Origin of the sequence: Neobacillus rhizophilus (assembly GCF_018343535.1) — a bacterium.
GTDB lineage: Bacteria > Bacillota > Bacilli > Bacillales > Cytobacillaceae > Neobacillus > Neobacillus rhizophilus.
Genome location: NZ_JAGYPF010000004.1, coordinates 895,392 through 953,062 on the forward strand (window position 1 = coordinate 895,392; position 57,671 = coordinate 953,062).

55 protein-coding genes, 3 tRNA genes, 1 other RNA gene, 1 pseudogene and 2 riboswitches (2 of these 62 cut by a window edge) are annotated in these 57,671 nt (G+C 39.1%); of the genes and pseudogenes, 42 read left to right on the plus strand and 18 right to left on the minus strand.

Translation table 11 applies throughout. The annotated features are described in order from the left end of the window. The 6 genes from KHA99_RS22465 to KHA99_RS22490 all read left to right on the plus strand — a co-directional run. A protein-coding gene (locus KHA99_RS22465; protein ID WP_213119688.1) for a class I adenylate-forming enzyme family protein crosses the window boundary here: on the plus strand, nucleotides 1-1,506 show its 3' portion. Its footprint begins 60 nt before the window's first position; only the last 1,506 of its 1,566 coding nucleotides appear in the window; its start codon lies off the left edge, out of view; its stop codon occupies nucleotides 1,504-1,506. A 20-nt stretch (nucleotides 1,507-1,526) separates the two neighbouring features. Continuing rightward, nucleotides 1,527-2,309 carry an enoyl-CoA hydratase/isomerase family protein gene (locus KHA99_RS22470; RefSeq protein ID WP_213119689.1) on the plus strand — a complete coding sequence of 261 codons (783 nt, stop codon included), beginning with the start codon at nucleotides 1,527-1,529 and terminating at the stop codon, nucleotides 2,307-2,309. Between the two features lie 38 nt (nucleotides 2,310-2,347). After that, nucleotides 2,348-3,004, plus strand: a complete 657-nt coding sequence (locus KHA99_RS22475; protein WP_213119690.1) for a carboxymuconolactone decarboxylase family protein — start codon at nucleotides 2,348-2,350, stop codon at nucleotides 3,002-3,004. A 72-nt stretch (nucleotides 3,005-3,076) separates the two neighbouring features. Further along, nucleotides 3,077-4,159, plus strand: a complete 1,083-nt coding sequence (gene dctP / locus KHA99_RS22480) for a TRAP transporter substrate-binding protein DctP (RefSeq protein ID WP_213119691.1) — start codon at nucleotides 3,077-3,079, stop codon at nucleotides 4,157-4,159. Between the two features lie 126 nt (nucleotides 4,160-4,285). Beyond that, entirely contained in the window at nucleotides 4,286-4,753 is a 468-nt protein-coding gene (locus KHA99_RS22485; RefSeq protein ID WP_213119692.1) for a TRAP transporter small permease, read from the plus strand. A gap of 14 nt (nucleotides 4,754-4,767) precedes the next feature. Further along, nucleotides 4,768-6,078 carry a TRAP transporter large permease gene (locus KHA99_RS22490; RefSeq protein ID WP_213119693.1) on the plus strand — a complete coding sequence of 437 codons (1,311 nt, stop codon included), beginning with the start codon at nucleotides 4,768-4,770 and terminating at the stop codon, nucleotides 6,076-6,078. A 253-nt stretch (nucleotides 6,079-6,331) separates the two neighbouring features. Here KHA99_RS22490 and KHA99_RS22495 read toward each other — a convergent pair whose 3' ends face one another. Then, nucleotides 6,332-6,772 (minus strand): GNAT family N-acetyltransferase, encoded by a 441-nt coding sequence (locus KHA99_RS22495; protein ID WP_213119694.1) that lies wholly within the window; start codon nucleotides 6,770-6,772, stop codon nucleotides 6,332-6,334. Between the two features lie 339 nt (nucleotides 6,773-7,111). On the opposite strand from KHA99_RS22495, the gene KHA99_RS22500 reads away from it, so the two are divergent. Together KHA99_RS22500 and KHA99_RS22505 are read left to right on the plus strand one after the other, a co-directional pair. Beyond that, nucleotides 7,112-8,038 carry an alpha/beta hydrolase family protein gene (locus KHA99_RS22500; protein ID WP_213119695.1) on the plus strand — a complete coding sequence of 309 codons (927 nt, stop codon included), beginning with the start codon at nucleotides 7,112-7,114 and terminating at the stop codon, nucleotides 8,036-8,038. A gap of 98 nt (nucleotides 8,039-8,136) precedes the next feature. Continuing rightward, complete coding sequence (locus tag KHA99_RS22505; RefSeq protein ID WP_213119696.1) at nucleotides 8,137-8,484, plus strand: hypothetical protein; 348 nt, start codon at nucleotides 8,137-8,139, stop codon at nucleotides 8,482-8,484. 67 nt (nucleotides 8,485-8,551) lie between these two features. Here the strand turns inward: KHA99_RS22505 and KHA99_RS22510 are convergent, their stop codons facing one another. After that, nucleotides 8,552-8,731 (minus strand): H-type small acid-soluble spore protein, encoded by a 180-nt coding sequence (locus tag KHA99_RS22510; RefSeq protein WP_213119697.1) that lies wholly within the window; start codon nucleotides 8,729-8,731, stop codon nucleotides 8,552-8,554. A 171-nt stretch (nucleotides 8,732-8,902) separates the two neighbouring features. Here KHA99_RS22510 and KHA99_RS22515 point away from each other — a divergent pair, with 171 nt between their 5' ends. Then, nucleotides 8,903-10,447, plus strand: a complete 1,545-nt coding sequence (locus KHA99_RS22515) for an ATP-binding protein (protein WP_213119698.1) — start codon at nucleotides 8,903-8,905, stop codon at nucleotides 10,445-10,447. Nucleotides 10,448-10,612: 165 nt separating this feature from the next. Here the strand turns inward: KHA99_RS22515 and KHA99_RS22520 are convergent, their stop codons facing one another. Beyond that, on the minus strand, nucleotides 10,613-11,377 hold the full coding sequence (locus KHA99_RS22520) for a DUF3891 family protein (RefSeq protein ID WP_213119699.1): 765 nt from the start codon (nucleotides 11,375-11,377) through the stop codon (nucleotides 10,613-10,615). Between the two features lie 128 nt (nucleotides 11,378-11,505). Here KHA99_RS22520 and KHA99_RS22525 point away from each other — a divergent pair, with 128 nt between their 5' ends. Then, the gene (locus KHA99_RS22525) at nucleotides 11,506-12,210 is read left to right on the plus strand and encodes a hypothetical protein (protein ID WP_213119700.1); all 705 of its coding nucleotides are present in this window, start codon (nucleotides 11,506-11,508) and stop codon (nucleotides 12,208-12,210) included. Between the two features lie 63 nt (nucleotides 12,211-12,273). Here the strand turns inward: KHA99_RS22525 and KHA99_RS22530 are convergent, their stop codons facing one another. The 3 genes from KHA99_RS22530 to KHA99_RS22540 form a co-directional block, all read right to left on the minus strand. Further along, nucleotides 12,274-13,077 (minus strand): metallophosphoesterase, encoded by an 804-nt coding sequence (locus tag KHA99_RS22530; RefSeq protein WP_213119701.1) that lies wholly within the window; start codon nucleotides 13,075-13,077, stop codon nucleotides 12,274-12,276. 126 nt (nucleotides 13,078-13,203) lie between these two features. Further along, nucleotides 13,204-14,007, minus strand: coding sequence for an alpha/beta hydrolase (locus tag KHA99_RS22535; protein ID WP_213119702.1), 804 nt, complete (start codon nucleotides 14,005-14,007; stop codon nucleotides 13,204-13,206). Between the two features lie 166 nt (nucleotides 14,008-14,173). Further along, nucleotides 14,174-14,479 (minus strand): DUF4257 domain-containing protein, encoded by a 306-nt coding sequence (locus tag KHA99_RS22540; protein WP_213119703.1) that lies wholly within the window; start codon nucleotides 14,477-14,479, stop codon nucleotides 14,174-14,176. 311 nt (nucleotides 14,480-14,790) lie between these two features. Here KHA99_RS22540 and KHA99_RS22545 point away from each other — a divergent pair, with 311 nt between their 5' ends. Further along, entirely contained in the window at nucleotides 14,791-16,494 is a 1,704-nt protein-coding gene (locus tag KHA99_RS22545) for an NAD-dependent malic enzyme (protein ID WP_213119704.1), read from the plus strand. 162 nt (nucleotides 16,495-16,656) lie between these two features. Here KHA99_RS22545 and KHA99_RS22550 read toward each other — a convergent pair whose 3' ends face one another. After that, the gene (locus tag KHA99_RS22550; RefSeq protein WP_213119705.1) at nucleotides 16,657-17,436 is read right to left on the minus strand and encodes an alpha/beta fold hydrolase; all 780 of its coding nucleotides are present in this window, start codon (nucleotides 17,434-17,436) and stop codon (nucleotides 16,657-16,659) included. 369 nt (nucleotides 17,437-17,805) lie between these two features. Here KHA99_RS22550 and KHA99_RS31615 point away from each other — a divergent pair. From KHA99_RS31615 to KHA99_RS22570, 4 genes and pseudogenes are all read left to right on the plus strand, one after another. Beyond that, nucleotides 17,806-18,441, plus strand: a pseudogene (locus KHA99_RS31615) (flavin-containing monooxygenase); the annotation flags it as partial. A gap of 1,026 nt (nucleotides 18,442-19,467) precedes the next feature. Further along, a complete protein-coding gene (gene lipP1 / locus KHA99_RS31620; protein ID WP_213119804.1) occupies nucleotides 19,468-20,409 on the plus strand; it encodes a LipP1 family hormone-sensitive lipase in 942 nt (313 codons plus the stop codon). 337 nt (nucleotides 20,410-20,746) lie between these two features. Continuing rightward, entirely contained in the window at nucleotides 20,747-21,964 is a 1,218-nt protein-coding gene (locus tag KHA99_RS22565; protein ID WP_213119706.1) for a metallophosphoesterase family protein, read from the plus strand. A gap of 239 nt (nucleotides 21,965-22,203) precedes the next feature. Beyond that, nucleotides 22,204-22,287: riboswitch (cyclic di-GMP riboswitch) on the plus strand. Nucleotides 22,288-22,316: 29 nt separating this feature from the next. Continuing rightward, entirely contained in the window at nucleotides 22,317-22,532 is a 216-nt protein-coding gene (locus KHA99_RS22570) for a hypothetical protein (protein ID WP_213119707.1), read from the plus strand. 70 nt (nucleotides 22,533-22,602) lie between these two features. On the opposite strand, the gene KHA99_RS22575 is transcribed toward KHA99_RS22570, so the two are convergent. Both KHA99_RS22575 and KHA99_RS22580 read right to left on the minus strand, forming a co-directional pair. Then, complete coding sequence (locus KHA99_RS22575) at nucleotides 22,603-23,481, minus strand: TIGR03943 family putative permease subunit (protein WP_213119708.1); 879 nt, start codon at nucleotides 23,479-23,481, stop codon at nucleotides 22,603-22,605. 13 nt (nucleotides 23,482-23,494) lie between these two features. After that, complete coding sequence (locus tag KHA99_RS22580; RefSeq protein WP_372447632.1) at nucleotides 23,495-24,388, minus strand: permease; 894 nt, start codon at nucleotides 24,386-24,388, stop codon at nucleotides 23,495-23,497. A 190-nt stretch (nucleotides 24,389-24,578) separates the two neighbouring features. Between KHA99_RS22580 and KHA99_RS22585 the strand changes: the two genes are divergently transcribed. The 4 genes from KHA99_RS22585 (at nucleotide 24,579) to KHA99_RS22600 (ending at nucleotide 29,057) form a co-directional block, all read left to right on the plus strand. After that, complete coding sequence (locus tag KHA99_RS22585; RefSeq protein ID WP_213119710.1) at nucleotides 24,579-25,289, plus strand: potassium channel family protein; 711 nt, start codon at nucleotides 24,579-24,581, stop codon at nucleotides 25,287-25,289. Between the two features lie 177 nt (nucleotides 25,290-25,466). Beyond that, nucleotides 25,467-26,648, plus strand: coding sequence for a class I SAM-dependent methyltransferase (locus KHA99_RS22590; protein WP_213119711.1), 1,182 nt, complete (start codon nucleotides 25,467-25,469; stop codon nucleotides 26,646-26,648). 31 nt (nucleotides 26,649-26,679) lie between these two features. Beyond that, entirely contained in the window at nucleotides 26,680-27,480 is an 801-nt protein-coding gene (locus KHA99_RS22595; protein ID WP_213119712.1) for a CBS domain-containing protein, read from the plus strand. Nucleotides 27,481-27,788: 308 nt separating this feature from the next. Next, a complete protein-coding gene (locus KHA99_RS22600; protein WP_213119713.1) occupies nucleotides 27,789-29,057 on the plus strand; it encodes an MFS transporter in 1,269 nt (422 codons plus the stop codon). Nucleotides 29,058-29,189: 132 nt separating this feature from the next. Here the strand turns inward: KHA99_RS22600 and KHA99_RS22605 are convergent, their stop codons facing one another. After that, nucleotides 29,190-29,447: an HPr family phosphocarrier protein gene (locus KHA99_RS22605; RefSeq protein WP_213119714.1), complete on the minus strand. Its 258-nt coding sequence runs from the start codon at nucleotides 29,445-29,447 to the stop codon at nucleotides 29,190-29,192. 173 nt (nucleotides 29,448-29,620) lie between these two features. Here KHA99_RS22605 and KHA99_RS22610 point away from each other — a divergent pair, with 173 nt between their 5' ends. Beyond that, nucleotides 29,621-30,280, plus strand: a complete 660-nt coding sequence (locus tag KHA99_RS22610) for a DUF429 domain-containing protein (RefSeq protein ID WP_213119715.1) — start codon at nucleotides 29,621-29,623, stop codon at nucleotides 30,278-30,280. Between the two features lie 63 nt (nucleotides 30,281-30,343). Here the strand turns inward: KHA99_RS22610 and KHA99_RS22615 are convergent, their stop codons facing one another. Further along, nucleotides 30,344-30,964, minus strand: a complete 621-nt coding sequence (locus KHA99_RS22615; protein ID WP_213119716.1) for a DUF3298 and DUF4163 domain-containing protein — start codon at nucleotides 30,962-30,964, stop codon at nucleotides 30,344-30,346. Between the two features lie 140 nt (nucleotides 30,965-31,104). Between KHA99_RS22615 and KHA99_RS22620 the strand changes: the two genes are divergently transcribed. The 7 genes from KHA99_RS22620 to ffs all read left to right on the plus strand — a co-directional run bounded on the left by KHA99_RS22620 (nucleotide 31,105) and on the right by ffs (nucleotide 34,251). Then, nucleotides 31,105-31,434, plus strand: coding sequence for a DUF1904 family protein (locus tag KHA99_RS22620; protein ID WP_213119717.1), 330 nt, complete (start codon nucleotides 31,105-31,107; stop codon nucleotides 31,432-31,434). 63 nt (nucleotides 31,435-31,497) lie between these two features. Beyond that, nucleotides 31,498-32,661 carry an SEC-C metal-binding domain-containing protein gene (locus KHA99_RS31625; RefSeq protein WP_213119718.1) on the plus strand — a complete coding sequence of 388 codons (1,164 nt, stop codon included), beginning with the start codon at nucleotides 31,498-31,500 and terminating at the stop codon, nucleotides 32,659-32,661. A gap of 172 nt (nucleotides 32,662-32,833) precedes the next feature. Further along, nucleotides 32,834-33,661: an alpha/beta fold hydrolase gene (locus KHA99_RS22630; RefSeq protein ID WP_213119719.1), complete on the plus strand. Its 828-nt coding sequence runs from the start codon at nucleotides 32,834-32,836 to the stop codon at nucleotides 33,659-33,661. Between the two features lie 221 nt (nucleotides 33,662-33,882). Further along, nucleotides 33,883-33,973, plus strand: a tRNA-Ser gene (locus KHA99_RS22635). Nucleotides 33,974-34,000: 27 nt separating this feature from the next. Continuing rightward, a tRNA-Leu gene (locus KHA99_RS22640) sits at nucleotides 34,001-34,085 on the plus strand. Between the two features lie 10 nt (nucleotides 34,086-34,095). Further along, nucleotides 34,096-34,167, plus strand: a tRNA-Asn gene (locus KHA99_RS22645). Beyond that, an RNA gene (gene ffs, locus KHA99_RS22650) (signal recognition particle sRNA small type) lies at nucleotides 34,167-34,251 on the plus strand. Before KHA99_RS22645 ends, ffs begins: the two co-directional genes overlap by 1 nt. Before the next feature lie 30 nt (nucleotides 34,252-34,281). On the opposite strand, the gene KHA99_RS22655 is transcribed toward ffs, so the two are convergent. The 3 genes from KHA99_RS22655 to KHA99_RS22665 all read right to left on the minus strand — a co-directional run bounded on the left by KHA99_RS22655 (nucleotide 34,282) and on the right by KHA99_RS22665 (nucleotide 38,087). Continuing rightward, nucleotides 34,282-34,857, minus strand: a complete 576-nt coding sequence (locus KHA99_RS22655) for a MerR family transcriptional regulator (protein ID WP_213119720.1) — start codon at nucleotides 34,855-34,857, stop codon at nucleotides 34,282-34,284. A 369-nt stretch (nucleotides 34,858-35,226) separates the two neighbouring features. After that, entirely contained in the window at nucleotides 35,227-35,913 is a 687-nt protein-coding gene (locus tag KHA99_RS22660; protein WP_213119721.1) for a cell wall hydrolase, read from the minus strand. Nucleotides 35,914-36,257: 344 nt separating this feature from the next. Beyond that, nucleotides 36,258-38,087 carry a glycoside hydrolase family 28 protein gene (locus KHA99_RS22665; protein WP_213119722.1) on the minus strand — a complete coding sequence of 610 codons (1,830 nt, stop codon included), beginning with the start codon at nucleotides 38,085-38,087 and terminating at the stop codon, nucleotides 36,258-36,260. 488 nt (nucleotides 38,088-38,575) lie between these two features. On the opposite strand from KHA99_RS22665, the gene KHA99_RS22670 reads away from it, so the two are divergent. The 11 genes from KHA99_RS22670 (at nucleotide 38,576) to KHA99_RS22720 (ending at nucleotide 47,908) form a co-directional block, all read left to right on the plus strand. Beyond that, the gene (locus KHA99_RS22670; protein ID WP_213119723.1) at nucleotides 38,576-39,340 is read left to right on the plus strand and encodes an NAD-dependent protein deacylase; all 765 of its coding nucleotides are present in this window, start codon (nucleotides 38,576-38,578) and stop codon (nucleotides 39,338-39,340) included. A 34-nt stretch (nucleotides 39,341-39,374) separates the two neighbouring features. Further along, a complete protein-coding gene (locus tag KHA99_RS22675) occupies nucleotides 39,375-40,145 on the plus strand; it encodes a TatD family hydrolase (protein ID WP_213119805.1) in 771 nt (256 codons plus the stop codon). A gap of 743 nt (nucleotides 40,146-40,888) precedes the next feature. Then, a complete protein-coding gene (gene spxA, locus KHA99_RS22680; RefSeq protein ID WP_213119724.1) occupies nucleotides 40,889-41,287 on the plus strand; it encodes a transcriptional regulator SpxA in 399 nt (132 codons plus the stop codon). Between the two features lie 17 nt (nucleotides 41,288-41,304). Then, nucleotides 41,305-41,439 (plus strand): BA3454 family stress response protein, encoded by a 135-nt coding sequence (locus tag KHA99_RS22685; RefSeq protein ID WP_213119725.1) that lies wholly within the window; start codon nucleotides 41,305-41,307, stop codon nucleotides 41,437-41,439. A gap of 103 nt (nucleotides 41,440-41,542) precedes the next feature. Beyond that, entirely contained in the window at nucleotides 41,543-41,968 is a 426-nt protein-coding gene (locus tag KHA99_RS22690) for an RrF2 family transcriptional regulator (RefSeq protein WP_213119726.1), read from the plus strand. 112 nt (nucleotides 41,969-42,080) lie between these two features. Then, nucleotides 42,081-42,416 carry an IDEAL domain-containing protein gene (locus tag KHA99_RS22695; RefSeq protein WP_213119727.1) on the plus strand — a complete coding sequence of 112 codons (336 nt, stop codon included), beginning with the start codon at nucleotides 42,081-42,083 and terminating at the stop codon, nucleotides 42,414-42,416. Nucleotides 42,417-42,658: 242 nt separating this feature from the next. Then, complete coding sequence (locus KHA99_RS22700) at nucleotides 42,659-43,036, plus strand: MerR family transcriptional regulator (RefSeq protein ID WP_213119728.1); 378 nt, start codon at nucleotides 42,659-42,661, stop codon at nucleotides 43,034-43,036. Nucleotides 43,037-43,135: 99 nt separating this feature from the next. Further along, a complete protein-coding gene (locus KHA99_RS22705; protein ID WP_249366822.1) occupies nucleotides 43,136-43,678 on the plus strand; it encodes a class I adenylate-forming enzyme family protein in 543 nt (180 codons plus the stop codon). 26 nt (nucleotides 43,679-43,704) lie between these two features. Continuing rightward, complete coding sequence (locus KHA99_RS22710) at nucleotides 43,705-45,450, plus strand: acyl-CoA dehydrogenase family protein (RefSeq protein WP_213119729.1); 1,746 nt, start codon at nucleotides 43,705-43,707, stop codon at nucleotides 45,448-45,450. A gap of 192 nt (nucleotides 45,451-45,642) precedes the next feature. Further along, the gene (locus tag KHA99_RS22715) at nucleotides 45,643-46,677 is read left to right on the plus strand and encodes an ROK family transcriptional regulator (RefSeq protein ID WP_213119730.1); all 1,035 of its coding nucleotides are present in this window, start codon (nucleotides 45,643-45,645) and stop codon (nucleotides 46,675-46,677) included. A 40-nt stretch (nucleotides 46,678-46,717) separates the two neighbouring features. Next, nucleotides 46,718-47,908 carry an MFS transporter gene (locus KHA99_RS22720; protein ID WP_213119731.1) on the plus strand — a complete coding sequence of 397 codons (1,191 nt, stop codon included), beginning with the start codon at nucleotides 46,718-46,720 and terminating at the stop codon, nucleotides 47,906-47,908. Nucleotides 47,909-48,062: 154 nt separating this feature from the next. Here KHA99_RS22720 and KHA99_RS22725 read toward each other — a convergent pair whose 3' ends face one another. After that, on the minus strand, nucleotides 48,063-49,727 hold the full coding sequence (locus tag KHA99_RS22725) for a long-chain fatty acid--CoA ligase (protein WP_213119732.1): 1,665 nt from the start codon (nucleotides 49,725-49,727) through the stop codon (nucleotides 48,063-48,065). A 383-nt stretch (nucleotides 49,728-50,110) separates the two neighbouring features. On the opposite strand from KHA99_RS22725, the gene KHA99_RS22730 reads away from it, so the two are divergent. Further along, nucleotides 50,111-51,055 carry a phosphotriesterase family protein gene (locus tag KHA99_RS22730; protein ID WP_213119733.1) on the plus strand — a complete coding sequence of 315 codons (945 nt, stop codon included), beginning with the start codon at nucleotides 50,111-50,113 and terminating at the stop codon, nucleotides 51,053-51,055. 191 nt (nucleotides 51,056-51,246) lie between these two features. Here KHA99_RS22730 and KHA99_RS22735 read toward each other — a convergent pair whose 3' ends face one another. Further along, nucleotides 51,247-52,509 carry a multidrug effflux MFS transporter gene (locus tag KHA99_RS22735; RefSeq protein ID WP_249366823.1) on the minus strand — a complete coding sequence of 421 codons (1,263 nt, stop codon included), beginning with the start codon at nucleotides 52,507-52,509 and terminating at the stop codon, nucleotides 51,247-51,249. Nucleotides 52,510-53,610: 1,101 nt separating this feature from the next. Further along, a complete protein-coding gene (locus tag KHA99_RS22740) occupies nucleotides 53,611-54,738 on the minus strand; it encodes a 5-methyltetrahydropteroyltriglutamate--homocysteine S-methyltransferase (RefSeq protein ID WP_213119734.1) in 1,128 nt (375 codons plus the stop codon). Between the two features lie 81 nt (nucleotides 54,739-54,819). Continuing rightward, nucleotides 54,820-54,918: riboswitch (SAM riboswitch) on the minus strand. Nucleotides 54,919-55,193: 275 nt separating this feature from the next. On the opposite strand from KHA99_RS22740, the gene KHA99_RS22745 reads away from it, so the two are divergent. The 3 genes from KHA99_RS22745 (at nucleotide 55,194) to KHA99_RS22755 (ending at nucleotide 56,854) form a co-directional block, all read left to right on the plus strand. Beyond that, a complete protein-coding gene (locus KHA99_RS22745) occupies nucleotides 55,194-55,397 on the plus strand; it encodes a hypothetical protein (RefSeq protein ID WP_213119735.1) in 204 nt (67 codons plus the stop codon). 167 nt (nucleotides 55,398-55,564) lie between these two features. Further along, on the plus strand, nucleotides 55,565-56,524 hold the full coding sequence (locus tag KHA99_RS22750; RefSeq protein ID WP_213119736.1) for an aldolase catalytic domain-containing protein: 960 nt from the start codon (nucleotides 55,565-55,567) through the stop codon (nucleotides 56,522-56,524). 135 nt (nucleotides 56,525-56,659) lie between these two features. Then, nucleotides 56,660-56,854, plus strand: coding sequence for an SE1832 family protein (locus KHA99_RS22755; RefSeq protein ID WP_213119738.1), 195 nt, complete (start codon nucleotides 56,660-56,662; stop codon nucleotides 56,852-56,854). A gap of 62 nt (nucleotides 56,855-56,916) precedes the next feature. Here KHA99_RS22755 and KHA99_RS22760 read toward each other — a convergent pair whose 3' ends face one another. Next, a protein-coding gene (locus tag KHA99_RS22760) for an LLM class flavin-dependent oxidoreductase (RefSeq protein WP_213119739.1) crosses the window boundary here: on the minus strand, nucleotides 56,917-57,671 show its 3' portion. The gene runs 241 nt beyond the window's last position; 755 of the gene's 996 nt are visible here — the last part of the coding sequence; its start codon lies off the right edge, out of view — the gene reads right to left on this strand; it ends in the stop codon at nucleotides 56,917-56,919.

Sequence of the window (57,671 nt, forward strand, 5' to 3'; positions counted from 1 at the left end):
GATCGAACAGCGGTACATTTTCATTCACAATCACTCACATATCGTGAACTACATAATCAAGCCAATAGAGTCGCTCATGGTTTGATTAGGTGCGGAGTTAAAAATAACACAAGAGTGGCGCTGCTACTATCTAACACGCCAGAATATCTCGTAAGTGAATTAGGAATCTTTTTTGCTGGAGGAACAAAAGTCCCACTTAACAATATGCTCAGAGAGAATGATATTCTTTATATTTTAAACGACTCGGATTCGGAAGTTCTAATCGTTGAGGAACAATTCTTTCCAATAATCAAGAATATACAATTGGAATTACCTAACCTTAAAACGATCATAGGAGTTGGCAGTAAGGAAAAATTACCAGATCAATTTATCTCATGGGAATCCTTTCAAGAAAAAGAATCGGAAGCCTTGTTAGGGATTTCTACTAAACCTACTGATCTATCATTAATCCTCTATACCGGTGGTACCACCGGAAAGCCAAAAGGAGTAGTGCACACTCATCAGGGAACAGTTCTTACATTTCTATCCATCATTCTTGAAACAAATATGAGAGAGGATGAAAAAATCCTATTGACCACACCACTTCCTCACGCTGCAGGACTTTATTTGTACGCTGGTTTGGTGAAAGGGGCTCAAATTTATATTGAAAGTAAATTTGATACGGAAAACGTCCTTCAACATATTGAAAAAAATAAGATTACGTTTCTAAGTGCTGTTCCAACAACACTCTATCGGTTATTTGATTTTATGGAAGACAAGGAAATTGACGTTAGTTCCATTCGAACCATTCAATATGGGACTGCACCAATTACTGCCGCCCGATTGAGGCAAGGGTTGGAGATGTTCGGCCAGGTATTTCTTCAAATTTATGGATTAACTGAAACTCAAAGTGCTGCCACTTGGATGAAAAAGTATGATCATCGCATCGACGGCGAAGATACAAAAATATTACAAAGCTGCGGTAAATCAACGATCATGAGCAGAATTAAAATTGTCGATGAAAATGGACTTGAAGTAAGTCGTGGTGTTGAAGGTGAAATCACTGTGAAAGCGCTGACAAATATGATTGGATATCACAAATTACCTGAGAAAACAGCCGAAACATTGAAAGATGGCTGGCTGCACACCGGAGACGTTGGAGTTATGGATGAAAAGGGCTACCTTTATCTATTGGATCGGAAAAAAGATATGATCATCAGTGGTGGCATGAATGTATATTCTTCAGAGGTAGAAAATGTCATTCAAAAGCACCCAGATGTCCGTCAGGTAGCTGTTATTGGAGTTCCAGATAAGGATTGGGGAGAAGCGGTTACCGCCTTTATTATCCCTAAAAACAACCAATTGAATGTTGAAAATGTAATGCAATATTGCAAAACTAATCTCTCAAAATATAAGGTGCCAAAGTCTATTCAAATTGTAGAGGAATTCCCTTTAACAAATTACGGTAAAGTTGATAAAAAAGTGTTACGTGAACCATACTGGGAATTTGCTGATAGAAGAATTTAAATTTGAAGGGGGAGGATGAATTGAAAGACTATCAAACTATATCGGTAGAATGGAGAAAACCAGTTCTAAAGGTTACTTTCAATCGACCTGATAAAGCGAATGCTATGAATAAACAAATGAACGAAGAACTTGACGACATCATTACTGAGGTTCGTAAAGATACAGATTATAAATTTATCGTATTCACTGGCAATGGTAAGACATTTTCGGCTGGTGCCGATATGAATGAGGTTTTACAAGGAATTGAGAGTAATTCTTTTAGCTCTTCATTCATAAGGGAAGATCAAATCACAAGACATGAGTTCTTAAGAAAGTTTGATGCACTCGATCAAATTACCATTGCGGCGATAAATGGTCCCATGTATGGCGCTGGTCTAGCTCTTGCCATGGTCTGTGATTTTCGGATTATGGCAGACAATGCAACAGCCTGTCTTCCTGAGGTCGAACGCGGATTGTTCTTCTCTGGAGGGGGGACTCCTCGATTGGTCAATCTGATTGGCCCCGCTAAGGCGAAGGAATTTATTATGTTATGTGAGGCAATTGATGCATCAGAAGCTTTAAAAATTGGATTAGTAAATAAAGTAGTTCCATTACAAGAATTAACGGCTGCAACAGAAGAATTAATAGGCAAGTTGAGCAGAAGTCCATTTTCGCCTATTCGATTAACCAAAAAAATCGTCAATGCAGCAACCCCAAGATTTGAAAATCTTCTCTTTTATGAGCCGGAACTCCAAGAACAAATGATGCTATATGGGGAAGCTCGAGAAGAAATAGATAAATTTGTTTCTAGCAAAAGAAAATAAGCAGATTTTTTAAAGATAACTTAAGGAGGAAATAAAAAATGAGTAATGATAGTTTATACCAAAAATCATATTTTTCACGTCTTGGAGAATTTAGTGACTTAGTTCCTGATACTTTTAAGGCATTTGTCAGATTTGATTACCTTGCTTTAAAAGGTGGACAGCTAAATTCAAAATTGAAAGAACTAATAGCTATAGCTGTTGCTCATACCACAGGATGTCCCTATTGCATTGATGTACATGTACAAAAAGCGAAATCCCAGGGAACAACAAAAGAGGAAATGGCTGAGTCTATTATGGTAGCAACTGCATTAAAAGCGGGTTCGGCGCTTGCACATGGTGTAAACGCACTAAATAGTTATGACAATGTAGATGATGAAGAGTTGTTTAAGAAATCATATTTTAATAGATTAAAAGAGTTTTCTACTCTTAATGGCGACATTTTTGCTTCATTTGTAGATTTTGATAAAAAAGCATTAAAATCCGGATTGCTAAGTGTAAAGGAAAAGGAACTAATAGCCGTTGCTGTTGCTCATACCACAGGCTGCCCATATTGTATTGATATCCATATTAAAGGAGCAAAGAGGTCGAAAGCGAGTAAGGAAGAAGTGGCTGAAGCTATTATGGTAGCAACAGCATTAAAGGCTGGTTCTGCTTTGGCACATGGTGTAAATGCATTAAATGCGTTTGATGAATAAAACTAGTTTGAAGATTTGTCATCGATTAATAATTTAATTTGCACATGTTCGAATGAAAAGGGAGGAAGCCTCGTGTCCAAAAAATTTACTATTTTGATTACCATAATACTCATTATCTCAATTGGTTTACTGGGGTGCGGGAAGTCAGCAAATGAAGCAGGTTCAAAAGAAACCTCCGGAGATAAGAAAGTATACAAACTAAGCTTTAACGTGCAAATTCCAGCCACCCATAAATTTCATACGGATGTTGTAAAGCCTTGGGCTGATCTCGTAGAAAAAGAAACAAATGGAAAAATAAAGATTGAAATTTATAATAGTGGGGCTCTTGGAACTTTGGCCACTGCTTATGATGATATAAAGGGCGGCGTTTATGATATTGGGTATGTAAGCCCGGGTCTTCATCTTGACAGTAATCTTTACCCATTAACCATCGGTGATTTACCATTTGGGATTACTGATCCAAAGGTTAAGGCAGATGTTTTGGGACAACTTAGCGACAAGTATATGAAAGACGCATTTAAGGAGTCCACTCTTTTGTCAATATCCTCTACGGACTCTTATCAGCTGTATAGTAAGGAACCCGTTAAATCCATTAAAGATGTCAAGGAGCAGAAAATTATTGCTCAAGGATCAGAAAGAATCGAAACTGTTAAAGGCTGGGGTGGCGTACCAGTATCCCTAGGGCTTGAACAAATTTATGAGTCGTTAGAAAAGAATACTGTTAACCAAACAACCTATACATCAGTTGGTGCCGTAGGACTTAAATTATATGAAGTTGCCCCGTATTTAACAAAAATTGACTTAGGTGCCACTACGCTCTTGTTTTTAATGAACACGGAAGCTCTTAATAAACTCCCTGATGATCTAAAGCAGCAATTTGTTGAAGAATTAGGACCCAAGTTAGGTGAAATGACTGGGGAAATGTACAAAAGCCAAGCTGATGCAGCCATGAAAGAATATGGTGAGAAAGTAAAAAGCAAGGGCGGTCAGGTGACTACATTAAGTAGTGAGGAATTAAAGGCTTTTAAAAAACCTAGCGAGAAAATATGGAATCACTGGGCGGAAGAGGCAAATAAAAAGGGATATCCTGGTGACGAAATATTAAAGGAATTTGAAAAATTAATCGAAAAAGAGGGCGTTGAACTTCCTTTTTAACTTTTAAGATAAAACGTACCATTTTGTTGGTTTGAAACAATTGGAATAGGATCTTTTGAATAACGCAGTTTTCTATTCAAAAGATCCTTCTTCTTTTCTGAATTTCTAATGAAAGAAGGTAGAGTCATGCAGCTTTTAATGAAGGTTATACAATTCATCACCAACATCAATAAATGGGTATCTTTTTTTACTCTTACTCTCATGATGTTAGCAGTTACGTATTTTTCCATCTCCAGAACCTCAGGACATCCTGTTATTGGAGATATTGAGTTAGTTCAGTTTACGATGGTCTTACTCATTATGGGTTCACTTGCATTAACTGAACAATCTGATTCGCATATTTCAATTGGGCTAATTGTAGATAAACTTCCTCCCCGTATCCAAGCTACAGTAAACTTTATTTCCCAATTATTAATGCTCTTGTTTTGTTTCTTAATATGTTGGGTTTTTATTTCAAGAATGAACTTTTTACAGGCTTCTGATCTATTAAAAATCCCCTTTTATCCTTTTAAGATTTTCATCATAATCGGTTTTAGCGGTTGGGGATTAGAAGCCCTTTTAAGGTTAATGAAATCAGTTCGTAGCTTTTCATAAGGAGGAGTGAGAAAATGTCAGTGGAAGTGGTTGGAGTAATCGTTATTATTTCAGTTTTTATTCTAATGTTCATGCGAATCCCGATTGCTATTGCTATGGCAATTCCTGCAGCATTAGCTATCATTTATCTAAAGGGATGGAATACCCTCATGACATCAATTGATAGTATCGTATGGTATCAGAGTTATAGCTATACTCTTTCGACGATCCCTTTATTTGTATTGATGGGGCAGTTTTTATATACAGCTGGTATAAGTGAAGAATTGTTTGATACATTTCGAAAATGGTTTGGAAAGTTTAAAGGTGGACTCGGACTAGCAACGATTGGTTCTTCGGCTATGTTTGCGGCTGCCTCCGGTTCGAGTGTCGCAAATACAGGAACAATGGGAGTCATTGCTTCCAAGGAAATGTTAAAAGCAGGATACAGTAAAAGTTTAACCGGTGGGTCCATTGTGGCAGGCGGCGCATTGGGTATTTTAATTCCCCCTAGTACCACGTTTATCATTTATGGAATGATTACAGAACAATCCATAGGTGCCCTTTTAACAGCCGGTGTTATTCCTGGTATATTGTTGACTATTTTCTTTATGCTAACAATTGTCATTAGCGTCATCGTGAAGCCGAGTTTGGTATCAAATACTGTAGATGTAAGTGTTAGCTGGAAAGAGCGATTTATTTCTTTAAAGTCAAATATTAGTATTATCATAATGTTTTTAATAGTTATTGGCGGCCTGTATCTCGGATTATTTACTGCAACTGAAGCAGCAGGGGTGGGTGCTTTTGGTGCATTTATTATTGGTTTAATAAGGAAAAAACTAACATTTCATAAATTTGCTGAGGCTATTTTCAGTACGATAAAAACAACAGGATTTATGTTTGCTATTTTAATGGGCGCATTTATTTTAAACTATGTTTTGGTTATTACTCGTCTTCCTATTTTATTGGCTGATTTCCTATTTGATAAGAATCTAACACCAACAATGATTTTTATATTAATCATCATAATGTACATTATTTTGGGAGCGCTAATGGATACTCTTGCAATGATGGTGGTAACTATTCCTATTCTTATGCCAGTTCTCAAAATGGCAGGATTTGATTTAGTTTGGTTTGGAGTCATCATTGTCCTTGTAGTAGAAATGGCCTTAATTTCCCCACCTGTAGGGATGAATTGTTTCGTACTAAAAGGTGTTTCAGATGATTTAGAATTGGTTGATATATTCAAGGGCGCATTGATTTTCATGATTCCAATTTTACTTCTTATAATCTTGATTTATATTTTTCCTGAAATTGCGCTTTTCTTGCCTAATACGATGAGGTCATAAAGAATCAAACAACAGCCTCAATATATTCAGTTTGACCTTAATGTTAGACTATCTTTTTAAGTAGAGTAGTCCGTTCAAAAAATGGACTACTCTACTTTTCTAATATTTTTCAAACTGGAAGACAGAATTTTAAACTACGTAACAATCCATTCAATGGAATTTCCGACTTGAGCCATCACTTTATTTGATATTTGAAGGTTATTGGCAGAGGTAAATGAAGCATGAAAACCGTCCTCATGTTTCATTCCATGTCTCACCACACATATTCTAACAATATTTCTCCATGTTCCCTACGCCCGGTATCATGAAACCCTAATGCTTGGTAAAATCGATTGGCGTCTGTATTTTCTTCTTTTACGCCGAGGATGATGGAGTCGCTGCAGTCATCGAGCTTTGCAAGATAAGTTATGGCTTGCGATAAAGCTGCTCGGCCATGACCCTTTCCTTGGAAGGACTGGTCAATCATAAAGCGAATAATCCAATAGGTGCCATCCTCGGGGTCCTTGCCGTACATCAGAAATCCTATCATCCGATCATCTAAATAAATTCCCATCGGTACAAAGGATTGCTCAAATTTAGACTCTGCCAGTGAATATAAATTTGAGGCAATAAAGGTCTGCTGATGGGGGGCAACCTGCAACTCAATGCAATCTTCCCAATTTTCGTTAGTTATCGGTCGCAATGAAATAGACATGTGTGTTTTATTCTCCTTTTAGTTTTAAAAAATAAATTCCAAATCTATTAGGAAAATTATAAATTATTAGGTAAAAGTTGTATATAATTTTTATATAAGCACACCTTCGAAGAAAGGGATATTAAAAAAGTACATATAAAGGACTTTGGCAGCCAATCACAACTCAAGTTCGAATACCGCGCATGCCGTACAAGTCTTTGTTTAATTTCTTCTAACAATCTAACAAAATCTTAATTTTATGGTAAAATAATCCTGTGTTGTGCAATGGGCCAAACGAACTATCTTTTAAAACAAAAATGCCTAGTGATTAAATTGAGATAAATGGTGGAGGGACATAAAATGGTTGAAGAAAAAATTGTGGTTGGCGAAGGAACAAAGTACCCGCTTAATGGGATGTTGACCATTCCTGAAGAGAGGAATGGTACCATTCCAGCGGTGATCTTGGTGCACGGTTCCGGCCCAAGTAATATGGACGGCAAAGTAGGAAATAATTATATTTTTAAAGAATTTGCCGAAGGTTTGTTGGAAAGAGGAATTGCCGTCCTTCGCTATGACAAGAGAACCTTCGTTTACGGTAAAGAGTTGAAAAACGATAATGGTTTGTCTGTTAGAGAAGAAACCATTGAAGATGCCATACTCGCTGCTGATTTGTTACGAAATGATCCACGGATTGATTCTAATAAAATATTTATCATCGGCCATAGTATGGGGGGGATGTTAGCACCAAGAATTGACGCGGAAGGCGGAAATTTTGCCGGCATTATCATTATGGCTGGATCACCACGAAAATTAGAAGAAATCATGATGACACAAAATGACCTTGCATTAAAGTCGTTGAACAGGGTTATAAGATTCATTGCAAAAAAGCAGGTAGCCGCTTTATCATCTAAGTTTGATAACATTTACAACCTAACAGATGAAGAGGCAAAATCAACACCCGTTTTAGGGAAACACGTTAAAGCTTATTATCTTAAAGAAATGGGTGAACACCCAGCCATTGATTATCTTAAGGACTTGGATAAACCGGTTTTAATCATGCAAGGCGAAAAAGATGTTCAATCAACCGTAGAAGATGATTTTGAAGCTTACAAAAAGCAATTGGATCAAAAGCCTAATGTAACATTTAAACTATACCCAAACCTAAATCACCTATTTATGCCAGCTATCTATGGTAATATCCTAAAAGTCCAAAAAGAGTACAAGGTTGCCCAGAAAGTAGACAGCCAAGTTTTCAAAGATATCGCCGATTGGATCCACTCAGTTTGAGGCATGGGGACGGTTCTCATGCATCATTTTATGGTCCTTTAAGGAATCTGCCGAATATCAGACCGACATGTTTCTGCATGTACGGTCTTTTGGTTTGTATGGTAAAATATAGAAGCTTGGGAGTAGTTGAGTTTTTCGGAGGGGGGAGAGTTATTCTCATCATTGACTTATTAATAGATATTGCAGGCAAAATTATTGAACATTTAATCCCCAACCCCACCGCCAAGTTTGAAAAGAACATGATCCGGTTAAAAGACGAAGCTTGGTTTTCAGAGCTAGAAAAAGATTATCGATACCAATATATTATTTATAACAACCGAAAAGTGAAGCGCTTTTTAAGCAACGAAACTAATGTTAAAAAAATTATTAGTATGGATTTGGAAAGGGAGCAATTCATTCTTCTGATAAAAGAAGAGCATGAAAAATTCGTGGGTCTGCGAAAGTAGTAAAACCGTTCCTCTAATAAAAAGGCTGTATCGCCATTACGATTCAGCCTTTCACTTAACATTCTTTTCATTTCTCCGCCAAACCATCAATTGAAACCAGCCGCTTTTCATCATGGGTCCCTCTTTGGGAAACTAACGCCATACTCGAAGTGTCTTCAATGCTTTCAATCCAAACTGGAATACCGTTGTACTGAACCGCTATTTCATTTTCTGCTGCCAATATTTCCTTGGCTCTATTTAGATCCATTTCCATCACCTCCATGTTATTTTTCCAAAAAGCCATAACATTATAAGAAAATAAACCAAGCACAAATTAAAAAAGCAATGCCATCACCTGTCGAAATTTTTTCGAAAAGAGGAATTTAGTAAAATTGTGTCTAATATTTAAGTATAATATTACTTTTTTATGAGGGATAAGATGAGCAAACATTACGAGTATATTGGTTCAAAGATAAAAGAATTGAGTGGGGAAATTTTTCAAAGAATCGAATCACCATTTGGACAAGATAATTTCTTCAACCCCATATTTGAGGAATTGGATTTTCCAAGCCATTCAGTGGAAAACTTATTCATTCATATAGGAGAGTTCTTAATTAGCCAGACTGAAGAACACAAAATGAACTTTGTAAAATTTGTGGAAGTCTTTGGTCTTCAATTAATAAAATCTAAAGCTTCGTTGGATCAATCTATCCATTTCTTGTACTTAACTCGATATTCAATTATCGATTTGCTTGAACTAGAAGTGCTTCATGAGCGGATTTCCATAAAAAACTACTTTGAAGTGATAAAAATAATTGAATATTTATTCCAGCTTATTTCCAAAACTCTATTGAATATTTACTCTGTGGAGATGTCAGACATTAAAATTGCCTTAGATGAGTCGAAAGAGGATTTAAAAATGACACTTAGAGAGTATGCAGATTTAGAGAGGGCCTTAAATGAAGCGACCATTTTTGCAATATCTGACCACGAAGATAAAATCTTATATGCAAATGATAAATTTTGCAATTTATATCAATATACAATAGAAGAATTAATAGGGAAAACACACGATATATACTCTTCTCACTTTCATCCGCCAGCTTTCTTCCATGAAATATGGGAAACAATTGAAAGTGGAAATGTATGGAAGGGCGAAATTCTTAATCAAGCGAAGGATGGGACAAAATATTGGCTAGATACAACAATCATTCCGTTTGTTGATTCAAATGGAGAGCGTTATAAACATATCTCCATTCAATATGATATTACTGAAAAAAGGAATTCAGAAGAAACGCTACGCAATACCGAGAAACTTTCGATGATTGGAGAATTGGCTGCTGGCATAGCCCACGAAATTCGAAACCCGTTAACAACCATTAGGGGATTTGTACAACTAATGAATCAAAATGGAAAAGAACCTTACTACTATACGGACACTATTCTTGATGAAATTGATCGTATTAATTTCATTGTAAGTGAATTGATGATTTTTGCTAAGCCACATCAGATTCAATATAATGAATGTAATATTAATAATATCTTAACCAGTGTGATTAAGTTTCTTGAGCCGGAAGCAAATCTGAAAAATGTGGAAATTGAATACGAATTTCCCATAGAGGATGTCATCATTTCTGGCGAAAGAAATCAATTAAAACAAGTGTTATTAAATTTACTAAAGAATTCTATCGAGGCTATGCCTTCTGGAGGTAAGATATATATTTTGCTGGAAAGGACAACGCAAAATATAGTAATCACCATAAAGGATGAAGGAATAGGGATGGAGACAGAACAGATTAAAAAACTCGGAGAGCCGTTTTTTACGACAAAGCAAGATGGGAATGGCTTAGGGCTAATGGTGAGCTATAAGATTATCCAAAACCATAAGGGATCAATTCATGTGAATAGCAACTTGAATCAAGGCACCACTTTTACTATTTCATTTGAAAGTCCTCAAAAAAACAAAATTGTTCATGAAAGCTAAAATCTTTTCTAAAAAATTGTTGCAAAAAAAAGATTCGCAAATATAAAAAGCAAAAGCGAAAATAAAAGAGTTGAATTCGCAAATAAAAGTCCTGGATGAAACATGGGGACGGTTCTTTTGCCTCACATTTTAGCGTAAATGAGGCATGAGAACCGTCCCCGTGCATCAGAACGTGACTTTTCTAATCGTTTCTTGTGTTTCAGCATAAGCTTTCAATAGACCGTTTAGCATTATTTCTTCTTTGTTAACTTCCTTAAAAGGTAAATAAACCTGTAACTGCTTGGAGAGAGGAGAGAGTGAAAGTTCAACTGTTTCCCGATCCGTCCAGTGTGCATGGATGGGTTGGTCATTTGCGAATGAAAACGCTTCCGGAAATCCGTTTCGGAAAAAGGGGTGCTCATCTGCTTTTTCAACCCCAGGTTCGTTCAGGCAGATATAGAGGGAGAGGTTATCACAAAACTTTAGGATTTTAAGGTGATACATGAACAGGTTTTCCATGTCCTTATTTCCCTTGATTCCCAAATCCTTAAATAGGAACTGGAGCCTTTTTCTTTCATCCGTCACAAATTCCGTTGCAAGGGGATGGACTTCGTTCTGCAGAAAAGAAACAAAATGCAAACTGCAGAGAAGACTGGCATACTTGCTCATTAATTCTACTTCATCAATTCCTTTTTTATAAATAGCAGTCTTTAACGTCATGGGGTGATCGATAAATGAGTATGGTTTGTCTTTTTCGTCATTCCATAAAGGCCATTCATCAGCCTCAATCCAGCCGCGATCGTGTTCACTTATGGCTAGAACCACTTCGTCTTTTAAATCCATTCCGTAAAAATAATCATTTTTCCAGGACTGTGCAAATATGCCTGATATCCTGGCGTGGTCATCCTGTTTTATCATAATAAAGCTGTCTTCCTGCTCATAAATAATCATTTTCCCTCACTCCTTTCTAGAAATGCTCTTTCTTAATAATTATTTATGGGATTCGGAGAAATGCATAATTTTGTAGACGATCCGGCTATATGTTTTTATTTATTTACATGCAATAGGGGGAAGTCATCATGCCAAACTTATCAGAGTTTCGACCAAGCTCAGCTGGATTTAAATTCGGAAACAGCTTTCCAAATGTTCCGATAAAGAAATTTGATATTTTGGGTAGGCAGATTACAATTGGTGATGCATCTTTTGGCCTTTGTGGCGGAATGGTTTTTGCTGTCATGGACTACTTTGAAGCAAACATGCCAATCCCCTCTAATCCGACAGCCCCATCCGCTGGTCCGTTATTTGACTATATCGTTAACCGGCAGATTGATAGTTTAAATTTGCCCTTGGGTTTTATAAAATATTTAGTTTTGATGAATCCTGTACTCCGGGATGATGAAACAATGGCTAGTAAAATAGGGGCTGCACCGCACGGAAGGTCTTGGAGAATGATAAAAAAGGAATGGCCAAGTATAAAAAATGATCTTGATCATGGAAAGCTATCACCGCTTGGTTTGGTAAGAATAAAATCCCTCAATCCTTTTCAGTTTGGAAAAAATCATCAGGTTCTTGCCTATGGGTATCACTTGAATGAGAACAGTCTGTCTATTAATATTTATGATCCTAATTACCCGAACGATGATCATGTCACGATATCCTTAAATATTGGAAATCCCGCGTCCGCAACAACCGTTGTGCATTCAAAATCGTCAGGGCCTATTTATAGTTTTTTTAGGACAGATTATAAAGTTAAAATGCCGGTGGATAAGCGTCCGAATCGATAAATAATATAAGCTGTTTTTTCGAGCAATGGAGAAAAAACGGCTTTTTCTAGTCAACAGGGGACATCAAATCTCAATGACTTTGATTGTCGAAAAAATCTCTTCTTCCACTGATTGGTGATTCCATTCATGTGGATAGTATCCTAACGGGTTGCAGATCATTTCGATTCCGTTATAGTGCTCATGGTATCTGGTATGGATATGCCCAAAAATATATTTTTTCACACCATATTTCAATGCCAATTCACCAAAGCGTTCACTGCCCATCATGGCGTTGAAAAAGTCCCAAGAAGGGTCATTCTTCACTTGCAAGAATTTTTGAAAGGGAACGACATGGGTGACCATGATGATATTTTTCCCGCGATACTCGTGCAGCCACTTCTCCAGCTTTTGGACGTAGCGGTCCGTTTCTTCGCCATCCGAACCTGGCCAAAGGGCATATAGCTTATCCGGCCAGGTAAAGTCGTTGAACGTGCCGATCCTAAATTGTTCTTCCGTGTACCCTTCAATTTGATAACTATAATCATACCAACCGCCATCACCAATAATTACCCAGTCCCCATTTAATTCAACCGGGCCATTTCCAAGATTCCCGGGGAATTGAAGCAATTTTTCATAAGCAGCCTGCGAATCTTCATAATAGACATCATGGTTGCCGTGCACAAATAAGAACTTAGTCTTCGGAAAGTCATGTTGAAGCTGATTCAAAAGAGCAAGGCTTTTATCCGGACCCGCTGTCATATCACCGCTGATCATAAACACATCGGGCCGATTGGTTTCTATCCATTTATACAAAACATCCATGATTTGGCTCTGAGTCCGTTTTCGATTCAAGCCTTCATGAATATCTGACAAAATCGCGATTTTCATCCACAGTCCTCCCTGTAAAAATAGTCCTTCATACAATTTCTTTAAAACCAATCCAATTTCCTTTATTAAAGCAAAAAAGTGCCGGGCACCACCCATTTAAGAGTAGTGCCCGGCACCTTTTAAAAATTACCACCATATTTGCGGTGCTTCCGTTTCTTGAATAGAAGGGATAATCTGTTCATCATTTTCCCAATTCAATTGCTCCAAAAATTGAAACACATCTTCCTCGACACGATTTCGTTCATCATCGAGTGTAATGATATGGCCCGAATTCTCATACCACTTGATTTCTTTTTTGGCAGATTGAATCCCGTTGAATATGATTTGCGGGCTTTCCATATCAATAATATCATCAAGCCTGCCTTGAACGATGCAAGTTGGGACTTTTATTTTATGCAGCTGAGAGGAAACATCGGATACTATCCTCAGTAAACCTTCGACCGCCGGCATACTGTTATCCTGAAATGCACTCAATTCGCTATTGATCTCTTGTTCTGTCTTTTCTTGTAACTCCTTGTACTGTTTAGCATAGGCACGTACCATGTTCGGCAGTGTTTCTTTATTTTTGAATCCCAATGGTGCACACATCGGGACAACACCAACAAGCGGGGCCTCGGTAGCGAGCTTTAAAGAAAAAACTCCACCAAGTGAGATTCCCGCTGCTGCGATTTTTTCGTAGCCTTTATTTTTTAACAGCTGATAACCCTCCAATACACTTTTCCACCAATCATCCGATGTGGAGTTCATAAGCTCTTCAGGCGGGGCGCTGCCATGTCCTTTATCTAGGGGCGCATGGGAGGAGTAGCCTTTTTCTTCTAAAAAACGGCCTAACATTCGTATATCTGTTGTGTTGCCGGTAAAACCATGAAGAAGCAAAACTGCGCGGTCGCCGCTTTCAAAGGTAAACGGTTCGGGTGCTTTTAATTGCATGTCCTAACTCCTTTAACTGAAATATTTTTGTTAGTTTTTGTCTCCCTTTAGCAATTCATTACAAAATTACTTATGTAGATAAAGCCAGTGTTTATAATGGATTGAATAACAAAAAACAGCATCAGTTAAGACTGATGCTGTGGGGTTGAAAAGTATTCCTTTGCCGTTATTGATTGTTGGATTTTGCTTTCTCTTCATTGTGCTGTCTGATAATTTTATAACTTGTAAGTGCTGCATCACCTAAAATTCCGGCAATTAGCGAGAAGAAGATATTCTCGATAAAGGAATTAGGAGCGGTATAAAAAACGAGAAGAAGCGCAGCAATGGCACCTAGAAGCATTTCCTCAAGAAACCCGAGATAAAGAAACTTTTTAGTTCGGCGCGGCATAATAATTTTCCCATGCTTCCGAACATGTCCCAAAATACCAACTGTCCCACCAATTAATAAAGAGAAAATAATGTTTACTAACACCTGTTTCTCACTCTCCTTAAGCCTAATTTTTTGGACCTAAGGTAAATCTTGGTGTATTACCATTATACTAAACTTGGAAACTCACTAGTATATGAAAAAAATACTGATATTTGATATCCTGATGAATGTACCATTAAATTCCAAAAAATTTCCCAATATGAAACATAGGGACGGTTCTCTTGCCACATTTTTTATTGAAAATGAGGCAAGAGAACCGTTCTTATACATCATCCATCTCGTAAATGATGCATGAGAACCGTCCCCATGCATCAACCTATTGATAAATGAGACTTTAGAAAGAGGGAGAATCCATGAATGTTCCTGAACATGTGATTATTACATCGCTTAGAGGTAAAGAAGTTCTTTCTAATCCTTTTTTGAATAAAGGAACGGCTTTTACGAAAGAAGAGAGGGAGGATCTTGGACTCGATGGTTTGCTGCCACCTCGGGTGCTCACGCTTGAGGAACAGGTGAAAAAGGTCTATGAGCAATATTCGATGAGGACCACCAATCTGTTCAAAAACGGCGTGCTTTATGATTTGTATAACCGCAATGTTGTTTTGTTTTACCGTCTTTTGAAGGAGCATTTAGCAGAAATGCTTCCGATTATTTATACTCCGACTGTAGGCGAAGCGATAGAGACCTATTCCCATACCTACCGTCGCCCTGGTGGTTTGTATCTTTCCATCGATGACCTAGAAGGCATTGAAACGGCATTTTATAATCTTGAACTTCCTAAAAATGGGATTGATTTAATTGTGGTTACCGACTCGGAAAGCATTCTAGGGATAGGGGACCAAGGGGTAGGCGGCATTAATATCGCCATCGGTAAACTTGCCGTCTATACAGCAGCTGCCGGTATTGATCCAAGCCGCGTTCTGCCAGTCGTGCTAGATGTTGGCACGAATAACCAGACGTTGATTTCTGATCCTATCTATATCGGAAACAAATTCGCCCGCGTCCGCGGCGAGCGTTATGAAGAGTTCATTGATTTATTCATCCATACAGCGAGAAAGTTTTTTCCTGAAGTGCTTCTTCACTGGGAGGATCTTGGAAATGTGAACGCACGCAACATCATGGCCAAATATGGTGACAAAATTCTTACCTTCAACGATGACATCCAGGGAACAGGTGCGGTTACCCTTGCTGCGATTATGTCTGCCTTGAAAGTCACAGGCACATATCTGAAGGATCAGCGGATTGTAATCTTCGGACCAGGGTCGGCCGGCATTGGAAACGCTGACCAACTGGTAGATGCTATGATTCTTGAAGGTTTAACGAGGGAAGAGGCCTATGACCGTTTCTGGCCAATTGATTACCGGGGGTTGTTGACTGACGAATCCGGAGACGTCTTGAATTTCCAGAAACCTTATTTGCGGAATGCGGAAGAAGTGAGGGTCTGGGATCGGAATGAGGATGGCATCATTTCATTAAGCGAAGTAGTCCAGAAGGTAAAACCAACCATCTTGATCGGTACTTCAGGACAAGCGGGCGCATTTACTGAAGAAATTGTAAAAGAAATGGCCAAGCATGTTGAACGGCCAATTATCATCCCAATGTCCAACCCAACCGCACTGGCTGAAGCAGTCCCAGAAAACCTAATCAAATGGACGGAAGGAAAGGCGTTAATTGCAACTGGCAGCCCGTTTGATCCTGTTGTATACAAGGGAGTTTCCTACGAAATTGGGCAGGCAAACAACGCATTTGTATTCCCAGGGCTTGGACTTGGAGCTATCGTGGCAAAAGCTGAAATCATCTCAAAAGGAATGTTTGCAGCCGCAGCTAATGCCGTTGCCAAAATGACAGACACTAGTAAACCAGGTGCGTCGCTCCTGCCATCCGTTGAAAACCTGCACGAAGTATCAGAATACGTAGCCGTTGAAGTAGCCAATGCTGCTATAAACGAAGGAATTGCAAAGGAGGACATTAAAAATGTGAAGCAAGCAGTTACCGAAGCCATGTGGGAACCTGAATATAAGGAAATAAAAAGTGTAGGAATTTGGACAAGTATTTAAAAGGGTGATGCATGGGGACGGTTCTTGTGCATCATTCTTGGTACATGGTTTTTGAGTTGACACCTAAGATGAAATCAGACCGGACATGGACTGCATGTTCGGTCTTTCAAATTTTGTTTGATCTTTTTTTCTAAAGGAGTTTGTCCCCATCCACTTATACTTTCAGGCAGAGCCAGATGTTAAAAAGTGTAATACCACACGATTAAATTCATCTGTCCTTTCAATTTTCCCCACATGGCCCGCTTTTTTGATCGTATAAAACTTGGAGTTTGGTATTAATTTATGCATTCTTTTTTGATTGAAGGGGGGACAAATTCTGTCATTCTGACAGGAAATGACTAAAGTGGGAACATTCATTTTTTTCAATGTTTGCCGATAATCAATTTCCAAACATTCGCGTACTCCTGGAAGAAATCCGTCAAGATGTTCGGACCAGATAGGCATGACTTTTTGAACGGTTTCTTCATTTTTATCATGCAAACATCTCGAAGTCGCTCCTGTGTGGAATTTTTCAATCGTCAAGTTACTTGTAAATTTTTTGTTTGTCCGCAGCAATAGTTTTTTTAACCACTTCGGCACATAAAAAAGAGTGTTTGCAAGGATGAGAGACTTTATATTTTCCGGACGTATCTTATAAATTTCCTGAGCAACCATACCGCCCATTGAAAAGCCAAGGATATGCGCTTCGTTCAAGCCTAATTGATCCAATAATTCAACAATGTCTCTTGCAAACGCGTTAATGGTTATTTCCTGACTTTCTGAACACCTGGTTTTTCCAAAGCCCCGTAAATCGGGGATAATTAAATCGAAGTGTTCGGCCAGCTCATGTTGAAATTTCCAGCCTTCTTTTCGTTCCCCCAACCCATGAATGAGTACGAGCGGATCGCCGCTGCCTAATCGATCATAGTAGAGATTGACTCCGTTTACCGACGCGCAAAGCAAGGTAATCTCCTCCTATTAATGTATTATTCTATTATTATAGAGCAAAGAATCCTAATTTAATTGTGATAAATATGCATGTTGTTATAATTATAGCGTTTTTTATACTGTCTTTAGGATAAACTTTTAAAAATATTTAATTTGTGGTTGTAGTGCTGGCTAATGAACCACAGGAACCATCCCATAACCGATCCTCCCAAAAAATTTATTCTGTTAAAAGGACTTTTAATCATCCAGAAAGAATATATTTGATAGCGCTTACAGTTGGCGCGGGGACGTTCTGTTGCATCATGCCGTTTCAATCAGGTGGTCATGGAAAATACATAGTAAAACATGAGAATCGTCCCCATATCCCAAAGGAGGAATTTGTAAATGGCATTGAATCAACAAAGTGGTCGTGTGTTTGATGCTGTAGTAGTTGGGGCTGGTTTTTCTGGGTTGTATATGCTTCATAGGCTCCGGGAGGCCGGGTATTCGGTTCGCGTTTATGAGGCTGCAGATGATGTTGGGGGCACTTGGTATTGGAATCGCTATCCCGGTGCACGTTGTGACATCGAAAGTATTTACTACAATTATACTTTTTCAAAAGAGATTTTGAACGAATGGACATGGTCATCCAGATTTGCCGAGCAGCCGGAAATCTTAAGCTACATAAATTTTGTGGCAGATAAACTGGACCTAAGGCGAGACATTCAGTTCAAGACAAGAATAACAGCCGCTCGCTACAATGAAGTAAACCGGAACTGGGAGATTCGCATGGACGATGGTACTTTGGTCGTTGCTGAATACTTTATCACCGCATTAGGCTGTCTTTCTTCTTCTAACATCCCTAAAATTAAGGGGTTAGACAGCTTCAAGGGCGAGATGTACCACACAGGAAGATGGCCGCACAAGAAGCTGGACTTTAGCAGCAAGCGTGTCGGGGTGATCGGAACTGGTTCAAGTGGAATTCAGGCAATCCCGGTTATTGCCAAAGAAGCGGGTCACCTCACCGTTTTTCAACGGACACCGCAATATAGCTGTCCGGCACAAAATCATCCCCTTGAGGAAGAGGATATTAGGAAGACTTGGGAAAATTATGATGAGACTAAACAACTCATGCGTTACTCGCAGCACGGTGTACCGTATGGACCTCGAATGCGGTCTGCCCTGGAGGATTCCCCAGAAGAACGGGAACGTTTATATGAAAAAGCCTGGCAAGAGGGCGGACTATTTACACTTACCTACAACTACAATGATATAGCCATGCTCCCAGAGTCGAATGAAACCGCCGCATCCTTTATCCGCTCCAAGATTAAACAAATTGTTCATGACCCCGAAGTAGCACAAAAGTTAATGCCGACATACTACTACGCCACTAAACGACCTATCATAGATACCAACTATTTTGAAACCTACAACCGAGAAAATGTCTCACTTGTTGATATTAAGGCCGCGCCAATTATAGAAATTACTCCAGATGGAATCAAGACGACAGACAACGAGTATGAATTAGATGTCCTTGTGTTTGCGACTGGTTTTGATGCCATGACAGGACCTTTATTTAAAATTGATATTCGTGGAAAAAACGATGTCTCACTCAAGGATAAGTGGGCAGATGGCTCAGAGTTGAAGACCTATCTTGGACTTGCCACTTCCGGCTTCCCGAATATGTTTATGCTGACCGGTCCGCAAAGCCCATCGGTTCTAAGCAACATGATGGTTTCGATTGAGCAGCATGTGGATTGGGTTGCTGATTGCATTGATTATCTTCGTGAGCATCATTTGGAAGCATTTGAGGCCACTGAAAAGGCGGAAGCATTCTGGAGCCAGCAATGCCATGCTATTGCCGACATGTCTCTGCTAACTAAAACAGATTCCTGGTACATGGGTGCGAATATCGACGGCAAGCCGCGCGGATTCCTTGCCTTTGCCGGAGGAGTTGGATTGTATCGCATCATTTGTGATGATATTGCAGCAAGAGGCTATGAAGGGTTTACTTCTGTGCTAGCACATGATAGCACAGATGATAGCAAAGTGAAGGAGGGATTTTTCATGTCAAACATTGATCCGCAAGCGTGGTTTATTTTAAAACAATTAGAGTCCGCCGGTGCGCCGCCAATGGAGCTGCTTACTCCTGAACTTGCCAGGATGGGTGACTTTAGTCTATTAGCAGGTGCTCCTGAAGAGGTAGCCAAAGTAGAAAACAGGACGATTCCTGTGCCTGAAGGGGAAATTCCTGTTCGCATTTACACGCCGGCGGGTGAAGGGCCATTCCCAGCATTGGTTTACTACCATGGCGGAGGTTGGGTCATCGGCAACCTGGATACGGTTGATGTACCTTGCCGTATGTTAGCAAACAGAGCCGGGTGTGTTGTCGTATCCGTCGATTACCGCTTGGCGCCGGAACACAAATTCCCGACTGCTGCCGAGGATTCTTATGCGGCCGCAAAGTGGGTAGCGGAAAATGCTGCATCCATTCAAGTGGACCCTGAGCGGATTGCCGTAGGCGGTGACAGTGCCGGCGGAAACCTTGCTGCAGTTGTGGCTTTGATGGCTCGTGAACAGGGAGGCCCTTCATTTGCCTATCAAATGCTCATCTATCCTGTCACAAATCACGCTTATGACACGGACTCTTATCGTGATAATGCGGAAGGTTACTTTTTAACAAAGAATACAATGGTCTGGTTCTGGAATCATTATCTTCGAAATGAAGAGGATGGTCAAAATCCGTATGCTTCGCCTTTATTGGCAGAGGACTTAAGCGGCCTTCCGCCAGCACTGGTGATTACGGCAGGCTTTGATCCGTTGCGCGATGAAGGGGAAGCCTACGCAGAACGGCTGAAAGCAGCAGGTGTACCGGTGGAAGTGACTCGCTATGACGGAATGATTCACGGCTTCTTCTGGATGCCAGGGGTGCTGGCAGAAGCGCATAACGCCATCAACCAGGCGGCCAATGCATTGAAGCAAGCTTTTAGTGCTGTAAAAACTATATAGATAGAATGCTGATTTAGGAGTCTAACTCAAAACTGGACGGGACAAATATTTTTTATAACCATTGTAAAAGTGACATAAGTAATAAATAGTCAAATGAAAACAGGGTGGCCCAATCACATGTTTTTTATGTGAAACAACTGACCTTGATTGCGAATTTAATAAAAATAAATCCACCTCGAGTAGCTGGGCTCAGGTGGATTTATTTATGTCTTGAATTCTTTACCAATTTATAATCAATAATTTACAAAAGCCATATAGAGAATTAAAATCTCCTTGCTATTTTATTAATAGATATATTTTTTAAACTGTGCACATAAAAACTTGAGGAGGATTTGCTATGAGTAATTTAGATTCACACAAGGAGATGGACAGAAGAAAATTTATTAAAATAGGGGGAATAGGTACACTCGCCTTAACACTGGGAGCAGCTGGCCTTCCAAAAGATTTGTTTACTGGGACAGCTTATGCCGAATTAAATAATGATATGAAACTTCAATTTAATCCAGACGGAAAATTCAAGATCGTGCAGTTTAATGATACACAGGATGATGAAAATATTGACCGCCGTACCATACAGCTTATGGAAAAAGTCCTTGATACAGAGAAACCGGATTTTGTGGTCCTTAACGGAGACAACATCACTGGGGGCTGTGACACCCCTACCGAAATGAAACAAGCCATCAACAATGTGGCGCAGCCGATGGAGCAAAGAGGGATTAAGTGGGCCATTACATACGGAAATCATGATGAGGATTCCACTCCGAAAAGCGGCCTAAATGAGGAGGACATGCTGGGCATTTATATGTCTTACCGATACAATATGAACACACCTGGGGTTAAAGACATTACGGGTACTGGAAACATGAATCTTCTTATCAAAAATTCTAAAGGTACAGATGCGGCATTCAACCTTTGGCTGCTTGACAGTGGAAGATATGCCCCTCAAACGATTGCGGGACAAAATTTTCAAGGATACCCGACATGGGACTGGCTTCGTATGAACCAGGTCAGCTGGTATTATGAGACATCGAAAAAACTGGAGCAGCAATGGGGGCACAAGGTTCCATCGCTTGTATTTATTCATATCCCACTCTGGGAACATAGATTTATGTGGTTCGGAAGTGTGGACGGAAGAACGGATGCAGATCACGCAAATGCTGTAAACAAACACAAAATCGTTGGAGAAAGAAATGAAGAGGAATGTCCGGGGCCAATCAACAGCGGAATGTTTTCAGCTATGCTGGAAAGAGGAGATGTCAAGGGGGTCTTCTGCGGTCATGACCACGTTAATACTTATATGGGTAACTATTATGGAATCCTGCTCGGCTATTCCGGCAGCACTGGTTTTGGTGCATACGGCCTTTCGGGGGCTGATCGAAACAGATTGCGCGGTGCCAGGGTTTTCAATTTAGACGAAAACTCAAAGGACGTGCTGGTGGAAACTCATATGGTGTTTGCTAAAGATTATGGCATCGATTTGACAGCCAATGACCAAAGTATTGCACCTGGGCCAATAGATGAAGGCAAAAAGAATGAAAAAGTGGTAAGAAGATAGATCTTAGGAATTGAATTCAATTCGATTATTTTTTTCATAACGTAATCAATTCAAATCCAAACTGGACGTTTAAAAAAATTATAGTTTTATTTAACATCCCTGCCAATACGAAAGCTGGCAGGGATGTTAACAATGGAAACAAATTTAAAACTGTCACTTTTCTTGGTTATGTTTGCCAGAAAAAATTTTTGTTATGTAATATTTGAAAAAATTGTAATATAATATAAATAATTAGTTTATTTAGAAAAAGGCAAACCACTCGAAAGGTTGGGACGCAAAGCTTCAGGTCTAAGGTTTGTAACTACGATGGCTGAGCTGCCTAAAATAGTAGATATTTTAGGGGGATTTCAATTTGACTACTTATGCTTGTGACAAAGAATTTGAATTGGATGTGGTGGAACTTAGTGATGAAAATATTATAGAGGGGTACATAACGGCATTACTAAAAATGGCAGACAAAAATTATAAATTGTTAGAAAATGAATTGTTGAAGAGAAGGTTATTTTTGGTTGCCTTAGAACGCTACGATAGAAAAAAGACGTTTTTCCACTCTGGCTTTTCTGATTAGAGGTGGAGAAGCCACTCGAAAAAGAAAGCTCCAAGGACTTTTTAAAGTGCTTGGAGCTTTCTTTTTTATATTAAAAACTATTCCTATAAACATAAGCATCTTTTGGCTGCTCAATAATTTTATAATCCGTCACTTTTAAAATAGGGATTTTCATTTTAAAAGGCTGGTAATACATCGTGTCCACCGTTCCCGTAACCTCGTACCACTGATCATTTGGAATGTGGACATTTTCAGGGAATTGAATCATCATCCCAAACACACCAGAGTCGGCAATACAGTGGATAATCCCAAACCGGAATAAAAAGATTTGGTTGCCGTTTAACCCCGGACCGTTATATGAAAAACCCTTCATCGTTACGGTTTTCCCAACAAACTCACCGGAATAGTTATAGATGACTTCCAGACCTTTTAAATAGTCCTCATCTGTTAGGGTAATATGGTCATTTCCTTTATACGATTTGAATTCCTTTTTAACCAATTCCGTAAACGCATCCTGACCCATAAATTTACTCATGTCCGGATTTAAAATTTGGTGCATGCCATAACGGTCGGCCCCGTCTTCTAATGTAGGGAAACTAAATCCTTTGGCATTAACTAATTGTGAATCAAGAGTCGCAACCGGCAAAAACACTCCTGTCAAAGCGGGAAGAATAATCATCGTATAAGAAACTGTTCTTTTTAGTTTTTTCCCAAACGACGGTTTTTTATGGTCATGATCATGTTCATGTGCATGATCATGATGGCATTCAACACATTCCAATTGCTTCTCCGACTTTTTCTCTTTAAGATACCATCTGATTCCTTCTACAATAGTCAGGAAAAATAACGCATAAATCATACTGTAGGAAAGAAAGGAATACTTCATATTGATATACTTAGAAATGTTTCCTGATAAATGTAAATAGAAAAACAAGTTGGTAAACAATAATAAAATCACGACGCGAAACATTTTTCCCCCTCCTTTACAGTAGTAATGACCCGATAAATACGAATGCTGAAATTAACGAAACAAGCAGGATGACGAATTTTGGCTTAAACGTTCCGAACATCATCAGCAGGTTTTTGATATCAACCATCGCACCGAATACTAAGAACGTCACGATGGAACTTTGTGAAAATGTGTTTCTGAAAGACGAAGCAACAAACGCATCCGCTTCAGAACAAATTGACAAAATGAACGCCAGCGCCATCATGACAAGAACACCCGCTACTTTTGAATGTCCAAGAGTCGCCAATGTCGAAGTCGGAATATAGGTTTGCAGCGCTGAAGCTATTAACGAACCCATTACCAAGTACTTTCCAACGTGGAAAAATTCATCGATGGTATGAGTGATCACGCTGACCAATTTTTGCTTCGTATTTTGTTTCGAATGGTCATGGACATGAACATGTTCGTCAGCTTTCATTCTCAATTGATTTGTTTTAACGACAAAAGAAAGAACAATCCCAACTAAGATAGAAACCACGATGGCAAACCCGGCACGATACCAAACCATCGTCCAGCTATTACCGAAGGCGATATACGTTGAAAAAAGAACAATCGGATTGATAATCGGACCGGTGAGCATAAACGAAATCGCGGCCGGAAGGGCCACACCTTTTTCAACTAATCTTTTCGTAATGGGAACAATCCCGCACTCACAGCCTGGAAATATTGCGCCTACTAAACTAGCAGTTATCACCGAAAGAATCTTATTTTTCGGCATGATACGAACAATCATATTCTCCGAAACAAATACTTCGATTAAAGCCGCCACAAAAGCTCCAATCACAATAAAAGGAATTGCTTCTATTATGATACTGATAAATATCGTGTTTAATTGCAATAATTGATTCATAGGAGAACCTCCTGAAATGAAAAAGCCATAAAAAAACATAGCAATTATAACAGATAGTAAGACAAATAGTTATATGTTTTATTTCCAAAAGTGGAAGTGATGCACGAGAACCGTCCCCATGCATCATTAAATCTTGTATTCTACTAAGCTTTTCCCTTAATATTAATTAGGTAAATGGGGAATTTCTTTTAGAAAGGGGGGAGGTAAGTTGAAAAGGAAGATTGGTTTTGTTTATGAATGTCTGCTAGCGGGTCTGATTATTTTTTCTTTGTCCGCTGAATTGCCCGAGCGGGAAGATTATGTTTTGGGCTGGTTTATATGGGGGCTTTTCGCTGTCGATTATGTGATACGGTTGATGTTAAGCAAAAATAAATGGGGATTTGTCAAGAATCACCCGATAGAACTACTTGCACTAATACCCGTCGATCAATTATTTAGAACCCTTCGTTTAATCCGCCTTATCCGCTTGGTCCGGCTCATCCTCGTAGTGAAAAGAAATAATTCGCTTCTAGATCTTTTGATTGAAAAATACCGTTTTGATAAATTATTTATAACCGTTATTGCGTTGTTATTTCTGACAGCCATTCCAATGGCCTGGATTGAACCTAGCTTTGACAGCTATGGTGATGCCCTGTGGTGGACTGTCGTGACCACCACAACGGTAGGGTATGGGGATTTATATCCAGAGACAACTGTTGGACGATTAATTGCAAGTGTACTTATGTTCGTCGGAATCGGTTTAATAGGTGTTGTAACAGGAACGGTTGCCTCGCTTTTTTCAAATAAAAAAACGGATCTGCCCGACCAATTGAAATACGTAAGAGATAAAATTGACGACTACCCAACCATTAGTGAACCAGAGCTTCTCGTGATGATAGAGCAGTTGAAGGCTTATCAAGAAGAACAAAAGAAGAGCTAAAGCTTTTCCTGATTAGTGCTAGGAACGACCAACCTGTTGATCGTCCCTGGCACTTTTTCAATATTGATTGATAAAATTTTTTGAAAAAATAATAAAAAACGATTAATATTATACTAACTATTTTTAATACCAAGTCCTAATAATAAGTAATGATTTTAATAAACTGGAGATAATTGTATGTCAATTGAGACGAAACAAAAGAAACCCAATATTGACGACTATTTTAATTCACTCGGAATCAAAGAATGCAAAAGTAAGCTCGCCTTTTGGAAGCACGTCACTGCTGTAGATTCCGTCTTGGCAGAGGAACTGGAACCGCTTATTTCCCGCAAAAGGAAAGGGAACATATATGATGTGAAGAATCAAACTCTGACATTTAGTTTAGCAGCAGAATCGTGGACGATGTCCTTTCACAAGTCATTGCTCACCTGGGTAAGCCAGCAAAAACAATTAAAGCCAAATAGAATTTTGGAAATCGGGTGTGATAATGGATTGTCGGCATGCTGGTATGCTAAGCTTTTTCCTGATGCGGAAATCATCGGGGTCGACCAGTCCGAAAATGGAATCAGGTGTGCCAAGCGGTTGGCCAAGCAGCTTGGCCTTTCTAACGTAAGCTTTTATCGAATCGACTTTATGGAGCTCCTCGATCATTTTTCTAAGCATTCTTTTGATGTGATCATTTCGGTACGCAGCTTTCATGAGATTATGGGGCCCATTTTCATTCAAAAATATTGGTCGCTGCCAGATCACCTGAAGGAAAAACCAACGTTCGGCGACAGCTGGTATTTACAAATTGTCGACTTCTTTTTAACTCCGGACGGAACCTATCTATCTTGTGAGCGATTGGAAAACCCGGCAGATCTCGGGAAGTGGGCAAATTTGCTAAAAGAAGCAAATCTTCATGTACAATGGAGCGACAGTGAGATCCTCGACTATTATGATTTTAGAACAAAAAAGCAATCCCCTATCATTGTAGCGACAAAAAAGGAAACAGGACTTTCCACTTTGGAAGGGATGGAACACCTATATACGAAAAATCAGCCACTCATAATAGAGGCTCGCCAATCATATACCACGGTGAATGCGGAGTTTGCCTTTCACCGACTAGGAGAGAAAACATTTAAATCAGGGCAGTATTTGGCTGTGCCCAACCACTGGTTTATGTATCGATTTGAACTTTGGGAAACGAATGATTTTCTGCTTGTTTATAGCTATGGTAATATGGGGCATAGACATTTGGACATTCTTCCTGCTGGGAAATACGGAGAGGCAGAGTTGCTAATGGAGCAGGCAGCAGGGCAGTTCAGTCACCTAGGACCGATTGTAAAGTACGACAGCCTGATAGACCGTCCGGAATAAAAGCTGATTTATAAGGAAGGGGGAGTCACGGTTGAAATCCAATGCCCTAAAAGGTTATCGGAAATTAAGAGATATCTATGAAAATAATCTGACAGTGGAATTGCTTTCAGAAGAGATCAAGACATGTGAAGCGGAAGATGATGCAGTCGCTGTTAAAAAGGAAATGTTTGATCGCGATTTTGATATTTATGGGGTTAATCAGGGCGGAAAACTTATTGGATACGTAAAAAGAGAAGATATAAAAAAAGAAGGAATCATAAGTGAGTTTGTTGAGGATTTTCATGTCGATAACCTTATCTCAGATTCCACTTCTTTGATTGATTTGCTGGATATTTTTCAGGAGAGAGAATTCACCTTTATCCTTGAAAAGAACAAAGTTACCAGGATCGTCACGGTGGCCGATTTACAAAAGCAGCCAATAAGGATGCTAGCCTTCAGTTTCGTTTCACTTCTGGAAATGTACATCATTTCAGTTATTAAAGAATTTTATCCGGATGACAGCTGGGCTGATAAGTTAACAGAATCAAGATTAACCAAAGCTAAAGAGCTTTTGGAAGAGCGGTTAGCAACAAATGAAGCCCTGACTTTGGTGGACAATTTACAGTTATCCGATAAAGGCACGATCATTCGGAAAACGCCAAAATTAGTCGAGAAGCTGGGCTTTGAATCAAATAGTCAATGCAAGGAATTTTTCAGGAAAATTGAGGAATTACGAAACAATACAGCCCATTCTCAGGAAAAAATCTATCACGATTATAAGGAATTTATCCAGATTCTTTTACAAATAGAACGAGTTCTCAGTGCAGATGGGTTGGTCGAAGTTGAAAAATAAAAGTAGGGCAATCCGGGTATTGTAGTCAGATCAAGAATTTTTCCAAACCAAAAAGACAAATCTAATAAAGTTTGTCTTTTTTTATTTGCCTAAAAAAATAAACTTTTGTGTTCGAAGATAGTTTTTGATTTTGTAATTTTCGGAATAGTTAATTATAATGTTTACTTAAAGGGATATGATATTAAAATCATTAATTGGAACGTGATGTGGAATTTCTATCTTTTTATGGCTATCGAAGGAAGGATGCGAAGTGATGTTAAGGTACGTTTGTATTGGGTTCTTTTGTGAAATGGAAGCAGGTGTACAACATGAATAAAGACAAACAACTCTATTTTGGCTGGTATATTGTCATTTCAGCATCCATTATCGGTTTGCTTACAACAGGAATGAGGATGGGAATCGGGCCGTTTATCCATCCAATCATGGAAGATTTAAAATTGTCGCGAACTGAAATTTCGCTCGTTGTTTCCGTCGGAATGCTTGTTTATGGGATTGGAATGGTGCTAGCAGGTTTTCTTTTAAAAATTTTTAATACCCGTATTGTTTTGTTGATCGGGTTGGCCATTGTATGTATTTCTACGATATGGACGGTTTATTCCAAGGGGATGCTTTCCTTTTTCCTCTCTTTTGGTGTATTCCTGTCGATAGGGCTTTCCTTTTTAAGTAATATCACCTTATCGCCGATTGTTAGCAAATGGTTTGTCCGCCAAAGAGGGAAAGTCCTTTTTTATTTGACGACAGGAGGAATGGCGGGTATTGCGATTTTGACACCCGTTGAAACATGGATGATCGGCCTTGTCGGCTGGAAAAATACACTTTTATTTTTTGGAGTAATTTTTATATGTATTATTCTTCCTTCTGCGATTTTTATCATGCGGGAAGATGTCCCGGAAGAGGCCGATAGTCCGGGCAAGACAAGCGGAATTACTAGACAGGAAGCTCCGGCAACCGTCACATTGAAGGATGCTTTAAGGACAACAACCTATTGGAAAATTGTTTTTGTGTTATTTGCTTGTGGATTTGGGATGAATCTATTAGGATCGCACGGGGTTCCTATGTTGATGGATCACCATTTTGGGCCAATGACCGCTTCCTTTGGGGTAGGTTTGATTGGAATTGTCGCGATCTTTGGAACATTGTTTTTGGGACAGCTCGCGGACCGTTTTCCGAGAAGAAATATTTTATTTTTAGTGTTTTTTGTCCGAGGACTTGGATTTTTTGGTCTTGTTTTATCAGCCCACACTTGGCAGCTCTTTCTTGTTTCCATTATCGGAGGATTGGTATGGGCCGGTTCAGTCGCCATGGCCACAGCGATATTAGGTGACTTATATGGAGTAAAGTTGCTGGGAATTTTAAATGGGTTAGCATTTTTTGTAGGGCATCAAATTGGAGCAGCAATTGGTTCCTTCCTAGGCGGATGGGGGTACGAAGTGTTTGGAACGCATCTATTTTCGTTCAGTGCTGCGGGTATCCTTGCGCTTCTAGCCAGCTTGGCATCGATAACTTTACCTCAAAGTCTATCGTTCTCTAAGCCGATCAAGCTTGGAGAAAAGCATAACGTAACTACAGGACAATGAGATTGGTAAACTGGAGTTAACTAAACAAAAAGACGACCAATAAGGTTGTCTTTTTGATTTTAAAAGCAGGAGTTGAAGCGGAGGCACGGTTTATATTTAAAAAATTTTGAGGAAGAAGAACAGTCCCATGTGTCAGCTAAACGATTCAAGCTTTTTCAATAAGTGTTCTAGTGCTTCCTTTTCATCTTGACCAGAGGTTTCAATAGTCACTTTTTGTTTGTTTCCTAACATGAGTGTCGTTACACCAAGCAATGATTTCAAATTCACTTTTCGGCCTTTGTGAGTAAGAGAAATTTCAGAGTGAAATCGTGAAGCTTCCTGAACTAATTGAGTAATAGGTTTTAGGCCTAGAACATCCATATTATTAAGCTCAACAGTTTGTTGCATCATAAAAACTCTCCTTTCTAAACTTTCTTATTTCTTGACAAAGAAACAATCACTTCTTTATAAAAGTATGGTGATGTACCCCTTATTATTAAGGATTTTATATGAATACTGGCATTATGTCATAAAATTTGTGAGAAGATTTGCCATAATATTTATAGAAAGTGATGGAGCATATAATGAAAATCATTGGGATTGATTTATCAGGACCGAGCAATCATAAAGATACTGTCTTGGCTGTATTTGAAAACCAAGCTGGTGCGTTAAGATTCAACAAACAATTAAGTAATATCGGCGATCTGGAAATATTAAATGAAGTTACTCATCAAAGTCAGAATGATGAAGTTGTAATCGGAATCGACGCTCCTTTATCCTATCAAGATGGCGGCGGGGATCGGCCGGGCGATAAGGAACTAAGGCAGTACATTGTGTCCTTAGGGATGAAATCCGGGTCCATTATGCCACCTACTTTTAATAGGATGGTTTATCTTACCCTGAGAGGGATTAAGCTCAGTAGGGAAATAGGTAATTTGAAAACGGAGAATCCCATTTCGATGGTGGAAGTGCACCCGGGTGCTGTAATTGGGTCAAGAATTTCTCGATCACATCTGGATTATGTTCTAAGCTACAAGCAGGATTTGGCTGCGAGGAGGTTCATTAGAAAGTGGCTTGGTGAGCAAAAGTTGACCAACCTGCCAGTTTTAATAGAGGAAGAAAGCCATTCTATGGATGCCTGCGCCGCAGCATTAGGGGCTTGGCATTGGAGGGATAAACAGTTTCAGCCTAAGTGGATTTTACCTGCCGATCCCCCGTTGCACCCTTTTGATTATTGTTGTTAAATAGGGTCGTGGGGACAAAAATTTAAAAAAACCCAGCAAAATGTCCATAGTCAACCTTAGCCATTAATTATTTTCAGCCATCCTTCCAAGCGGGCCGCTTTCATCTAATATATCCATCAGCTCGTATACCGATATTGGAAAAATTGGAAATCCGAAGGCATATGGAGTGATGTCGTAAAGCTGGAAATAGATGACGAGTGTTTTGTCGGCAATGTAAAAATCTTGATCAGGCTTAATTCCGGTGAAATCTCCAAGAAGGAAAATATCACGTTTTTTGATTTGCTCTTGAATAAGGGTAGTGAGTCTTTTGATATAATCGCTATCAGGTTTGAACAGATCCTTGAGTTGTACCAGGGTTTCTTTTTGAAGATCGAAAGTTAAGGATTTGATATAGGTCATTCCATGGGCTGCATGTTCATGATACGTATAATTTGAGAGATTTAGACTCAATACGGTGCGCTGGTTATTTTTCATTTCAAAAGTTCCAAGCATTTCACTAACAGTGGAGGACATATCCCCAACCTGCGTGTCTATCAGCTTTTGAGTTTGTTGCAAAATGGTTTGATTGATGTATCTTTCCAGCTGTTGATTTCGAAGGTTGACGACTTGAGGATAAATAACTTCCTTTTTGGGTCCGCTCACAATTATAAATGGTTTAATTTCTACTGGTAATATAATCGGCATTTCTCTCCGCCCTTTTTCACTCAGCATATTCGTGAGCAGATAGCGGGGTGAACGCTTGATGTTTGATAGATTTTTTTATGATAAAATAACGGGGAGATTTTCCAGTTTTTTAATAGAGTTTATTTACGGAGGGATTAAACATGCCGCAATTGATTTTTAAAGGAGTAAGTGTTGAGCAAGTCAAAAACATTAGTACACCTTTGGTAAAGGAATTGGCTGAACTGTGCGAGTGTGAAACAGATAATTTCACCTTTGAAATTGTCGATTCGATTTTTGTTTTTAATGGAGAAGAAGTGCCAGGATTTCCTTTTATTGAAGTAAAGTGGTTCGATCGCGGACAAACCGTGCAGGATAAATTTGCAGTCATTACAACCAAATATATACATAGTTTGGGGATCCCAGATGTGGAAATAGCTTTTAGTGTGTTTTCTGAGTCCGATTATTATTTAAATGGTAAAAGCTTTGCGTAATTTTCATTATAGGAATCCATTTTTAAAGTAATTACAAAATCACAAACTCAAAAGGAGTTTAGCATGACATTTTTAGAAAAAATTAAACCACATTTAATTAGTCAAGATATCTTAATTCAGGAAATAGTCCTTTATGCACTACACGATTATCCATTGGTGCCTGAAGAGTGGACTGTAGAATTACTGCAAGAAGCTTTTCGAAACAAAGAAAAGCAATCTTCGATTCTAATCTATCTTGATAATCAGACGATTAGCGAGGAAGCAGTTAAGGTCTTAATTGAAAATATTCCAAGTATGGACAAGTCCAAGGTCCATTTAGCGATAAACTTGCTATTGAATATTGAACCAAAGCTTGCTCTTACATATAGGGAATCCTTGGAAAAATATATTCCCAAGGATATGTGGGCCATTTATGAGCTAACCGTAAATGGGACGGAAGAAGAAGTTTATATGGAATATGGGGGAATATTAAGCGATCTTGACCACACAGATCCTAATCAGAACAAATTATACATAAAGGGCAAAATATTAGCAGCGTGCATAGTGAAAAACGGCTGGGTGACAGAAGAGGAAATCGACATTATTCTTCGCGAGGAATTGGAAGAACAATGGTTTTCCTTTCATGGAATTTTGACGATCTATATGATTGGCTTGTTAAAAATAGAAAAATATATACCGATGCTGGCAAGCTTGCTTGGACGAGATGAAGATGTTCTGTTGGAAGAAGCCGCTGCTGCGTTAATTCAGTTTCAATCTGATGAAGTTGTGAAGGAAGTCGCGCCATATTTATATAAAGAGAATTCGGTTATTTTTGCAGCTTCCGTTGTTGAAAATATTAAAACAGACTTCGCCATTCAGGTTTTACGAGACGCCTACGATGCTGCAGAAGAAATTGGTGACCAAGATATCCTTATCGAAGCCCTTTGTCATCATTTGTCTAGAGAGGCATTACCGGTAATTAGCCGCCATATGAAAAACGATTATACTTCAAACTTAGTGGATATAGAACAGACGGTTTATAGTTATTATTCTATTTTAGGCGAGAAGCATCCTGAATTAGAATTATGGAAAAAAGTTGCCCTTAAAAGGGAAATGGACTTTAGAAATGCCAGTAAGCAAGGGACGTTGGGGAAACCCGACCCAATTAGGAACGAAACAAAAGTTGGACGTAACGATCCCTGTCCATGTGGAAGCGGGAAAAAATATAAAAAATGCTGTGGGAAATAGATTTTTTGGAATCACATGGGAAATGACCAATTATATCATTGAAGAGAAGGATGTCTCATAAAGCTGAGGCATCCTTTTCTTTTTAACGGAAAAGAAAAGGATTTTCCCTTTTTTTGTCGAAATAGTGTTAAGAATGTAAAATCCTTACATTAGAATCAATCGGAGGTACAGAATGATCACGAAAAAAACCCTAACCATAAATGATCAAAAGATTTCCTATATTGATGAAGGTGCCAAAACTGCTCCGCCAGTCTTGCTTATTCACGGCGTTCCAGAATCTAGCATGCTCTGGAAACACATCATTCCTGAAATTGCTGCTGTAGGATTTAGGGCAATTGCACCGGACCTTCCGGGATTTGGTCAGAGTGCTCGTTTTCCATACGAGTCTGCTTGGGAGAACTATGTTACGTTTATCAATGATTTCATGGAAGCACTAGAATTAGAAAAAATCCATCTCGTCGTCCATGACTGGGGTGGAATGATTGGATTAAGATGGGCGTGTGACAATCCGGATAAAGTGGAAAGCTTGATTATAACCGACACAGTTTTGTTGCCAGGATATACTTGGCACCCACTAGCCCAAAAATGGAGAACGCCTGGTTATGGTGAAAAAGTAATGGAAGCCATGGCCAATAAGGAATCATGGATGGCAGGGATGAAAAAGGAGATTCCGTCTGTTGAAGAAGGGATATTGGAAGACTTCTTTGCAATTTTTGAATCTGCTGAGAAAAGGGACGTAATTTTAGAATTATATCGCTCTGCCAATAAACAATTAACGGAACCGTATTTGAATCTTGCTGCTATAAAAAATCCAGTTACGATTCTTTGGGGTGAACATGATCCGTACATTTCAACCGATTTTGCTTACCAGATGCGTGACCAGCAATTCCCGCACGCAGTGGTACATATCATTCCTGAAACGGGGCATTTTATTCATGTTCAGGCCCCCGATAAGGTCATTCCATTTTTAAAAGAACATTTTTTATCGATTTTAAAATAACTAATATTACGGAATCTCCTTTTAGGGGAGTCATGAGGACAGCTCTAATGAATTTTGCTGGAGAATTGTCCTCATGAAAGGGCCATGATGAGGACAACCTGAGTGAAACTTAGTGGAGAAATGTCCACATAGCAGGGGAGCTTGTTGTTTTAGATTTCCAAAATTTACAGCTGGCTTCCAATTTTAAATGGTGATATATTTGTTTTGTAAGTTATTACTACAGAGAAGTACTCAAGAGGCTGAAGAGGCGCCCCTGCTAAGGGTGTAGGTCGGGTAACCGGCGCGAGGGTTCAAATCCCTTCTTCTCTGCCATTCAAATAAAACTATTTAAAACATCATGCGGGTGTGGCGGAATTGGCAGACGCACCAGACTTAGGATCTGGCGCCTTCGGGCGTGGGGGTTCGACTCCCTTCACCCGCACCAGAAATATTTTTCCGCAGTAGCTCAGTGGTAGAGCTATCGGCTGTTAACCGATCGGTCGTAGGTTCGAGTCCTACCTGCGGAGTCATAGTCCAACAAGGACACTAAGAAAGGGTCAGGGCGGGAACGCAGCAGCCATAATTAGTGAAATTGTGTGGGCTATTACATACGGACAGAAATTAAAAAGCTAAACCCATCATCAATTGGGTTTAGCTTTTTTCCATGTAAACCAATTCCACCATTTCTTATGATTGGCAGCAGCAATTTGCATTCTCGTTTCTTCTTCTATGCCTCTAATTCGTTCAGCTTCTAGTTGGTCTATCCGTTCTACATGCTTTAAAATTTTATTAATCTTTTCTTCTTGGTAAGCTTCTCGTACAGCCTTTTCCTTCAAAAGCTTGATTAAATCCAAGTTTATTTGCTCTAAATGTTCTATGCGTTCCAATAATTCACCATGATTGCAATTGTGCTCAACAACTTGGTCACTAGTATTTTGCAGGGATTCTATTTCCGTAACAGTGTCCGTGTTATTTTCTTCAGAAATCTCTTTCAATACCGCCTCAGCAGACCGTTCGATTGTCATACCTTCATGCTTGCTGAATTCCATTAATTTACGGAATGTATGAACATCCTTATCAAAATAGACTCGATGTCCCCGATTATTACGTTGAACATGATACCCATGATCTTCAAGGAGAGTGGCGTACTTCCTTAAAGTACTGCCATCTATTCCGAGCATTTTTTGTACATCACTAGGTGAATACATTTCCGTCATTCATTTCACCTCTATTTAATACATTGTAAATCATCCTGTAATAGCCCGTTGCTATTTTATAAATAGGTTAAAAGCAATTGAAATAAGCCAACCTAGTGCAAGAAAAACTGATAGATATGTACCTAAACCAACTAAAATCTCTGCCATGATTCCTACTCCTTTAATTCGGGCTTTGGTTTCAATTTTCTTCAATACAATGTCATTATAGCAGGTGATTTTTTAAAATTTGTCGAAACTAGGGATGTTAACCAATTTGTAAATAGACTGTTAACTTCCCTTAATAATAGGCGGGAATGTAACAAAACCCACCATAGAGTTTACAGTTTGGGAGGATTACTATGACTAAATTGTCAATCTACCTCCTATATATTATTTAGCGAATACATGACGGCCAATTGTCTTTACGACTGGACGAGTGCGAATCCATTTATCCGTGGCAATAGCAGGATTATAAAAATAAACAGAATCATTTAACCGATCTTTCCTGGTCAATGCCTCTTCGACTGCTTGTCTAGACTCATCTGAAGCAGGCTTTTTAATTTGGCCATTCTGAACGGGTGAAAAGGCATAGGCATGTCCTACTACTTGATTAATAACGCCTGTCACCGTTTTCGGGAAATGAGGTGATTCCACTCGATTTAATACGACAGTCGCAACGGCTACTTTTCCTTGATAGGATTCGCCTTTTGCTTCAGCTTCTACTAATCTGGCAAAAAGATCTTTTTCATTATTTGAAATGGAAATAGCCGGTGGTTCTGGTTGTTTTTCAGGCATTTGCCTGGTGATTCCTATTTCAGGTTTTGTAGAGTGGAGGGCTACTTCTTTTGTTTTCTCTGGCTTTTGCATGATTTCTTCTGTATTAATCTGATTGTAATTGCTAGTTTTGTCTTGCTGATCATTTTCGGTAATACCACCATATTTTTGCTCAAGGCTTATAGGTTTATTTTCTGTAACGACTCGGTCTTCGGTAATAGCCTCGGCACTTTTACTAATTCCTATGAAGGAACTTGTAGCTACACAAGCTACAATTAATGTTTTTATATATGTTTTTTTCATGTGTGCTACCTCCTGAATTTTGCTTTATATTACTCTAACATTGGATGGTATTTAATTTACAGAACGGTAGCGTTACATTTCTTTTTAGTTTGATGAACAAAATTTCAGAAAATAATCATTTGTGACATGATACCTATTTTGGCGTCACAATCGAACCAATATTAAGAAACATAGGAATATCTATCCAAAAATTTTTAGGTTTCTTTACATATATAAGTGGACTCATAAACATATGAAATGAATTATTTGAAAAAAGAGGGGAGAAGAAGCTATATCATCAAAAAAAATTAAAATAAAAAACTAGCATCTGTAGTTTCTACTGATGCTAGTTTTTTAAATATTTCTTATTTTGTTCGTGGTACTACTGGCCAATCGGTATCTGGAAGTTTTTCTCCGTCAACTGTGAGATTTTGGTATATGCTGTTAGGCTGGAACATATTACCGTTATTGATGTTGACATTTTTCATTGTTATATTTTTAACATATTGGAAATACAATGGTTTGTCAGCATGCACTGTGACGTTCTCCAATGTTAGGCCATCAACAGGGCTTTCATATAGTCCCTGGAAGAAGGAAGCTTCTTGAGCACCCTCAGCGGTAATATTTTTGATTGTAATATTTTTAATGTAAGGTGTTGTTTCATCGATTACACCAGTAAATGGCAGTGGAGTACCGTTAGATGTATAGTTAGAGTTAATATTAAATACATCACCGGCAATATCTTTCATCATGATGTTATCAAATGTTAGATTTTCAATGGTACCGCCACGTCCGCGAAGGGTTTTCATACGAATACCAATGTCGGTTCCGTCAAAGATATCATCTCTTGCTACAACATTTTTAACGCCGCCGGACATTTCACTACCGATTGTAACGCCGCCGTGACCATGCTTCATAATGTTGTTGCGGATTTCGATGTTTTGGCTTGGTTTGCCAATTTGACGACCTTCAGCATCTTTACCGGATTTAATCGCGATCGCATCATCACCAACATTAAATGTCGAACCAAAAATCTTTAACCCATCAACAGAGTCTGGATCGACACCATCTGTGTTTGGTGCATCAACTGGAACAGCTGGATTTTCAACGTGTACACTATCAATTACCACGTTGTTGCTGTATAATGGCTGGATTGTCCAAGATGGTGAATTTGTAATCTTTAGACCTTGAAGAAGTACATTTTCTGAGTCTTTGAATTGAACTAGTCTTGGGCGAGCAGTTTGAGTTGCTGGATTGGTAGCTTTGGGATTATCCCACCACAATCCCATATTAAAGTATACAGTTTCCTTACCCTCCGCGTTCGGGTCGTATTTTCCATTATTATAATCATATTTTCCATCAAGGGTTACTTTTTTATATGGAAAACCGAACTCATCAATTCCGTTAGAAGGCATTGCTTTGATAGGACCTGCATTTCCATCGACCGTTCCTTCACCGATGACTTTAAGATTTTTTGCCCCTTGGGATGCGATCAAGCTTTGATAAGAGTGGAATGTAGTCCCTTCCCAACGGTCTTGGATCACTGGATAGTCCGATACGTCGCGGCTTCCAAGAAGCGTTGCATCTTTTTGAATCTCAAATGTCATATTGCTTTTTAAATTTAGCGGAGCAGAATAATAGGTTCCTGCAGGAAGGATAACCACACTGTTAGGGCTGGCTGAAGCTGCATCAATGGCTGCTTGAATGGCAGCCGTATCCTTTGTTTCACCGTCACCTTTTGCCCCAAAATCTTTAACATTGAATACTTTACCTAACACATCAGTTTTAATGTTAACGTGTGCACTTTCATTTGAATGATTACCTGCAGCATCTCTGGCAACAACTTTGAAACTGTACATTGTATTTGGTTTTAAGTCTTTTACGGTAAAGTTTGACATGGCAATTCCGTATTCGTTTGGTGTTGAACTTCCGGCCAATTTACCATTTACATAGACATCATAAGCTGCTATTCCAATATTGTCAGTAGACCTATCCCAGATTAGGCTTACAGACTTATAAGTTGTGGCATATGCATAAGCATTAATAGGAGCTGTTGGTGCTTGTTTGTCAACAGAAACTTGAGCATTTGATTTTGCTGGTGTAGTTGCTGCAAATGCACCAAATGGGGCAATCACGGAACAGCCTAGAGCAAGCCCTAGTGCGCCAGTTAGATAGGTTTTTTTACCGAATTTCATAGAATACCCTCCTGATTTTTAGTAGATCAAGTTGAAACTGCTTACATTTTTTGATGTCACAAATACTCTTTGTTGGGTATTAAAGTTAAAAGGATTAAAATGTTTTCATTCCTTGGTATCCTATTTTTTTAGTCTCGCTGCATCATCCTTTTTTCTTATTTTAACGTTAACATTTCATAACAAGAGGTAATAATAATAGTTTTTAAAATTTATATAGCAATTTATGTTAACGTTAACATTTATTTCTGGTATTTATTTTACTATTCAGATTAGATTTAAAAAAGTGACTAAATTACTATCTGTAAACAGTGTTGAAAACAGAAAAATAGTCTCACTTTTCTTCTTTTCTAGTTAGTTTTATAGGAAATTTGCTGGATTATTGTTTTTATTTTCAGATAATTCGAAAGGAAGAGATGAAAACTTTGTATTATAATGATAATAATTACACGAACACTTTTATTAACTATTGAAAGTGAGGTTTATCTGAAATGGAAAGCACCGTAGAAACCTGTACTAACCTCCTTAGGGAAGCCCGAAACATCGTCGTCCTGAGCGGCGCTGGGATCAGCACGGAATCGGGGATCAAGGATTTTCGCTCCAAAACTGGTGTTTACCAACTGGCCCCCGAATATATCCTCTCGCTTGATTATTTTTATAAAAACCCGAACGATTTTTATCAGTTTGCTTTTGAAAATCTTTACCACCCGGATGCTGTTCCAAACAAAGGCCACGAAATACTGGCAAAATGGGAGGAACAAGGCAAAGTCCAGCACATTATTACCCAGAACATCGATGGCCTTCATCAGAAAGCCGGAAGCAATAACGTAATCGAGTTTCACGGAACGATGAAAACCGCATCTTGTTTGAATTGTGGAAAAATCTATCCTTCCTCGGAAATGGTTAATCGTTTTGAAACAATGGAGGATTTTTTTGTATGCAGCGATTGCGAAACAAAGAGTGAAAAAGACCACTATATCAAGCCTGATGTCGTTTTGTTTGGCGATACAGGTGAATGGTTTTCAATAGAGGGATTTAATACGGTTGTTCAACATATTGATCAGGCGGATTGCATTTTGGTAGTGGGCACAAGTCTTCAAGTGACGCCTTTTTCGACCTTTCCGGAGTATAGGAGGAAGGGTGTCCCGCTGATTATAATCAATAAAGGTGGAACCCCTTATGATCGTCGAGAGGGAGCATATGTCATTCATGATTCGATTGGAAAATCATTGTCCCACATTGACGAAAGTTTATAATGGCCCTAAATCCTTTCCGGGAAGTGTGAAACGGATGAAATTGATTGATGCTCACCTCCATTTAGATAAATATAAAAATAAAGAAGTTGACTCAATTCTCACTGGTTCCGACTGGCTTGAGGCAGTCGTGGCCGTGTCATTTGATCTTAAATCATGCAAGCGAAACCTGCAATTATCAAGTAAATATCAAAAAGTGAAGCCCGCATTTGGATTTCATCCGGAGCAAGGACTGCCAAGCGAAGTTGACTTTAGCAGCTTGATTGACTGGATGACGCTGCATCGGGCGGAAATGATTGCTGTAGGCGAAGTAGGGTTGCCGTACTATTTAAGGCAGGAACAAAGGGTATCCCGGGCACAGTATGGCCAATATATTGAGCTCCTTGAGACGTTCATGAAGCTGGCTAAAGAATGGAACAAACCGATTGTTTTGCATGCCGTTTATGATGATGCTCCGATTGTTTGCGATCTTTTAGAAAAACATTCAGTCGAAAAGGCACATTTTCATTGGTTCAAAGGGGACGATAAAACGATAGCGAGAATGATTGAAAATGGCTATTTTATTTCCGTTACACCCGAGATTGTCTATAAGGAAAAAATTCAAAAGATAGCCCAGATTTACCCGTTAGCACAAATGATGGTCGAAACAGACGGCCCATGGCCATTTGAAGGTCCATTTTCAGGCAAAATAACGCAACCCGCCATGATAAAGGAATCAATCTCCATGTTGGCAAAAATAAAAAAACTTACGGAAACTGAAGCATCGGAACGAGTTTTGGAAAATACAAAAGAATTTTATAGTATTTAGAGGCATGGGGACGGTTCGAGGCCACTGAAAAATACATCCTACGAAACGGGAGCGCTATTTTTCTTAGGCGGCTAAACAGAGTACCTAAATGGCATATTTTTACCGGTGCGACACTTTTCTTGTGCAAACGGGTAGAATAGATTGCTTATTTTTACCGGTGCAGCACTTTTCTTGTGCACACGGGCAGAATAGACCTGTTTATTTTTACCGTCGCGGCACTTTTCTAGTGCACACGGTAAAAATAGACCGCTTATTTTTACCGGTGCGGCACTTTTCTAGTGCACACGGGCAGAATAGACCGGTTTATTTTTACCGTCGCGGCACTTTTCTTGTGCTCACAGGTAGAATAGACCGCTTATTTTTACCGTCGCGACACTTTTCTTGTGCACACAGGCAAAATAGACCGGTTTATTTTTACCGGTGCGGCACTTTTCTTGTGCTCATGGGCAGAATAGACCGCTTATTTTTACCGGTGCGACACTTTTTCTTGTACTCAGGGCAGAATAGATGGCTTTTTAAAAACATTTCCACTCTCAACCGAGGCCGTTTTGTCTTTAAGAACCCCTACTTTGGAATGTTTTTCAGCGATCTCAGACGGTTTTCGTGTGTCAAAAATAAATGATGCATAAGAACCGTCCCCATGTATCATAATAGTGTTGACAAAATCAACTGTAAATATTAATATTACAGTATAAACTGTAAGGATTTTTATTACATTTATTAATTAAGGAGTGATTAGTGGTATGGTGACATTGTTTACGACTCCGAGCTGTACTTCCTGCCGTAAAGCGAAGGCTTGGTTTGAGGAGCATCAGATTGATTATATAGAAAGAAATGTATTAGCTCAGCCGCTTTCTGTTGATGAAATTAAATCGATTCTTCGTTTGACTGAAGAGGGGACCAGCGAAATCATTTCAACTAATTCAAAGACATTCCAGGAATTAAATATAGATCTTGATACGCTTCCGCTCAACGAATTTTATAAATTAATAATCGAAAACCCGAAAATGCTGCGCCGGCCAATTATATTGGATGAAAAACGATTACAGGTTGGATATAACGAGGAAGAAATTCGCAGCTTTCTGCCGCGCAGGGTTCGTTCATTTTTGAGCATGGAATTGCAAAAGGCGGCAAATCAATAGAATGGAGGAAGAATAAAATGATTGAAGTTTTCGTAACAGTTCAATATAAAGAAAGAAATTATCAGACCAATGTTATTGTGAAAAAAGATATGAAATGGGAAAAAATTAAACAGTTAGCAGAAGAACAAGTGAAAAAACAGTGGAATGTTTAAATTTGACAAGCTAATCTGTAACGTTTACTATTACAGTACAATAATTTATTTAAAATAAGACATAGAAATAGAAAGATTAGCATTTTTTTGAGGAGGCCAGGTTATGAACAGCGATTTCACACTAGCCATACACAGTTTAACATATCTCGCACTACAGCCTGACCGAATGTCAACAAGTGAAGCCATTTCCGATAGTGCCGGAGTGCACCCGGTACGGATTCGTAAAGTGCTTAGTCTGTTGAAAAAAAATGGATTTATAAAATCAAAAGAAGGAATCGGCGGCGGATTTATTTTTGCACTGGATTTAAATGAAGTTACTCTCTGGGATATCTATAAGATCACCTCTGAAGGTGCATTGCAGCCAAAGTGTCCTGATTCAAATGAAAAGTGCATAGTGGGCGCGAATATGCATACAGTCCTGTTTAAAATATTTTTGGGTGCTGAAGAACACCTTGGGGAGTATTTAAAGGACTATACCATAAAGGAAATTGTCGATCTTATTAATCAATGCAAGGGCTGTGATTGTTGATTTTCTTAAGGTTTCTTTTTGTTGAAAATGTAATAAAAAACATTACAGATTGCGTATCCTATATGGCTGCAACTTCATACTATAACACTAAATAATTAGGAGGTGACCAGTTATGGTGCCGAACGATCGTTCTAGTTTAAAAACAGGTGATTGGATTAAGGGAACTTCATGGGATGGTGAATTAATCCTTGGTTTTATAGAATCAATGGATATTCTAGAAGGAGTGGTTAAAGTAACGGTCATTAGAAGTGACAATACAGAGACCATTGGAAAAACTATTCCGATTTTAAGCAAACAGGTGAAGAAACTGCCTGTCTCTACAGCCACAAATAAGGAGCAAACTCGATTCCTAATAGACCTGGCATTGTCTACAGGTGATGAAGAGTGGTTTATGGAGCTGACTGCCAAGTTAAAAGAAATGAAACAGCTTGTTAGCACTGAATCATGATACGAAACTAGATTCTTATAAAAAAATAACATCCGTTTATTAATAAAAACCTTCTCATTTATATTCCGAGAAGGTTTTTTCATTTTCCGTCATATTATAATATAATTATTTGGAAAATAAATAATATTTTGACAAATTGAAATCCACATGATACTCTTAATAAGAAAGTTCCAGTTAACGTAAACATTAACCTAAAAAACCTAATTACATTGCGAAATGACAAAAAAGGGGAATCGTGATTTTTGAATAGAAAAGAAAGGTACTCGATAAATGAAATTGCCTCTATGTTTGATATTAGTTCCAGAACCATTCGTTACTATGAAGAAGTTGGGCTATTGAAATCAGAGGAAAGAACCGACAATAACCAGCATCGCTATTTTACCGAAAAGGAACGATTAAGATTAAAGTTAATCCTCCGTGGAAAACGCCAGGGCTTTAAGCTTGAAGAGATCAAAGAAATGGTTGATCTTTACGAGAGTAATCCAACTGGGCAAGAAGAAAAACGAAAAATTTTAGAATATACAGATAAAAAACTCAAAGAACTTGATGAGAAAATTCTCGAATTGCAGAGTCTGAAAGCTGAAATTATTGTTTACCGAAAAAGATATGAAGAAACGTAAGTAGGAGGAAAAAATGAGTACCATTCACGGATTATTTGAAAGAAATGCAAATATTTATCCAAACAAATTAGATTGACGGAGGCGGGGCCCAACTGATGTTTGCTTAGACCTCATGAACACTCAAACAAACGAGGAAGTATAGGGAAAAACCCTGCCTTAAATATGGAAATGAAGATTGTTCAAGAGGATGGAACTGAATCAGAAGTTGGGGAATATGGTGAGGTCCTATTAAAAGGTCCTTTCGTGATGCTTGGCTATTACAATAACCCTTGTGCAACAGATCAAACAATAAAGGACGGGTGGCTTTATACAAGGGATATTGCTTACAAAGATGATGATGGCTACTTATTTATTGTTGATAGGAAAAAGGATGTCATTATACCTGGGGGCGTTAACGTTTATCCACGCGAAATAGAAGAGGTTCTTGCCAAGAATCCAGCCGTTTATCAAGCCTGTGTTGTAGGTGTTCCCGATCCAGTCTGGGGAGAAACCGTCAAGGCGATGATTGTTCTTAATGAGGATCAAACGATTGATGAGAAGGAATTGAAGAAGTACCTGTCTGGTTATCTAGCAGATTATAAAATTCCACGTATTTATTCTATAGTGAACGAGCTGCCACATAGTGCAAGGGGAAAATTTTAAAACATAAAGTAAAGGAGATGTAGGGAATGAATAAATCCACGATTAAGGAAGAAACAAAAATTGATTATTCCTTGTGGGAAAACGGGAACGATGCGAACTGGTATAGCGATGATCCAATTTTAACAAGATATGCAGAACGATATTTATCAGAGGCTGTCCTTCATTACGTCGAGGAACAATTTAAGAAAACAGGTGCCCTTGCAGCAGGTCCTATGGATCGTAGGGCTGTTCATACTGATCGCGAAGGTGCGCCGAAATTAATCAGGTATAATAAGAAGGGCGAAGAAATTAATCAAGTCTGGTATAACGAAGGGTACAGGCAAACCGTCAAGGAAGGGTATGGTACAGGTGTTGTCGCCTATCGTTATGATCAAAATGCACCTGAAAAGATCCCATTTTTGGTTAATACCATTTTAATATATTTATTGTGCGAAACCGAACCGGGATTTACTTGTCCAGTTGGTTTATCCCAATCTACTGCTTTTGTTCTAGAAAAGTTCGGTTCAGAGCAGCAAAAAGCCGAGTACTTATCCCGTCTCGCATCCTGGGATTCTGACAATTTTGCTGAAGGTGCTACGTTTTTAACAGAAATTCAAGGTGGTTCCGATGTAGGTGCCGCCCAAACTAGGGCGATTAAAAATGGCGATCATTATTTGTTATCTGGTGAAAAGTGGTTTGCCAGTAACTGTGATGCTGAAGTAGCCATTGTGTTAGCGCGCGTCAATGATAAGCCATCCACGAAAGGTTTGGGGCTATTCCTTGTCCCACGCACCTTACCAGATGGAAATAGAAACAATGTAACGATTCGCCGTCTGAAAGATAAACTTGGTGTCCGTGCGGTTGCCAGTGGTGAGTTGATTTTAAATAATGCCATTGGATACCTGATTGGCGAGGAAGAAAAAGGCTTCAAATATATGGCTGAGGCTTTGAATGTATCCCGTCTTGGGACTGGATTAAGTGGCATTGCTATTGCAAGAAGAGGCTTTCTAGAAGCGGCCATTTATACTGCCAATAGGGAAGCGTTTGGTCAATCGATTAATAAATACCCAATGGTCAGAGAAACATTGGTTAATATGATCACAGAAATAGAAGCGGGGTGGGCTACAGCAGCACAAACCATAAAACTTTTCGACGAAGTGCACACGTACGATATTAGAAATGAAAGTAATTATTCTTTGTTACGCATATTACTTTCTTTATTAAAATATCGTGGCAGTGAGTTAGGTGTTTCTGCTGCCAAAGACGCCCTAGAACTTCACGGAGGCAACGGGTATATTGAGGAATATGTGACACCTAGATTAATTCGTGATGCCATCGTCAATCCTGTTTGGGAGGGAACAGCAAACATCCAATCCCTTGAAGTGTTGAAAACGCTATCGAAGGTCGGCAGCAGTGTATTCGTTCACAATCTTAGGGATGTATTAAATACTATTTCTCATCCAGCGGTTCAAGATTTAACATCATTTTTTAATAGAGAAATAGAACGTCTTGAAAAATTAATTGACCACGTATTAAACCAGGATGATTACACACAAAATGCATTAGCGAAAAAATTAGCAGACATTATGTATGATGTTTTCTCTGGGGTTTATTTACTCGAAGAAGCTCAATACGATTTAAATCAGAAACAGGATGGCCGTCGCGTTTTGGCAGTGGAGCAGTGGATTCGATTAAAATTTGATCAATCGGGGGATAAAGGGATCCTAGCAAACTTTAGTGTATCGGATGACCTATTCGAATCCTTGGTTTGTTTCGAAAAAAAGGCCATCTAATATCAAAATAACTTATAGAATGATAAAGGAAAACTCGTCTGATTTTTGACGAGTTTTTTTATTTTTATAATCAACTTATCAGTTAGTTAAGGGACAATATTAGCAAAACAAATATTTATATGATATATTACCAGTAACTTATTAAACAACTTTAAAAAGTATTTTAAAAAGTGATCTTTGGTGGTGAATTCAATGAATGAGATATTAGCTACTCCAAAATCTATGAAGAAGATCATCCTTCGGGGTATTCGTTCAACTCTTTTGGAGCTTGGTAGTGCAACAAAACTAGAACTAAGCGATAATTTAGAAATTAGCATTCCGACAATAAGTAAGTTCTTAGTACAGATGGAGAAGGATGGGGAAATTGTTTTAGTCGGTTTAGATGATTCTAGTGGTGGGAGAAGAGCAAAAAGATATACATACAACCCTGAGTATATGTTAGGTCTGGCCATATTTTTAGAACAAACGGAGACTAACTATACAATTTTTAATTGTGTTGGAGAAGTAAAGGAACAAGGAAAAGCTCCGAGTGTATTAAAAGATGATGGTTTAAATTTATTAACTGAGTGGATTGAAAACATTATTACTAAATATCCCAAAATCAGTTCTATGGCAATTGGCGTTCCTGGTTCGGTTGATCGTGGACGAATTTTTTATATTCCAGGGTATGAGCAGTTTCAAAATTTTGATTTAAAAAGATACTATGAAGAACATTTTTCAATACCTGTTGTAGTAGAGAACGATATGAATGCTGCTGTTCTCGGATATCACAATACTAGAGGTATGAAGGACGAGCAATCGCTTATCTATTTGTATTCGGGTCAAAATGGCCCAGGTGCAGGAATTATGATCAATGGTGATGTGGTGCGGGGAAGTACATTTTTTACAGGAGAGGTTTCATTCGTCCCAATGTATGAGGACCGAAATTTCGGACAAGCACTGGCAAGTGGTAGTGGGTCTAAGAAACTAGCATTCTATGAGGATGATAAGATTGATGCGATTTGCAGATTAATGGCATCATTTGTAGCTATTATTAACCCCCATACCGTCATTTTTTGTGGTGATGAAATAGAAAAAGAATTAATAAACAAAATCGCCATCGGGTGCTCAAAATATTTTCCTTCAGAACATCTCCCAGAGCTTACCATAGGTGATTGGAAGCAAGATTATTTATCTGGATTACAGAGTCTTGGACTTGATCTCATGATGAATGGGACAATCAACTAAGGTCCGATTGACACCTAAATATTTAAGGCGAGGTTTAAACATGACAACATTCCTTTTAATTATCATTTATTTAGCTTTTATCAGCTTGGGTTTACCTGACTCATTGTTAGGGGCAGCGTGGCCTGTCATGCAATCAGATTTAGGGGCACGTCTTGATACAGCTGGATTCCTTTTTATGACGATTGCAGGCGGGACCATTATCTCAAGTTTAGTTAGCGGAAAAGTACTGAAACGGTTCGGGACTGGCAAGGTAGCATTTGTCAGTGTGTTGATGACAGCTTGTGCTTTGCTGGGATTTCATTTTGCACCATCGGTCGGTTGGTTAGTGGTATGTGCGATACCACTAGGATTGGGAGCGGGAGCAGTTGATGCGGGATTAAACGATTATGTCGCTGTCCATTATAAGGCACACCATATGAGCTGGCTGCATTGTTTTTGGGGAGTCGGAGCCACTCTTGGTCCTATCATTATGGCTCAGTTTATTTCGGACCAAAATTCTTGGAGAAACGGATATTTCGCTATTTCCGGAATTCAGTTTGCGTTAGTGATCATCCTTTTCCTCACTTTGCCATTGTGGAACAGAGTGGAAAAAAACAGAAATAACGACAAAAATAAGGCACCGGAAGATTCTTATGACCAAGATGCTAAAAATGTTCAACCTTTACAAATTAAAGGCGTAAAACTAGCTCTTGCAACCTTCTTGTTTTATTGTGGGGTTGAAGCAACAGTGGGCCTTTGGGGAAGCAGCTTTTTGGTCAATGTGAAGGAGTTACCCGCAGCACTTGCAGCCCAATGGGTTTCCTTTTATTACGGAGGAATCACAGTTGGTAGATTTATAACAGGCTTTATTACATTTAAGATTAGTAATCTAGCTCTTATTCGGACGGGGCAAATCATCGCATTAGTCGGTGCTGCCTTTCTTTTCCTGCCATTGCCATCCATTTTCTCACTTGTCGGTTTTATTTTGATTGGATTGGGATTGGCGCCGATTTTTCCGTGTATGTTACATGAAACACCGACACGCTTCGGGAAGAAGCATTCCCAGACGATTATGGGATATCAAATGGCTGTTGCTTATACAGGCACTACCTTTATGCCGCCGCTTCTCGGTTTCATAGCATCTCAATCAACAATAGGGATCTTCCCAATTTGTATCGTAATTTTTGTGGCAGTAATGCTTTTAAGTTCGGAAAAATTAAATTCCTTACTGAAAAAGAAGTATTTAATATAAAGGAAAGATACCAAGTTCAACAGAATTCTATAACCTTTAAAAGATTACCATTAAAATTTTGTTATTATTAGGTTAAGCAAGGTAAATAAACTTGATATAACAAGAAAATGACGTATGCAATTCATACGTCATTTCTTATGTCATTCAGTAAAACTTATTTCACTTTCTCTTCTTCCAGCTCCTGCAGCTTCCTCCACAGGATTTTCCCGCTGCCTGACATCGGCAGTTCTTCTAAAAATTGAACAATCCTCGGAACTTTATAGGCGGCCATGTGCTCTTTGGACCATGCGATAATTTCCTCTTCCGAAGTTCCTTTTCCTTGAGAGTTCAACACGATAAACGCCTTAACGGTCTCGCCGCGTCTTGGGTCGGGAACACCGATGACGCAGGCGTTCTGAACAGATGGGTGTTTATACAATGTATTTTCCACTTCCGCAGGCCAAACTTTGAAACCGGAGGCATTAATCATCCGTTTGACCCGGTCGACCAGGAAGAAATAGCCTTCTTCATCATAGCGGCCGATGTCGCCTGTTCTGAAAAATTCCTTCCCTTCAATCATTACAAAGGAATTCTTGGTTTCCTCAAGCCTGTTCCAGTAGCCTTTTAACACTTGCGGTCCATTGACAATGATTTCGCCTTGTTGGTCAGGGCCTAGTTCTTTTAATGTTACGGGATCAACGACGCGGGCGTCCACATCAAACTGCGGCACTCCCAAGCACTGCATCTTCGGGCGGTCAACTGGATTTTGATGCGTTTGTGAAATGGTCTCGGTTAGCCCGTATCCTTCTACATAGCGAAGCCCTGTCAGCTCTAAAAGCTTTTGGCCGACTGCTTCAGGAAGGGGAGCACCGCCGCCGCTAATCATCTTCAGCGAATCGATTGAATAGTCTTTTAGATTTGGGTGCGCCAATAAATCAACGACCATCGTTGAAATGTTCGTCCATCTTGTGCACCGATAGCGATCGATCAATTTTAAGGCAACATCCCGGTCCCAGCGAGTCATCATCACCATCGTGGAACCAAGAGAGATCGGTCCATTCATGTTATGCTGCAATCCGGTCACGTGGAAAAGGGGAAGTGTTGACAAACCAATATCAGCAGGTGTTGACTGTGACCATACAATTCCGCCTAGAAGAGTAGATTGCAAGGTTTTATGTGTGTGCATGCAGCCTTTTGGTTTGCCGGTCGTTCCCGAAGTATAAGGTAGGCAGCATAAATCATCGCATGTTGCCTTGCTAGGATCAGCTTCTAAGCCTGCTGTTAGTGCTTCATTCCAATCAATAATCGCTAATGATTCAAATCTTTCTTTTGGTGCCGCCACGGCAGGAGGGACAGTGTAGTCCAAACCGGTTTGGGCATAGTCCGAATAGGCTGCAACAATAATCTGCTTAAGAGGAGTGAATTCAAAACACGGTTCAATTTCCTGAATTAATTCTTGCCCCACAATCGCCACTTTGGCATCGCAATCTGATAAATAAAATGCCACTTCATCCTTCACATTCATTGGATTAATTGGCACTACGACAGCGTCCGCCCGTAATATCGCGTAAAAGGCGATAATGTACTGTGGTGAATTTTGCATGTACAGCATTACGCGGTCGCCTTTTGCTACACCAAGCTCTTTCTGCAGATACCCTGCTAGTTTGTTAACTTCTGAGTGAAGTTGTTTATAAGTTATTTCTGTTCCGTAAAAAACAATTGCCGTCTTATTCGGATAACGCTTTGTCGTCATTTCCAGGTTGTCGTAAATGGTTGATTCAGGAATCGGTAAAGTTTTCGGCAGCCGTTCTGGCCAGAATTCAAAATGACGTGTAAACATTGAACAAATCACCACCAAATAGATTTTGTTAAAAGCTTCCGTTGAAATCGTTTACAGTTATAATAATAATAATACATTAATTACAGAATATTCTAGTAATTAAATCAATTTTTTCCTCAGAAATATAATAACCTACAAAAATTTAAAATTATTTACAATACTCGAATTTTTTACAAAAAGGTAATTAACTATCAAAAGGCTTGGTACTAAATCTATCAGTTAATTCATAACCTTTTAAAAATGGGCCAAAGAGAATAGTACCAGATATGCATTTTTTTATGCGCTAATTTGAAAGCGTTGACATTTTAGGTGCTCGAGTCTTAGGTTATGGAGTATTTTTTTAAAAAAATTTCAATGGACCGAGGGTGAAAGGGGAGTATGGAATGGCACCTATTAATTCTGTTACTGGACAAGTTGAATCTTCCGAACTGGGATTAACGCTAATCCATGAGCACATGCGTATTCGCTCTGATTCTGTATTCGTGCAGTTTCCCCATTTGTATGATGAGGAGAAAGAGTTTGCTAGAGCAGTAGCGCAAGTAAACAAAGCAAAAGCACTCGGTGTGAAAACCATCTGTGATCCAACTGTCATGGAACTTGGCCGTGACATCCGCTTTATTGAGAGAGTCTCCCGCGAGACGGGGGTTCAAATCATCGCAGCAACAGGAATCTACTCCTTTCACTATATCCCACCTCATTTCCAAAATCGTGATATCGACTATATGGCTGATTTGTTTGTCCGCGATACTGAAGTCGGAATTCAAAACACATCCATTAAAGCAGGATTCTTAAAATGTGCCACGGATGCACAAGGGGTCACCCCTGATGTTGAGAAGGTTATTCGCGCCGTTGCTCGCGCTCAAAAAAGGACGGGTGTACCGATTATGACACATTCTCATCCAGGAACCGGAACTGGCTTAAACCAAATTGACATCCTTCTTGAAGAAGGAGTGGATCCGAAGCGGATTCTGATCGGGCATACAGGAGATACCGATAACATGGAGTACATATTAAAGGTGCTCGACCATGGGGTATTTATCGGCATGGACCGTTATGGCTTAACCGCTGAATGTACAACTGAAAATAGAAACACGACCGTCATCGAACTGGCGAAGCAAGGCTATGCAGACCGTATGTTTTTATCGCAGGATCATTGCTGCTCCTTTGATTGGTATCCTGAAGGACTACTTGAGCATGTGCTCCCAAAATGGACGATGACCTATGTGCTTGAAGAGATTATTCCAGAATTGAAAGTGAGTGGAGTAACGGAGGAACAAATTAACCTTATGATGGTTGATAACGCTCGCCGCTGGTTTGAAGGGAAATAAAAAAACGACCTTCCATCGTAATGAATGGAAGGTCGTTTTTTCAAAATAGGAAGTAAAAAAAAGGGTGTTTTCGTAAATATTGTTGCTTCTTTCTATAAATTTGACGTCGCAAACAATGATATTACCCTTTTTTGAGGTATTCTCAGGTTTTATTTGTAAATTCAGCGCTCTTATTTGCGATTTTACAATTTTTAATTGCGAATCTTATTTTCCAGCTCTTTTCGGTTTCTCATTACTAAAATCCAATACAATAACACTGCCCCACAACCGGCACAAACAATCACTACGCCCATCGGAATGGCCGTCTGTCCTCCACCTATTCCAACCAGGGGAGCGAAAAATCCACCAAAGGTAAATGAAGTAACACCTAGTAAGGCAGAAGCACTACCGGCATTTTTTCCTTGTGTTTGCATTGCCAGTGAGAATCCTGCTGTATTTACCATTCCTACACTGGATACAACGATTAATAATGGAATCAAAACGAAAATTAGCTTTGCCTGTAAAAATAAAAGCAGCAGTAAAATGATCCCGCCTGTTGCGGACATTCCTAATCCAAATTTGAACAGTTTTGCTTCAGGGATTCTCCCTGCCAACCTGCCTGTAGTTTGACTCATGATCATGATCCCAATGGCATTGATCGCAAAGATCAGGCTAAACATTTGCGGGGATGCACCATAAATATCCTGTACGACAAAGGGAGAACCTGAAATGTACGCGAACATGCCAGCAAAGACTAAACCCTGCGCTAAAGCATAGCCCATAAAGCTTCGATCCTTGATTAGGTTTAAAAAAGGGCTAAATGTATTCCTCATGCCTCCAGCGGAACGCTTTTCTTTAGGCAGCGTTTCGGGCAATCCAAAAAGAATGACAAAAAACATTACGATTCCAATGATACTTAAAACAATAAAGACACCTTGCCAGGGAAACGCCTTAAGCAGCTGCGCACCAATAATCGGAGCAAGGATAGGGGCAAGCCCGTTCACCAATGCAAGGAGTGCAAAAAACTTGGTTAATTCAGTTCCTGAATATAAATCTCTGACAATCGCCCTCGAAATCACAATTCCAGCTGAGCCAGCAAAGCCCTGGATGAGCCTCAATATAATTAATCCCCAAATGGAAGGACTAAATACGCATAAAAGGGACACGATAAAGTAAATCATTAAGCCAACCAAAAGTGGTTTTCGGCGGCCAGTTACATCACTGATAGGCCCAGTGAGCAGTTGTCCCGATGCTAAACCGAGCACGAAAAGCGACAGGCTGAGTTGAACAGAAGATGCGTTTGTATGGAAATCTTTTGCGATATTTGGCAGGGCCGGTAAATACATATCAATGGATAAAGGGCCAAATGCTGCAAGTGAACCGAGTACAATCGCCATCCATACTCGTTTGGAACGAGAAAGCACTTCTTGATTATCCTCTGTCTTTTGTATGAAATCCCCCATATAGTAAGTCATTCCTCCAGTTATGTAAATCTAATCTAAGATTTTATCATTCTATGTTAACAGATTATTCAATATTTAGAAAAGCGAAAGATTTATTTAAAATAGAAACGTAGATATAAATTTAGAAAACAGAAATATCGAGAGCTTGATTCCGAGAAGTTTGTTGCATTTTATTTAAAGACAGCTTCAAGAAGGAAAGAATAGCTTATTGTTGATCGCCTGTTCTGGAAAAAATAAGATAATTATGCGACTAATAAAGGGTATGGGTGACTAAAACCGAAAAAAATTCGTTAGTACGGTAGCCAATAAAGGGTATGGGTGACCGAAACCGAAAAAAATATGTTGGTACGGTAACCAATAATGGGTATGGGTGACCGAAACCGAAAAAAATATGTTGGTACGGTAACCAATAAAGGGTATGGGTGACCGAAACCGAAAAAAATATGTTGGTACGGTAACCAATAAAGGAGATGGGTGACTGAAACCGAAAAAAATATGTTGGTACGGTAACCAATAAAGCGTATGGGTGACCGAAACCGAAAAAAATATGTTGGTACGGTAACCAATAAAGCGTATGGGTGACCGAAACCCCAAAAAATGAGACAATCCGGTAACCAATAAAGGAGATGGGTAACCGAAACCGAAAAAAATATGTTGGTTCGGTAACCTATAAAGGGTATGGGTGACCGAAACCGAAAAAAATACGTTGGTACGGTAACCAATAAAGGGTATGGGTGACCGAACCCCCAAAAAATGAGACAATCCAGTAACCAATAAAGGAGATGGGTGACCGAAACCGAAAAAAATATGTTGGTTCGGTAACCAATAAAGGGTATGGGTGACCGAAACCGAAAAAAATATGTTGGTTCGGTAACCAATAAAGGGTATGGGTGACCGAAACCGAAAAAAATACGTTGGTACGGTAACCAATAAAGGGTATGGATGACTGAAACCGAACAAAATGGTTGGCAAGGGCAACCAATAGGCACCCAAGTGTTTGGGTAAATTTCCTAATTCAGATGGTATCTTAGAGACACATTGTTTACAAAAACAGCCAATCAAAAAAAGGCCGCCTTCCATAATCCAAATGGAAGGCGGCCTTTCAGATAGGGTTTAAATGGTTCCCCAAACATCCTTAGCAATATTTACTACATGTTTAATCTTATTCCATTGTTCTTCTTCAGTTAAAATGTTTCCTTCTTCCGTGCTGGCAAAACCGCATTGAGGGCTAACTGCCAAGTTTTCCAATGGAATGAATTGACTAGCTTCTTTAATTCTCGCTTTAATGGATTCTGGATCCTCAAGCTCTGGGAATTTAGATGTAAATAATCCTAGTACAACGGTTAGGTTAGGACGCTTGAAGCCTTTTAAAGGTTCGAAGTCACCAGAACGTTGATCATCATACTCTAAGAATAGCCCGTCCACATTTAGCTCAGCGAAAATGGCATCGGAAATTTGATCGTACCCGCCGCTTGTGATGTAGGTAGATCTGAAGTTGCCGCGGCAAATATGCATGGTAATTGTCAAATCTTCCGGCTTATTGGCAATGGTTTCATTGATTGCACTTACTCTGGTTTTAATGATTTCATGTATATCCAAGCCAACTTTTTCAACCACTGCATTGATCCGCTCTTCTGAAACAAAATCAATCCAAGATGTGTCGTCTAATTGCAAGTAACGGCAGCCAGCATCATAGAAAGCCTGGATGGCTTTTTGATAAGCAGCTACGGTATCTTTGAAAAACTGCTCACTGTTGCCATTGTAGTACTCATTGCCCTGAATTCTCGTAAACAACATGTTCGGGCTTGGGATGGAGAACTTCGCCACTTGGCTGCCGTCACCATATTTTTTAACTGCCTGCTTTAAGAACTTGAAATGCTCGAGCATATAATGATCATTAAAGTCGACTTTGCCCACTACTTTAATGGCGCTATTTCTTGTTTGGGCGCCTTTGAAGTTGCTGATATATTCATTTTCAAAGAACTCTACACCTTCCAAACCAGCCAAGAAGTCCAGGTGCCACCACGAACGTCTAAACTCACCGTCTGTGATGGATTTTAAGCCTGCCTCAATTTGGTTTTGAACCAATTTCTCAATTTCTTGATCCTCAACAACCTTCAGGGCAGCTGCATTAATCTCCCCATTTGCAAAAGCCTTTCTTGCTTCTTTAATTGGTTCTGTTCTAAGGAAACTCCCTACATGGTCAGCTTTAAATGGAGTTTTAACTAGTGTCGTTGTCATTAATTATTCCTTCTTTCTCGGTGTACTAAAAAACCCTCTTCTCATAAATAAGAAGAGGGGGTAATAGACATTACAAATCTCTTCTTATCTTCAAGCACTCGCTTCTGGAATTGGCACAGTACTAACGTGTCTGCTGCCGAGGCTTCAAAGGGCCAGTCCCTCCACCTCTCTTGATAAGAATATTCAAAAATATTTAATTAACAGTAAAGATACACCTGTTCTGATTTTCTGTCAACAAAAATCTGATGCACGGGGACGGTTCTCATGCCTCAATGATGCATGAGGAAATCCCGCTGCATTATGGATTCTAAAATCATGTCGTAATTTGTCGAAAAGTATATGAAAATGTACGCGTTTTCAACTGATATGATAGTTTTTATAAAATATTCTAAATATTCATCCCTTTGTGACTACCCAGGAAAAATGGATATATCGGTCTGTCAGGAGGTATATTAATGTGTCAGGAACTAAGAAACAAAAATGTAGAAGTAAATTTTGAAATACCAGAAAAGATATTACAAGGTTTTTTAGATGCTGTTGAAAAGAATGGTAAGTCAATGAATGACGTGCTACGGGTATATATGCAAAAATACATATGGAAACAAAGTGAATTACAAAGAAATAGACAGATGCGGCGTCAAAATATTGGGGCCAAGTGAAAAAATAATAGGAATATTAATATAGAAATGCTGTAACTAATATTATCAAATATTTCCGGAAGTGTTGAAATGTAAGTTTGACACCAATAAAAGGAACATGGTATATATTCAAATTATAATTATAATTATATAACTAATGAGCATAACCACAGGGGGAATTTAAAATTATGGAACATCGCAGCAAAATACTAGATTGTACGATCCGTGATGGGGGTTTAGTTAACAATTGGGATTTCAGTGTCGAATTTGTCCAGGATTTATATAATGGACTAAGTGCGGCCGGCGTTGAGTATATGGAGATTGGCTATAAAAACTCCGCAAAGCTACTGAATGCAACTGAGCCTAATCCATGGAGATTTCTAGATGATCAATTTCTGAAAGAAATCATTCCTGAGAAAAAGTTCACGAAGCTATCTGCTCTCGTAGATATTGGTCGTGTCGATCCCAACGATATCCTGCCTCGCGAGCAAAGTGTGTTGGACATGATCCGGGTAGCCTGCTATATCCGTGAAGTGGACAAAGGGCTGGAGCTTGTCCAAATGTTCCATGATTTAGGATATGAGACTTCACTCAATATTATGGCTTTGTCCAGTGTGCCTGAACAGAAGCTTATTGAAGCCATGGAAATGGTCAAAGAAAGTCCAGTAGATGTTGTGTATATTGTTGACTCTTTTGGAAGTTTAGATCCGGCAGATATTGCGCATCAAGTGAAAAAGTTTCAAGCTATGCTCCCTAACAAGCAGCTTGGTATTCATACACATAACAATTTGCAGTTAGCATTTGCCAATACATTGACTGCACATCAAAATGGAGTTACCTTCCTGGATTCATCTGTTTACGGCATGGGACGGGCGGCAGGGAACTGCAATACAGAGCTTCTTGTCAGCTACATAAAAAAACCCAGCTATGAACTTAAACCGTTACTTGGTGTAATCGAAAAGCACATGTTAGAAATGAGAGAAAAATGGGAATGGGGCTATATCATTCCTTATATGATCTCTGGTGTCCTTAATGAGCATCCGCGGGTGGCAATGGCTTATCGAAATAGTGATGAGCGTGACAAATTCGTTGACTTCTATGACAAGGTAACAACACCTGAAGCAACTTTAGCAACTACAACTAGGTAGTTAATTAAATCTACAGCCGCCTGCGGGCGGTTCTTTTTTTAGGGACTAAAGCAACTGGGCAGATTAGTAGCGAAAATACATCGGATTTGTAATCATAGAAAGAAGATTTAAGACTTATGGAGAGTGAAACCGATAATGGATAAAAAACAGATTGAGTATAAAATTTTAGAGTTGAAAGACGAATACTTACAGTTGCAACATAATCTAGAAAAATTAGAGTATGTAAAAGGAAACATAGCACCGTTGGAAAAACGACTATCTGAAATTGAAGAGGAGTTAAATTCTCTTAATCAATTATTACGACAAATAGCGGGGCAAACACAAAAATAATAACTTCATTTCAAGAGACCATCGAAATAATGGTCTCTTTTCAATAGACCCGTATTAAACAGTTATAAAAGTACTTTTTCAGCGATAAGTCTATAGGATTTAATGCGGTCCTTCGGAGAATGAGTAATCGTTAAAATCATAATTTCATCCGCATTATATGAAGCTTGTAACTGCTCAAGTTTCCTTTTTACCTCCAGTGGATTGCCGATGATCATTCTCTTTTTCACCGCTGCTAGTTTTTCTAGTTCTTTTTCATTGAGTTCGTATTGCTTGGCTTCCTGGATAGAAGGCACATACAGACCTTCGCCATTTTCCTTTTGCAATGCCCAAATAAAATTACTCAACGCGATTTCCTCTGCTTTTTCAGTCGTTTCCGCACAAACCACTGAAACAGTTAACAATACATGAGGGGATTGACTGTGTTTATTCGGTTGAAAGGCATCAAGGTATTGTTGGATGATGTCTGCTCCGTCTTTGTCGCTCATGAACTGGCCGAATGCATATGCTAAGCCATGTTCAGCAGCAAGCAGGGCACTTTTTTTACTTGTACCAAGAATCCACGGCATTGGCGGCAATTCTGGCAGGGGAGAGGCCTTTACTTTTGAAAACTCGTGTTCTTCAGGAAAATCATTTTTTAAAAAGTGAAGCAGTTCTTTAACTAAGTCAGGCATTTTCCAAACCTGTTGTAAAAAGTTATCGGATAAAGCATTCGTTGCTTCCGCTGACCCGCCCGGTGCACGACCAATACCTATATCAATCCGATTCGGATATAGGGTAGCCAACATATTATAAACCTCGGCCAGCTTATATGGTTTAT

Bases quoted from the DNA above. Each gene is read 5' to 3' on its own strand.
- KHA99_RS22475 (WP_213119690.1), top strand. From the start codon at position 2,348: ATGAGTAATGATAGTTTATACCAAAAATCATATTTTTCACGTCTTGGA.
- KHA99_RS22485 (WP_213119692.1), top strand. From the start codon at position 4,286: ATGCAGCTTTTAATGAAGGTTATACAATTCATCACCAACATCAATAAA.
- KHA99_RS22490 (WP_213119693.1), top strand. From the start codon at position 4,768: ATGTCAGTGGAAGTGGTTGGAGTAATCGTTATTATTTCAGTTTTTATT.
- KHA99_RS22495 (WP_213119694.1), bottom strand. From the start codon at position 6,772: ATGTCTATTTCATTGCGACCGATAACTAACGAAAATTGGGAAGATTGC.
- KHA99_RS22500 (WP_213119695.1), top strand. From the start codon at position 7,112: ATGGTTGAAGAAAAAATTGTGGTTGGCGAAGGAACAAAGTACCCGCTT.
- KHA99_RS22505 (WP_213119696.1), top strand. From the start codon at position 8,137: ATGGTAAAATATAGAAGCTTGGGAGTAGTTGAGTTTTTCGGAGGGGGG.
- KHA99_RS22510 (WP_213119697.1), bottom strand. From the start codon at position 8,731: ATGGATCTAAATAGAGCCAAGGAAATATTGGCAGCAGAAAATGAAATA.
- KHA99_RS22515 (WP_213119698.1), top strand. From the start codon at position 8,903: ATGAGCAAACATTACGAGTATATTGGTTCAAAGATAAAAGAATTGAGT.
- KHA99_RS22520 (WP_213119699.1), bottom strand. From the start codon at position 11,377: ATGATTATTTATGAGCAGGAAGACAGCTTTATTATGATAAAACAGGAT.
- KHA99_RS22525 (WP_213119700.1), top strand. From the start codon at position 11,506: ATGCCAAACTTATCAGAGTTTCGACCAAGCTCAGCTGGATTTAAATTC.
- KHA99_RS22530 (WP_213119701.1), bottom strand. From the start codon at position 13,077: ATGAAAATCGCGATTTTGTCAGATATTCATGAAGGCTTGAATCGAAAA.
- KHA99_RS22535 (WP_213119702.1), bottom strand. From the start codon at position 14,007: ATGCAATTAAAAGCACCCGAACCGTTTACCTTTGAAAGCGGCGACCGC.
- KHA99_RS22545 (WP_213119704.1), top strand. From the start codon at position 14,791: ATGAATGTTCCTGAACATGTGATTATTACATCGCTTAGAGGTAAAGAA.
- lipP1 (WP_213119804.1), top strand. From the start codon at position 19,468: ATGTCAAACATTGATCCGCAAGCGTGGTTTATTTTAAAACAATTAGAG.
- KHA99_RS22565 (WP_213119706.1), top strand. From the start codon at position 20,747: ATGAGTAATTTAGATTCACACAAGGAGATGGACAGAAGAAAATTTATT.
- KHA99_RS22575 (WP_213119708.1), bottom strand. From the start codon at position 23,481: ATGTTTCGCGTCGTGATTTTATTATTGTTTACCAACTTGTTTTTCTAT.
- KHA99_RS22590 (WP_213119711.1), top strand. From the start codon at position 25,467: ATGTCAATTGAGACGAAACAAAAGAAACCCAATATTGACGACTATTTT.
- KHA99_RS22600 (WP_213119713.1), top strand. From the start codon at position 27,789: ATGAATAAAGACAAACAACTCTATTTTGGCTGGTATATTGTCATTTCA.
- KHA99_RS22605 (WP_213119714.1), bottom strand. From the start codon at position 29,447: ATGATGCAACAAACTGTTGAGCTTAATAATATGGATGTTCTAGGCCTA.
- KHA99_RS22610 (WP_213119715.1), top strand. From the start codon at position 29,621: ATGAAAATCATTGGGATTGATTTATCAGGACCGAGCAATCATAAAGAT.
- KHA99_RS22615 (WP_213119716.1), bottom strand. From the start codon at position 30,964: ATGCCGATTATATTACCAGTAGAAATTAAACCATTTATAATTGTGAGC.
- KHA99_RS22620 (WP_213119717.1), top strand. From the start codon at position 31,105: ATGCCGCAATTGATTTTTAAAGGAGTAAGTGTTGAGCAAGTCAAAAAC.
- KHA99_RS31625 (WP_213119718.1), top strand. From the start codon at position 31,498: ATGACATTTTTAGAAAAAATTAAACCACATTTAATTAGTCAAGATATC.
- KHA99_RS22630 (WP_213119719.1), top strand. From the start codon at position 32,834: ATGATCACGAAAAAAACCCTAACCATAAATGATCAAAAGATTTCCTAT.
- KHA99_RS22655 (WP_213119720.1), bottom strand. From the start codon at position 34,857: ATGACGGAAATGTATTCACCTAGTGATGTACAAAAAATGCTCGGAATA.
- KHA99_RS22660 (WP_213119721.1), bottom strand. From the start codon at position 35,913: ATGAAAAAAACATATATAAAAACATTAATTGTAGCTTGTGTAGCTACA.
- KHA99_RS22665 (WP_213119722.1), bottom strand. From the start codon at position 38,087: ATGAAATTCGGTAAAAAAACCTATCTAACTGGCGCACTAGGGCTTGCT.
- KHA99_RS22670 (WP_213119723.1), top strand. From the start codon at position 38,576: ATGGAAAGCACCGTAGAAACCTGTACTAACCTCCTTAGGGAAGCCCGA.
- KHA99_RS22675 (WP_213119805.1), top strand. From the start codon at position 39,375: ATGAAATTGATTGATGCTCACCTCCATTTAGATAAATATAAAAATAAA.
- spxA (WP_213119724.1), top strand. From the start codon at position 40,889: ATGGTGACATTGTTTACGACTCCGAGCTGTACTTCCTGCCGTAAAGCG.
- KHA99_RS22685 (WP_213119725.1), top strand. From the start codon at position 41,305: ATGATTGAAGTTTTCGTAACAGTTCAATATAAAGAAAGAAATTATCAG.
- KHA99_RS22690 (WP_213119726.1), top strand. From the start codon at position 41,543: ATGAACAGCGATTTCACACTAGCCATACACAGTTTAACATATCTCGCA.
- KHA99_RS22695 (WP_213119727.1), top strand. From the start codon at position 42,081: ATGGTGCCGAACGATCGTTCTAGTTTAAAAACAGGTGATTGGATTAAG.
- KHA99_RS22710 (WP_213119729.1), top strand. From the start codon at position 43,705: ATGAATAAATCCACGATTAAGGAAGAAACAAAAATTGATTATTCCTTG.
- KHA99_RS22715 (WP_213119730.1), top strand. From the start codon at position 45,643: ATGAATGAGATATTAGCTACTCCAAAATCTATGAAGAAGATCATCCTT.
- KHA99_RS22720 (WP_213119731.1), top strand. From the start codon at position 46,718: ATGACAACATTCCTTTTAATTATCATTTATTTAGCTTTTATCAGCTTG.
- KHA99_RS22725 (WP_213119732.1), bottom strand. From the start codon at position 49,727: ATGTTTACACGTCATTTTGAATTCTGGCCAGAACGGCTGCCGAAAACT.
- KHA99_RS22730 (WP_213119733.1), top strand. From the start codon at position 50,111: ATGGCACCTATTAATTCTGTTACTGGACAAGTTGAATCTTCCGAACTG.
- KHA99_RS22735 (WP_249366823.1), bottom strand. From the start codon at position 52,509: ATGACTTACTATATGGGGGATTTCATACAAAAGACAGAGGATAATCAA.
- KHA99_RS22740 (WP_213119734.1), bottom strand. From the start codon at position 54,738: ATGACAACGACACTAGTTAAAACTCCATTTAAAGCTGACCATGTAGGG.
- KHA99_RS22745 (WP_213119735.1), top strand. From the start codon at position 55,194: ATGTGTCAGGAACTAAGAAACAAAAATGTAGAAGTAAATTTTGAAATA.
- KHA99_RS22750 (WP_213119736.1), top strand. From the start codon at position 55,565: ATGGAACATCGCAGCAAAATACTAGATTGTACGATCCGTGATGGGGGT.
- KHA99_RS22755 (WP_213119738.1), top strand. From the start codon at position 56,660: ATGGATAAAAAACAGATTGAGTATAAAATTTTAGAGTTGAAAGACGAA.